The sequence below is a fragment of the Paenibacillus oryzisoli genome (assembly GCF_001653565.1).
GTDB lineage: Bacteria > Bacillota > Bacilli > Paenibacillales > NBRC-103111 > Paenibacillus_E > Paenibacillus_E oryzisoli.
In genome coordinates this window covers 189,861-246,240 of sequence record NZ_LYPB01000091.1, presented here as the reverse complement: position 1 = coordinate 246,240, position 56,380 = coordinate 189,861, and the positions used below count along the sequence as shown (strand labels likewise).

The 56,380-nt window shown below is 43.1% G+C and carries 71 protein-coding genes and 1 tRNA gene (2 of these 72 only partly in view); 69 read left to right on the top strand and 3 right to left on the bottom strand.

All coding sequences use genetic code 11. The annotated features are described in order from the left end of the window. Positions 1-458, bottom strand: the 5' end (the start) of a protein-coding gene (locus A8708_RS31295) for a hypothetical protein (protein WP_068670396.1). Its footprint begins 466 nt before the window's first position; 458 of the gene's 924 nt are visible here — the first part of the coding sequence; its start codon is at positions 456-458; its stop codon lies off the left edge, out of view. A gap of 91 nt (positions 459-549) precedes the next feature. On the opposite strand from A8708_RS31295, the gene A8708_RS31290 reads away from it, so the two are divergent. Both A8708_RS31290 and A8708_RS31285 read left to right on the top strand, forming a co-directional pair. Then, the gene (locus tag A8708_RS31290; protein ID WP_082927926.1) at positions 550-1,158 is read left to right on the top strand and encodes a CPBP family intramembrane glutamic endopeptidase; all 609 of its coding nucleotides are present in this window, start codon (positions 550-552) and stop codon (positions 1,156-1,158) included. Next, entirely contained in the window at positions 1,155-1,361 is a 207-nt protein-coding gene (locus A8708_RS31285) for a hypothetical protein (RefSeq protein WP_068670393.1), read from the top strand. Before A8708_RS31290 ends, A8708_RS31285 begins: the two co-directional genes overlap by 4 nt. 67 nt (positions 1,362-1,428) lie before the next feature. On the opposite strand, the gene A8708_RS31280 is transcribed toward A8708_RS31285, so the two are convergent. Continuing rightward, on the bottom strand, positions 1,429-2,274 hold the full coding sequence (locus A8708_RS31280) for a polysaccharide deacetylase family protein (protein WP_068670391.1): 846 nt from the start codon (positions 2,272-2,274) through the stop codon (positions 1,429-1,431). Positions 2,275-2,450: 176 nt separating this feature from the next. Between A8708_RS31280 and A8708_RS31275 the strand changes: the two genes are divergently transcribed. The 61 genes from A8708_RS31275 to A8708_RS30985 all read left to right on the top strand — a co-directional run bounded on the left by A8708_RS31275 (position 2,451) and on the right by A8708_RS30985 (position 51,456). Further along, positions 2,451-2,762, top strand: coding sequence for a hypothetical protein (locus A8708_RS31275; RefSeq protein ID WP_068670379.1), 312 nt, complete (start codon positions 2,451-2,453; stop codon positions 2,760-2,762). A gap of 248 nt (positions 2,763-3,010) precedes the next feature. Further along, complete coding sequence (locus A8708_RS31270; RefSeq protein WP_068670377.1) at positions 3,011-3,616, top strand: genetic competence negative regulator; 606 nt, start codon at positions 3,011-3,013, stop codon at positions 3,614-3,616. A 181-nt stretch (positions 3,617-3,797) separates the two neighbouring features. Next, positions 3,798-4,505 carry a glutamic-type intramembrane protease PrsW gene (gene prsW, locus A8708_RS31265; protein WP_068670373.1) on the top strand — a complete coding sequence of 236 codons (708 nt, stop codon included), beginning with the start codon at positions 3,798-3,800 and terminating at the stop codon, positions 4,503-4,505. Positions 4,506-4,562: 57 nt separating this feature from the next. Beyond that, on the top strand, positions 4,563-4,721 hold the full coding sequence (locus A8708_RS35955; RefSeq protein WP_164483569.1) for a hypothetical protein: 159 nt from the start codon (positions 4,563-4,565) through the stop codon (positions 4,719-4,721). Between the two features lie 141 nt (positions 4,722-4,862). Next, entirely contained in the window at positions 4,863-6,233 is a 1,371-nt protein-coding gene (gene ypeB, locus A8708_RS31260) for a germination protein YpeB (RefSeq protein WP_068670372.1), read from the top strand. An 88-nt stretch (positions 6,234-6,321) separates the two neighbouring features. Continuing rightward, positions 6,322-6,984 carry a flagellar brake protein gene (locus tag A8708_RS31255; protein WP_338044252.1) on the top strand — a complete coding sequence of 221 codons (663 nt, stop codon included), beginning with the start codon at positions 6,322-6,324 and terminating at the stop codon, positions 6,982-6,984. A 64-nt stretch (positions 6,985-7,048) separates the two neighbouring features. Further along, the gene (locus A8708_RS31250; protein ID WP_068670371.1) at positions 7,049-7,273 is read left to right on the top strand and encodes a hypothetical protein; all 225 of its coding nucleotides are present in this window, start codon (positions 7,049-7,051) and stop codon (positions 7,271-7,273) included. A gap of 139 nt (positions 7,274-7,412) precedes the next feature. Then, positions 7,413-8,096, top strand: a complete 684-nt coding sequence (cmk, locus tag A8708_RS31245; protein ID WP_068670370.1) for a (d)CMP kinase — start codon at positions 7,413-7,415, stop codon at positions 8,094-8,096. 2 nt (positions 8,097-8,098) lie between these two features. Further along, on the top strand, positions 8,099-8,680 hold the full coding sequence (locus A8708_RS31240) for a lysophospholipid acyltransferase family protein (protein ID WP_068670368.1): 582 nt from the start codon (positions 8,099-8,101) through the stop codon (positions 8,678-8,680). A gap of 151 nt (positions 8,681-8,831) precedes the next feature. Next, positions 8,832-10,145 (top strand): 30S ribosomal protein S1, encoded by a 1,314-nt coding sequence (rpsA, locus tag A8708_RS31235; protein ID WP_068670366.1) that lies wholly within the window; start codon positions 8,832-8,834, stop codon positions 10,143-10,145. A 30-nt stretch (positions 10,146-10,175) separates the two neighbouring features. After that, positions 10,176-11,234 carry a type 2 isopentenyl-diphosphate Delta-isomerase gene (gene fni, locus A8708_RS31230; protein ID WP_068670364.1) on the top strand — a complete coding sequence of 353 codons (1,059 nt, stop codon included), beginning with the start codon at positions 10,176-10,178 and terminating at the stop codon, positions 11,232-11,234. Positions 11,235-11,364: 130 nt separating this feature from the next. After that, positions 11,365-11,985, top strand: coding sequence for a YphA family membrane protein (locus A8708_RS31225; protein ID WP_068670362.1), 621 nt, complete (start codon positions 11,365-11,367; stop codon positions 11,983-11,985). A gap of 7 nt (positions 11,986-11,992) precedes the next feature. Further along, positions 11,993-12,898 (top strand): YIEGIA family protein, encoded by a 906-nt coding sequence (locus A8708_RS31220; protein ID WP_068670471.1) that lies wholly within the window; start codon positions 11,993-11,995, stop codon positions 12,896-12,898. A gap of 7 nt (positions 12,899-12,905) precedes the next feature. Next, complete coding sequence (locus tag A8708_RS31215; RefSeq protein ID WP_056614430.1) at positions 12,906-13,085, top strand: capping complex subunit for YIEGIA; 180 nt, start codon at positions 12,906-12,908, stop codon at positions 13,083-13,085. Between the two features lie 129 nt (positions 13,086-13,214). Then, positions 13,215-14,540: a ribosome biogenesis GTPase Der gene (der, locus tag A8708_RS31210; protein ID WP_068670360.1), complete on the top strand. Its 1,326-nt coding sequence runs from the start codon at positions 13,215-13,217 to the stop codon at positions 14,538-14,540. Positions 14,541-14,553: 13 nt separating this feature from the next. Continuing rightward, positions 14,554-15,156 (top strand): glycerol-3-phosphate 1-O-acyltransferase PlsY, encoded by a 603-nt coding sequence (gene plsY, locus A8708_RS31205; protein ID WP_068670358.1) that lies wholly within the window; start codon positions 14,554-14,556, stop codon positions 15,154-15,156. 31 nt (positions 15,157-15,187) lie between these two features. Beyond that, complete coding sequence (locus tag A8708_RS31200; protein WP_068670356.1) at positions 15,188-16,213, top strand: NAD(P)H-dependent glycerol-3-phosphate dehydrogenase; 1,026 nt, start codon at positions 15,188-15,190, stop codon at positions 16,211-16,213. Between the two features lie 111 nt (positions 16,214-16,324). Beyond that, a complete protein-coding gene (locus A8708_RS31195; RefSeq protein WP_068670464.1) occupies positions 16,325-16,591 on the top strand; it encodes a stage VI sporulation protein F in 267 nt (88 codons plus the stop codon). A 103-nt stretch (positions 16,592-16,694) separates the two neighbouring features. Then, entirely contained in the window at positions 16,695-16,874 is a 180-nt protein-coding gene (locus tag A8708_RS31190) for a DUF2768 family protein (protein ID WP_068670354.1), read from the top strand. 21 nt (positions 16,875-16,895) lie between these two features. Further along, a complete protein-coding gene (locus tag A8708_RS31185) occupies positions 16,896-17,189 on the top strand; it encodes a 2Fe-2S iron-sulfur cluster-binding protein (protein WP_068670352.1) in 294 nt (97 codons plus the stop codon). A 29-nt stretch (positions 17,190-17,218) separates the two neighbouring features. Then, positions 17,219-17,806 (top strand): nucleotidyltransferase domain-containing protein, encoded by a 588-nt coding sequence (locus A8708_RS31180; protein WP_082927924.1) that lies wholly within the window; start codon positions 17,219-17,221, stop codon positions 17,804-17,806. An 11-nt stretch (positions 17,807-17,817) separates the two neighbouring features. Then, positions 17,818-18,159 (top strand): 2Fe-2S iron-sulfur cluster-binding protein, encoded by a 342-nt coding sequence (locus A8708_RS31175; RefSeq protein ID WP_239696911.1) that lies wholly within the window; start codon positions 17,818-17,820, stop codon positions 18,157-18,159. 21 nt (positions 18,160-18,180) lie between these two features. Next, the gene (locus A8708_RS31170) at positions 18,181-18,924 is read left to right on the top strand and encodes a hypothetical protein (RefSeq protein ID WP_068670346.1); all 744 of its coding nucleotides are present in this window, start codon (positions 18,181-18,183) and stop codon (positions 18,922-18,924) included. 250 nt (positions 18,925-19,174) lie between these two features. Then, on the top strand, positions 19,175-20,653 hold the full coding sequence (gene spoIVA, locus A8708_RS31165; protein ID WP_068670344.1) for a stage IV sporulation protein A: 1,479 nt from the start codon (positions 19,175-19,177) through the stop codon (positions 20,651-20,653). A gap of 247 nt (positions 20,654-20,900) precedes the next feature. After that, positions 20,901-21,173 carry an HU family DNA-binding protein gene (locus A8708_RS31160; protein ID WP_056614405.1) on the top strand — a complete coding sequence of 91 codons (273 nt, stop codon included), beginning with the start codon at positions 20,901-20,903 and terminating at the stop codon, positions 21,171-21,173. A 160-nt stretch (positions 21,174-21,333) separates the two neighbouring features. Continuing rightward, a tRNA-Pro gene (locus A8708_RS31155) sits at positions 21,334-21,407 on the top strand. A gap of 105 nt (positions 21,408-21,512) precedes the next feature. Further along, positions 21,513-22,439: a phosphatase PAP2 family protein gene (locus A8708_RS31150; RefSeq protein WP_068670342.1), complete on the top strand. Its 927-nt coding sequence runs from the start codon at positions 21,513-21,515 to the stop codon at positions 22,437-22,439. Between the two features lie 77 nt (positions 22,440-22,516). After that, the gene (mtrB, locus tag A8708_RS31145) at positions 22,517-22,765 is read left to right on the top strand and encodes a trp RNA-binding attenuation protein MtrB (RefSeq protein WP_068670340.1); all 249 of its coding nucleotides are present in this window, start codon (positions 22,517-22,519) and stop codon (positions 22,763-22,765) included. A 123-nt stretch (positions 22,766-22,888) separates the two neighbouring features. Then, on the top strand, positions 22,889-23,422 hold the full coding sequence (locus A8708_RS31140) for a hypothetical protein (RefSeq protein ID WP_082927923.1): 534 nt from the start codon (positions 22,889-22,891) through the stop codon (positions 23,420-23,422). 99 nt (positions 23,423-23,521) lie between these two features. Next, a complete protein-coding gene (locus tag A8708_RS31135; RefSeq protein ID WP_068670338.1) occupies positions 23,522-24,388 on the top strand; it encodes a heptaprenyl diphosphate synthase component 1 in 867 nt (288 codons plus the stop codon). A 12-nt stretch (positions 24,389-24,400) separates the two neighbouring features. Next, positions 24,401-25,153, top strand: coding sequence for a demethylmenaquinone methyltransferase (locus tag A8708_RS31130; RefSeq protein WP_068670337.1), 753 nt, complete (start codon positions 24,401-24,403; stop codon positions 25,151-25,153). A 7-nt stretch (positions 25,154-25,160) separates the two neighbouring features. Continuing rightward, the gene (locus A8708_RS31125; RefSeq protein WP_068670336.1) at positions 25,161-26,036 is read left to right on the top strand and encodes a UbiA-like polyprenyltransferase; all 876 of its coding nucleotides are present in this window, start codon (positions 25,161-25,163) and stop codon (positions 26,034-26,036) included. After that, entirely contained in the window at positions 26,033-26,647 is a 615-nt protein-coding gene (locus A8708_RS31120) for a UbiX family flavin prenyltransferase (RefSeq protein WP_068670335.1), read from the top strand. Before A8708_RS31125 ends, A8708_RS31120 begins: the two co-directional genes overlap by 4 nt. Beyond that, on the top strand, positions 26,628-27,491 hold the full coding sequence (locus A8708_RS31115; protein ID WP_068670333.1) for a menaquinone biosynthetic enzyme MqnA/MqnD family protein: 864 nt from the start codon (positions 26,628-26,630) through the stop codon (positions 27,489-27,491). The genes A8708_RS31120 and A8708_RS31115 overlap by 20 nt, the downstream gene beginning before the upstream one ends. After that, positions 27,488-28,465 carry a polyprenyl synthetase family protein gene (locus A8708_RS31110; protein ID WP_068670331.1) on the top strand — a complete coding sequence of 326 codons (978 nt, stop codon included), beginning with the start codon at positions 27,488-27,490 and terminating at the stop codon, positions 28,463-28,465. The genes A8708_RS31115 and A8708_RS31110 overlap by 4 nt, the downstream gene beginning before the upstream one ends. A 59-nt stretch (positions 28,466-28,524) precedes the next feature. Further along, positions 28,525-28,968 (top strand): nucleoside-diphosphate kinase, encoded by a 444-nt coding sequence (ndk, locus tag A8708_RS31105; protein ID WP_068670329.1) that lies wholly within the window; start codon positions 28,525-28,527, stop codon positions 28,966-28,968. 123 nt (positions 28,969-29,091) lie between these two features. Continuing rightward, on the top strand, positions 29,092-29,874 hold the full coding sequence (locus A8708_RS31100) for a CheR family methyltransferase (protein ID WP_068670327.1): 783 nt from the start codon (positions 29,092-29,094) through the stop codon (positions 29,872-29,874). A gap of 91 nt (positions 29,875-29,965) precedes the next feature. Then, positions 29,966-30,130 carry a hypothetical protein gene (locus tag A8708_RS35950; RefSeq protein WP_167355947.1) on the top strand — a complete coding sequence of 55 codons (165 nt, stop codon included), beginning with the start codon at positions 29,966-29,968 and terminating at the stop codon, positions 30,128-30,130. A gap of 264 nt (positions 30,131-30,394) precedes the next feature. Beyond that, entirely contained in the window at positions 30,395-31,558 is a 1,164-nt protein-coding gene (aroC, locus tag A8708_RS31095; RefSeq protein ID WP_068670325.1) for a chorismate synthase, read from the top strand. A gap of 1 nt (position 31,559) precedes the next feature. Next, positions 31,560-32,654 (top strand): 3-dehydroquinate synthase, encoded by a 1,095-nt coding sequence (gene aroB, locus A8708_RS31090; RefSeq protein WP_068670324.1) that lies wholly within the window; start codon positions 31,560-31,562, stop codon positions 32,652-32,654. Between the two features lie 3 nt (positions 32,655-32,657). Further along, complete coding sequence (aroH, locus tag A8708_RS31085; RefSeq protein ID WP_068670323.1) at positions 32,658-33,044, top strand: chorismate mutase; 387 nt, start codon at positions 32,658-32,660, stop codon at positions 33,042-33,044. A 287-nt stretch (positions 33,045-33,331) separates the two neighbouring features. After that, a complete protein-coding gene (gene trpE, locus A8708_RS31080; RefSeq protein WP_068670320.1) occupies positions 33,332-34,879 on the top strand; it encodes an anthranilate synthase component I in 1,548 nt (515 codons plus the stop codon). 21 nt (positions 34,880-34,900) lie between these two features. Continuing rightward, on the top strand, positions 34,901-35,941 hold the full coding sequence (trpD, locus tag A8708_RS31075) for an anthranilate phosphoribosyltransferase (RefSeq protein WP_068670318.1): 1,041 nt from the start codon (positions 34,901-34,903) through the stop codon (positions 35,939-35,941). Continuing rightward, a complete protein-coding gene (gene trpC, locus A8708_RS31070) occupies positions 35,931-36,725 on the top strand; it encodes an indole-3-glycerol phosphate synthase TrpC (protein ID WP_068670316.1) in 795 nt (264 codons plus the stop codon). The genes trpD and trpC overlap by 11 nt, the downstream gene beginning before the upstream one ends. A 25-nt stretch (positions 36,726-36,750) precedes the next feature. Further along, positions 36,751-37,449 (top strand): phosphoribosylanthranilate isomerase, encoded by a 699-nt coding sequence (locus A8708_RS31065; RefSeq protein ID WP_068670314.1) that lies wholly within the window; start codon positions 36,751-36,753, stop codon positions 37,447-37,449. Further along, entirely contained in the window at positions 37,446-38,639 is a 1,194-nt protein-coding gene (gene trpB, locus A8708_RS31060; RefSeq protein WP_068670312.1) for a tryptophan synthase subunit beta, read from the top strand. The genes A8708_RS31065 and trpB overlap by 4 nt, the downstream gene beginning before the upstream one ends. A 3-nt stretch (positions 38,640-38,642) precedes the next feature. After that, positions 38,643-39,458 (top strand): tryptophan synthase subunit alpha, encoded by an 816-nt coding sequence (gene trpA / locus A8708_RS31055; RefSeq protein WP_068670310.1) that lies wholly within the window; start codon positions 38,643-38,645, stop codon positions 39,456-39,458. A 16-nt stretch (positions 39,459-39,474) separates the two neighbouring features. Then, positions 39,475-40,575, top strand: a complete 1,101-nt coding sequence (gene hisC, locus A8708_RS31050) for a histidinol-phosphate transaminase (protein WP_068670308.1) — start codon at positions 39,475-39,477, stop codon at positions 40,573-40,575. Positions 40,576-40,602: 27 nt separating this feature from the next. Further along, complete coding sequence (locus A8708_RS31045; protein ID WP_068670460.1) at positions 40,603-41,691, top strand: prephenate dehydrogenase; 1,089 nt, start codon at positions 40,603-40,605, stop codon at positions 41,689-41,691. Between the two features lie 175 nt (positions 41,692-41,866). Further along, positions 41,867-42,727, top strand: a complete 861-nt coding sequence (locus tag A8708_RS31040) for a polysaccharide deacetylase family protein (protein WP_068670306.1) — start codon at positions 41,867-41,869, stop codon at positions 42,725-42,727. Between the two features lie 402 nt (positions 42,728-43,129). Continuing rightward, a complete protein-coding gene (locus tag A8708_RS31035; RefSeq protein ID WP_056614299.1) occupies positions 43,130-43,711 on the top strand; it encodes an RNA polymerase sigma factor in 582 nt (193 codons plus the stop codon). Positions 43,712-43,717: 6 nt separating this feature from the next. After that, a complete protein-coding gene (locus A8708_RS31030; protein ID WP_068670304.1) occupies positions 43,718-44,347 on the top strand; it encodes an anti-sigma factor family protein in 630 nt (209 codons plus the stop codon). Between the two features lie 45 nt (positions 44,348-44,392). Beyond that, positions 44,393-44,983: a histidine phosphatase family protein gene (locus A8708_RS31025; RefSeq protein ID WP_068670303.1), complete on the top strand. Its 591-nt coding sequence runs from the start codon at positions 44,393-44,395 to the stop codon at positions 44,981-44,983. 137 nt (positions 44,984-45,120) lie between these two features. Continuing rightward, on the top strand, positions 45,121-46,236 hold the full coding sequence (locus A8708_RS31020) for a hypothetical protein (RefSeq protein ID WP_068670458.1): 1,116 nt from the start codon (positions 45,121-45,123) through the stop codon (positions 46,234-46,236). 174 nt (positions 46,237-46,410) lie between these two features. After that, positions 46,411-46,599 (top strand): IDEAL domain-containing protein, encoded by a 189-nt coding sequence (locus A8708_RS31015; RefSeq protein ID WP_056616951.1) that lies wholly within the window; start codon positions 46,411-46,413, stop codon positions 46,597-46,599. A 204-nt stretch (positions 46,600-46,803) separates the two neighbouring features. After that, positions 46,804-47,232 carry a DUF2487 family protein gene (locus A8708_RS31010; RefSeq protein WP_068670302.1) on the top strand — a complete coding sequence of 143 codons (429 nt, stop codon included), beginning with the start codon at positions 46,804-46,806 and terminating at the stop codon, positions 47,230-47,232. A 285-nt stretch (positions 47,233-47,517) separates the two neighbouring features. Next, complete coding sequence (locus A8708_RS31005) at positions 47,518-48,063, top strand: ubiquinol-cytochrome c reductase iron-sulfur subunit (RefSeq protein ID WP_068670301.1); 546 nt, start codon at positions 47,518-47,520, stop codon at positions 48,061-48,063. A gap of 17 nt (positions 48,064-48,080) precedes the next feature. Then, the gene (gene qcrB, locus A8708_RS31000) at positions 48,081-48,752 is read left to right on the top strand and encodes a menaquinol-cytochrome c reductase cytochrome b subunit (protein ID WP_029193037.1); all 672 of its coding nucleotides are present in this window, start codon (positions 48,081-48,083) and stop codon (positions 48,750-48,752) included. A gap of 20 nt (positions 48,753-48,772) precedes the next feature. Further along, positions 48,773-49,660, top strand: coding sequence for a c-type cytochrome (locus A8708_RS30995; protein ID WP_068670299.1), 888 nt, complete (start codon positions 48,773-48,775; stop codon positions 49,658-49,660). Between the two features lie 203 nt (positions 49,661-49,863). Then, positions 49,864-50,523 (top strand): DUF1405 domain-containing protein, encoded by a 660-nt coding sequence (locus A8708_RS30990; RefSeq protein WP_068670298.1) that lies wholly within the window; start codon positions 49,864-49,866, stop codon positions 50,521-50,523. A gap of 54 nt (positions 50,524-50,577) precedes the next feature. Beyond that, a complete protein-coding gene (locus tag A8708_RS30985) occupies positions 50,578-51,456 on the top strand; it encodes a sporulation protein YpjB (protein ID WP_068670297.1) in 879 nt (292 codons plus the stop codon). A gap of 70 nt (positions 51,457-51,526) precedes the next feature. Here the strand turns inward: A8708_RS30985 and A8708_RS30980 are convergent, their stop codons facing one another. Next, positions 51,527-52,399, bottom strand: a complete 873-nt coding sequence (locus A8708_RS30980; RefSeq protein WP_068670291.1) for a YitT family protein — start codon at positions 52,397-52,399, stop codon at positions 51,527-51,529. 118 nt (positions 52,400-52,517) lie between these two features. On the opposite strand from A8708_RS30980, the gene A8708_RS30975 reads away from it, so the two are divergent. From A8708_RS30975 to bshA, 6 genes are all read left to right on the top strand, one after another. Beyond that, positions 52,518-52,856, top strand: coding sequence for a nucleotide pyrophosphohydrolase (locus tag A8708_RS30975; protein ID WP_068670456.1), 339 nt, complete (start codon positions 52,518-52,520; stop codon positions 52,854-52,856). Between the two features lie 64 nt (positions 52,857-52,920). Further along, positions 52,921-53,445: a tetratricopeptide repeat protein gene (locus tag A8708_RS30970; RefSeq protein ID WP_068670290.1), complete on the top strand. Its 525-nt coding sequence runs from the start codon at positions 52,921-52,923 to the stop codon at positions 53,443-53,445. A gap of 16 nt (positions 53,446-53,461) precedes the next feature. After that, on the top strand, positions 53,462-54,265 hold the full coding sequence (gene dapB / locus A8708_RS30965) for a 4-hydroxy-tetrahydrodipicolinate reductase (protein WP_068670288.1): 804 nt from the start codon (positions 53,462-53,464) through the stop codon (positions 54,263-54,265). A 25-nt stretch (positions 54,266-54,290) separates the two neighbouring features. Beyond that, positions 54,291-54,710, top strand: a complete 420-nt coding sequence (locus A8708_RS30960) for a methylglyoxal synthase (RefSeq protein ID WP_068670286.1) — start codon at positions 54,291-54,293, stop codon at positions 54,708-54,710. 1 nt (position 54,711) lies between these two features. Next, complete coding sequence (bshB1, locus tag A8708_RS30955) at positions 54,712-55,404, top strand: bacillithiol biosynthesis deacetylase BshB1 (protein ID WP_068670284.1); 693 nt, start codon at positions 54,712-54,714, stop codon at positions 55,402-55,404. 19 nt (positions 55,405-55,423) lie between these two features. Next, positions 55,424-56,380 carry the 5' portion of an N-acetyl-alpha-D-glucosaminyl L-malate synthase BshA gene (bshA, locus tag A8708_RS30950; protein WP_068670283.1) on the top strand. 216 nt of this gene lie beyond the right edge of the window, so the window shows 957 of its 1,173 coding nt (coding positions 1-957); it begins with the start codon at positions 55,424-55,426; its stop codon lies beyond the right edge, outside the window.

The following is a 56,380-nucleotide window of genomic DNA, read 5'->3' as shown; positions in this document are numbered from 1 at the left end:
TTGGATTGATAAGAACTTAATGCATCGGTGAACAATTTAAGGCTTTTCAGGTAACCTTGATGTGATTGCACGAGTAGTGGTGAAGAGGCTGGCATACTTTTACTTTGCAACGTGCTGTATTTGTCAGCTGCAATTTTACTTAGCTCTTTCAGAACTGCAGAAGCATCCACGGCGCTATTGTCCATTTCAATTTGAGTCAATAATTCAAACCATTTATTCTGAAATTCCCTAAAGGGTAAAAAGATGGTATGGTAATATGACACGAGTACTTGTTGGTCGTAAGCACCAATTTCGGGTGTGGATGAAGCTTGGTCTGCATGCATAATTTTATCGTATTTCAAATCGGATTTCGTTTGTCCTAATCGCAAGCCGTAGAAAAAAGCGCCAAGGATACAGACCAGCATAAAGATGAACATGAGGGCAAATAAATAATCAGTGCGAGTAAGACGCTTCTCCATAAATCAAGCTCCTTGTTGTGTCTTATTATTGTTTTAGTATAGGTCAATCTCCATGAAAAAGGAATAATTTAAGGAAATGAGGCTAGTTCCTTTGAAAAAATTTGACTTCAAGAATATTCGTATCGGGAAAGTTGATATTAATGAACTGAATGATAAGACATTATTACTGAATCTTTACATTACACAACTTCTTACGCTTATTATCGGAATTATCATCCTATTATTTCAGAGTAATTCAAAGATTCTTTCCGCACTATCGTTTCAAGGCGGGCTGCGTGTTATCATTTGGGGGAGTTTGTTTGCTGTTGCAGTGCTTGGTGTTGATCTACTTATCTCACGCTGGGTCCCCAAGGAAGTGTCTGATGACGGTGGCATTAATCAAATGATTTTTGGAAATAGGGCCATTTGGCATATTGCACTTATTTCATTTATCGTGGCAGTCTGTGAGGAAGTCTTATTTCGTGGTGCGATTCAACATGCCTGGGGCCCCTATTGGACTAGTATTTTGTTTGCCGCTATCCATGTTCGATATTTGCAACATTGGCTTATGACGGGTATGGTATTCTGCATCAGCTATGGCTTAGGGTGGATTTACCTTCATACGGGAAGCCTATGGACACCAATAATTGCGCATTTTATGATTGATATGGTGATGGGTTGTATACTTCGTTTCAGCAAGGAGGAAGATCAAGGTTCATGAGTGTTGGAGAACGAGTAACTTCAAGGTCGAATCCTGTCGAGGAGGAGAACCAAGGGGATGATACCTATTTACCGCCGCGTAGAGCCGTACACCCTTCAGAACAAGGTAAATGGACGAATCTTTTTTATTTGACGTTGCTTTGGTTGTTTATCGCTTTGGTTGTGAGTTTAACTGTATGGGGAATCAAGTATTCTTCGATGTGACCAATAAAAGAGTCATACTTGCCACGATACGAATTAATCGCGGTAACGTATGACTCTTATTTCATTCCTATCTCATTTCTAACTCTATAGCATTGGGATCTACAAAGGAATAACCTTTTTCCTCAAGTTTAGTTAGCAATGTATCTAACGCACTTATTGTCCAAGGGAGCTCGTGCATGAGGATATTGCTACCGCCATGAAGCTGGCTCAATACGTTCTCAATCACTTTATTGGAATCATTATTTTTATTAGTCATATCCCAATCTAACGATCCATTAGACCATGTCATATACAGCATTTTGTTGCTTTTTACTTTTGATTTCACATAATCATTGCCAGAGCCAAATGGTGGACGGAAAAATTGCGGGGACTGACCCGTAATTTCTTTGACGATTTGCTGAACATCATCGACTTGTTTATCAATTTTCTCGTTCGGCATGTCTTTGAGATTGTCATGATCCCAAGCATGATTGCCAATGATATTTCCACTTTCGTGAACGAGCTTAACGAGTTCAGGCTTCTGCTTAATACGATAACCATTCATGAAGAAGATAGCCTTCGCTTTATGTTTATTCAGAATATCAATGAGAGATTGATTCATCGCTTGCTCTTTGGGTCCATCATCAAAGGTTAATAATATGACTTTTTTATTGCCATTGGGGTCATTTGGCACGATATCGTAGTTTTTATTCATATGATAGGTCTTTTGCACTGTTTCTTGTAAGGGCATAGTTGGTGTAGGTGAAAGTGTAGGCGCCGCGGTAGGTGTTGGAGATGAACTTGGGCTTACTGTTGCTTGAACAACTGGCGCCGAACTCGTAGTTGCAGCAGGACTTGTTTCCGTTGAATCCGCACTGCAGGCAGCCAATAGAAGCATGACGGTTAGAATTAGTGTGCTTGCTTTCTTTTTCATAATTTAAATTCTCCTTAGATCCTTACATAGTTGGTCATCCCTTATAGTACCACAATTAGGTTCATAATTCGCAGAGGTCAATTCTCCTATGTTTTCCTTCTCATTTTGTGTATGTCCACTTCTAAACTCGCACAACCTAGAGAGGATTCATACTACTCATCATGGAGGGAGATCCAATGAAATTAGGAACATTTATGCTCGGTGGCATTGTAGGAGCGGCTGCGGTTGTGTATCTCAATCGTAAAAGTAAATCCATGCTTTTCTCAGCCTTCAGCTCATCTAGTCAATCGATGGGCAATGTGATGGATAAAGCGAAAGAAACGTTCACAAGCCCTTCCTTTGGAAATTCTACAGCCCGTAATTTTTCTTCAACGAGTACAAATGGCTTGAATCAAGTGGAGAAAATCGTAAAAGAAGATCCCAGTTTGAAGGCAACTGTCAATGAAATTCTGCAGGATAATAAAATAAGTTCCGCTACAATTCAATAAAGATAAGCTCGCAGCACAGTCTGGTATACCCACGGGGCCGGCTGTGCTTTTTCTTTTTATACATAACTTAAGCGTGCAATTACAAAGATTTAGTGTTAACATGATAGGTGAAAACAATAGATGGATGCATGTCCATTTATTAATTAGTGGTTCACCTTTTTATGTTTCTAACATATTCTGATTGAAATAAGGTGACCATGCTTTCGATGCAAGCTTTCCAATTGGAGGGCTCAAAGGAGGATCCTATCATGAAAATAGAACGCTTAAGTCAGGATAAGATACGGATTTTCCTAACATTCGATGACTTAACTGAACGTGGAATTCAAAAAGACGATATGTGGAGAGAAATTCCGAAAGTACACGAGTTGTTTAGTGAGATGATGGATCAAGCCTATTCGGAGCTCGGATTTGACCCGTCCGGCCCGCTTGCTGTTGAGGTATTCGCCCTCCCAGCACAAGGGATGGTTGTTATCGTAACTAGAGGTAAGCTTGATTTGTATGCGAGTTCTGATGCATATGATGATAACGAAGCCGAAGAAGTGTACGAAATGGAAGTTACGCTTGAACAAAGCGATCTAATCTCCTATTCTTTCCGTGATTTTGAAGATCTGCTGCGTGTATCCAAAGTAATTAATCCCCTTCTAATGGAAGGCGGTACCCTTTATTCGTATAAAGGGAAATATATTTTGCAGCTAGAACCTGTAGAGCTTGAAGAAACTAAGTATCAAGCGCTTATAGCGGTCTTATCTGAGTTCGGTGAAGCATCCTCAGTGACCTTAGCTGTTCTTGAGGAATATGGGAAGACGATCATCGCAGATGACGCCGTTAAGGTACTCTGCCACCATTTCAAATAATCAGGACTCACGTCCTGGTGCATGAGAATGAAACAAGCATCTCCCAAAAACAACCGTTTTTGAGGATGCTTGTTTCTTTTTCCATAATACGCAACGAAGGTCGTTTATGTTACACGTAGAAATGTGAAGACAGAACGATTATAATAGACATATGTATTCACATTTAGAGGGGAGCTGGAACATGCATATCGTGCCTATTTTATTGGCAGCCATAGCGCCAGGTCTCTCATTGCTCGCTTATTTCTATTTGAAGGATAAGTATGAAACAGAACCAATTCACTTAGTGATACGTATGTTCCTCTTCGGCGTACTTCTCGTATATCCGACGATGGTTCTGCAGAATGCATTTATACAGGAGTTCGGAAATGGAACAATCATGACATCCTTTTTCCTATCTGGCGGAATTGAGGAATTTCTGAAATGGTTTATTCTGTATCACTTGATTTTCCGTCATGAAGCTTTCGACGAGCCTTACGACGGGATTGTGTATGCCGTGGCTGTGAGTCTTGGCTTTGCAACTCTGGAGAATATAATTTACGCATTCTTGCATGCTTCTTCGTTCTCAGCCTTGATGCTTCGTGCCCTTCTACCCGTATCGGGACATGCTTTATTCGGTGTCATGATGGGGTATTACATGGGCAAGGCCAAATTCGTTCCTCAGAAGCAGAATAGGTATCTATGCCTATCGTTGCTGCTTCCGATTGCTTGGCATGGTTCATTTGATTATATTTTGCTCATTTTCAAAAACAGCTGGTTTTGGATCATGATTCCCCTAATGACATTTCTATGGTTACGTTCGATTTGGCGTGTAGATCGTGCTAACGCACATTCTCCCTTACGTGTTGTGACGGTGGAAGAGAAGATTAAAGTGGGAAGATTTGGGTCATAATGACTGTATATACGTTGAACTCCATTACATGGATGGGGAAAGACCGGGAGGGTATACATGTCATTAACGACGCGTGTGAAAGTGAAGATCCGATGTCGATTATGTGGTGAGAAGTTCGTATTGCGAGGTAAGAAGGAAAAAGACAAGATCGAAACGGGGTTTCGGCAGTGTATCTGCAGTAATGAGCACGATTTTGAAATAGAAACGGAAAGTTAGCAGAGGCCATTCTTTCGAATAGGCCTTTTTTGCTGTCCACATAGGAAATTAAGCAGCCTGCTTATTTTGTGTCAATCTTGTATAAACCTGGCTCCACGCGTAAAAACTAAGCGCAAGATTGGGTATGAAAGGAGCAGTTTTGTGTATAAAAGATTAAGTATCGTCATGTTTCCATTTCTTTTGCTAGCATTAATCGGGGCTTCTGTATGGGGGTATTTGGAGCACCAAGAGAAGAATACGATATTAATTAAAGCGGAGAATCAGTATCAGCGCGCGTTTCATGATCTGTCCTTTCACATGGATAAGTTACATACGGAGCTTGGCAATACATTAGCAGTGAATGAAACTTCGGAGCCTTCCTACCGGAAAGGTTTGGTTAATGTATGGCGATTAACAAGTCAAGCGCAAAGCGACATCACACAATTGCCTTTAATGCTGCTGCCTTTTAACAAAACGGAAGATTTTCTAGCGAATATGGCTAATTTCTCTTACCGAATGTCTGTTCGGGACATGACGAAACAGCCGTTAACCGAAGCGGAAATGAATACGTTAAATACGTTGTATGCACATTCTGCTGATATAACCAAAGAAATACAAGGCGTGCAAAATAAAGTAATTGCAAATAATTTAAGATGGATGGATGTGGAGACCGCTCTCGCATCTGAGAACGAAATGCACGACAATGCGATTATTGACGGCTTTAAAATTGTGGATAAACAAGTGGGCGGTTACAATGAGTTGAATTGGGGGACAGGCAGTCTAAATGTGTTCTCCAAAAATGATGTTAAGATGCTGACAGGCAATGAAATGACGGGGGATCAAATTAAAAAGAAAGCTATTGATTTCCTTGGTGTGAAAGATTCGACTGGCATTAAAGTTGTTGAGAATGGTGGCAGTGCACCTGAATTTCAAAGTTATAGTGTTGTAATTCCAAGCAGTGACGCTACCCAAACAGATACGCAAATGGATTTCACCAAAAAAGGTGGCCACTTGATCTATTTTATGAAATCACGTGATGTACCGGCTGCGAAATTTAACCTTCGTCAAGCTAGAGATGTAGCGAATGAATTTTTGGATATGCATGAATACAAGGATTTAAGTGCAATTAGTTATGATCAATATCAGAACACGGCAACGATCCTCTTTGCGAAGAGAGAAAATAATGTCACCATTTATCCGGAACAAGTTACGGTTAAAGTTGCCTTAGATACTCTTGAAGTCACAGGCTTACAGGCGACCAATTATATTTATTCGCAAAAGCAGCGCAAGATTGGCCAACCGAAAATTACGGTGGATCAAGCTCGTAAACAATTGAGTTCTAAAATGAAAGTGACGGGGGAATCGCTCGCGATTATCAAAAATGATTTAGACGAAGAAGTGCTCTGCCATGAATTTATCGGTACTTTGAATAACAATATCTACCGTGTTTATGTAAATGCAGATGTGGGCATGGAAGAGAAAATAGAAACAATTCGACAAGATCAAGTGGACGCAGCTAAAGGAAAATCATAAATTAAAGGGGCAGGATATCATCCTGCTTCTTTTTTTTCTATCTAAATGGTGAGGTCATGGTATAATTAACATATAATACTTCGCGGAGGTGCGGAAATTGCTTCCTAAGGTCAACCAGATTTTACATATGCAAATGAATAGTATTGATGAAGAAGAGTCCAAAATCGAATATAAGTCAAGGATTGCTGATGTGACAGAAAGCGCGATCATCATTGAAATTCCTTTGAATGAAAAAACAGGACGATTGAAAAAGCTGTATCAAGGTGATGAGATTAGTGCTCATTTCCTAGGTCAAGGTGGTGTGAAACACTATTTCACGACAGAGGTTGTAGCTTTTACCGAGGATGTTATTCGCTTAATCGAACTGAGGCTTCCTGAACTAAGCGCAATTACTCAGATTCAGCGGAGAAATTTCCTTCGTGTTTTAGCGGAATTAGAAATTGCCGTGAAGCTGAATGATCAGATCCAATTTGTCGGCTTAACCGATGACGTTGGCGGCGGGGGTATTTCATTTATTTGTGATGGACATATTCCAATTGGGTTGAATGCGATAATTTCATGTTGGATTCTTGCGCCATTTAAGAATGGATCGATTGAGCATATACCGTTTACGGGTGAAGTTGTGCGCGTGAAAGGGACCGAGACTGGGAAGCAGTTAGTGATGATCCGTTTTGCAGAGATTGCGGATAGAGAGCGTCAGAAATTGATTCGGTTCTGCTTTGAGAGACAGATGGATTTTCGTAAACGCTAAGGATTGAGATCTATACACGAAGGGTATACTGCTATGCATATCGGATGCTAGCAGGAGTGATCTCATGTCGAAGGAGCAAGATAGAGAACCATATGAACAATTGTTTTTGCAATTCTCTGCAAAAGTAGAGAAGGTCATAATTAGAGCTGTGATTTTCGTTGTTATTTTGCTAGTTTGTGTACAAGCTTTATTGCAAAATGCTTATATTCGTAAGCATTTCACACGTGTTGAGCCACTTGAAGGACAGCCGTATATGGTGCCAGAACATCCCCTGAGAGAGCGTTCATAAGCGCATGAAATCAAGGGTGATTACTACCCAAGTTTTGCATATGGCTATGTTGTGTGATATAATTTCTATTAATTAGCAGGCAAGTGCCTGCTTTTTTGTTCGTAAGGTACTGCGAAGTATTGTTAGGAGGAACAGCAGCTTGGATAAGTTCAATATTGCCATAGATGGTCCTGCTGGAGCCGGTAAAAGTACCATTGCACGGCTAGTTGCCGGTGCACTTGGTTTTATTTACGTGGATACAGGAGCCATGTATCGAGCAGTAACGTGGAAAGTACAGCAAGAAGGGCTGCTACCTGAGCAAGAAACAGAAGTGGCTGCGCTCGCTAAACGTATGCAGATTGAGCTCATCCCTGGAGATGAAGGGCAACAAGTCATCGTTGATGGTGTTGATGTGACGAAAGCGATTCGGTTGGCGGATGTAACAGCACATGTTTCACAAATTGCTAGTTATGGCGCTGTACGTCATTTGTTAGTTGCGTTACAGCAGCAAATGACTGTTTCCAAAGGCGTAGTCATGGACGGCCGTGATGTTGGTACGCATGTCATGCCAGATGCAGAGATCAAAGTTTTCTTAACAGCGAGTGTGAAAGAACGTGCAGAGCGCCGATTCAAGGAATTAGAAAACAGTGGTACGAATACACTGACTCTTTCCGAGTTGGAGCAGGATATCGCACGTCGCGATCAATTCGATGAGGCGAGGGAGATTTCGCCACTGCGTAGGGCGCATGATGCCGTGTTGATGGACAGTACGTCAATGACGATTGAAGAAGTTGTGGACGAAATCCTTGGACTTTGCAAGGACAAAGTCGGGGGTGGCAAATAAAGATGCTATATCGCATCGGAAGAGCCTTATTTCGATTTATTTTCACCGTATTTTTCCGAATGCGTGCCATCGGAATGGAAAATGTTCCATCGCAAGGAGCTGTCGTATTGTGTGGCAATCACACTAGTTTCTTGGATCCCCCATTCTTAGGTTCACCATTGCGCCGTAAGGTGCATTTCATGGCCAAAGCGGAGCTCTTTGATATACCAGTGCTAGGGTCAATTATATCCAAAGTAGGTGCATTCCCTGTGAAACGCGGAGGCGTAAGCAGAGAATCAATCCGACTTGCTGTACAATTGCTGCGCGATGGCAATATGCTAGGTGTTTTTCCAGAAGGATCAAGAAGTAATGCTGGGGGAATGGGCAAAAAGGGAGCTGCTAGTCTTGCGTTGAAATCAGGCGCTGCTGTTGTTCCGGTAGCTATCGTAGGTACCTACTCACTATTTCGTCGTATGACAATTGTTTATGGAACACCACTTGATATGAGTGCTTATGAAGGCGGTAGTTCTGAAGATTTGGAGCAGGCGACTGAGGCGATTATGAAAGAAATTCGCCGACTACATACAGTTACTAGTAAAGCATAAGCAGAAATGTATGGAATTGAAAGCTTGGAATTATACTAACCATAAAGTGATTTGAACTTATTACTCGTGTTTGAAACAGAGTAGGAGCTTGACTGCTGCTTTGTGACTTATAAATTATTTTTGTTGGTTGTAAATAGAGGAGGCTAATCTCATGTCAGAAGAAGTAAAAGTTGAAGATCAATCACAGGAAGCTCAAGAAACGGCCGTATCACAAGCAGAAGCAGAGCACGCACTTAACAATGTTGCTGTGTTGAAGAAAGGCGCTACAGTTAAAGGCAAAATCGTTAAAGTAGGCGCTGATCAAGCATTCGTAGATATCGGTTACAAATACGATGGTGTTATCCCAGTTCGTGAGCTTTCTTCCGTAAGCTTGAATGACGCTGCACAAGCAGTTGAGCTTGGTCAAGAAGTTGAACTGAAAATTGTTTCCATCAACGATGCAAAAGAAACATTAGTATTGTCCAAACGTGTAGTTGATAACGAAAAAGCTTGGGAAACACTTCAAGGACAACTTGACAGCAAAGAAATTATCGAAGCTGCAGTTGCAGAAGTTGTTAAAGGTGGATTAGTTGTTGATATTGGTGTGCGTGGTTTCGTACCGGCTTCAATGGTAGAACGTCAATTCGTTGAAGACTTCTCTTCTTACAAAGGCCGCACTTTGCGTCTTCGTGTGAAAGAAATTGATCGCGAGAAAAACAAAGTCATCCTATCCCAAAAAGATATTTTGGATGAAGAGTTCGAAACGAACAAAAAGAAAATCATCGAAGGTCTTCAAGTTGGTCAAGTGCTAGACGGTACTGTACAACGATTAACACAATTCGGAGCATTCGTTGATATCGGCGGGATTGATGGACTCGTTCATATTTCCGAACTAGCTTGGCAGCATGTTGAACAAGCCTCTGATGTTGTTAAAGAAGGAGACAAAGTTAAGGTGCAAATCCTTAAATTGGATCCATCCAATGACAAAATCAGCTTGAGCATCAAAGCTACACAAGATGGCCCTTGGTCCAATGTTGAGCGTGATTTCAAAGCTGGTGATATCGTAACAGGAACAGTTAAACGTCTTGCAGCTTTCGGCGCATTCGTTGAAGTAGCACCTGGTGTCGAAGGACTTGTTCACATTTCCCAAATCGCACACCGTCACATCGGTACTCCGCATGAAGTTTTGAAGGAAGGTCAAGAAGTACAAGTGAAAATCTTGGAAATCAACCTTGCTGAGAAACGCGTTAGCTTAAGTATTAAAGATACAGAGGATGCTCCTGAGGCACCTGCTGGTGCAGCGGCTCCATCATCAGCTGGCAAACCAGAGAGAGAAAGACAACCTCGCGGCGATCGTGACCGCGGTAACAGCGCTAGCCACCAAAAAGAAATTGCTGGTAACGAAAACGTATCCCTAAGCAATCAAGGTTTGTCCATGACACTTGGTGAGCGTTTCGGAGATAAACTAGCTAAATTCAAAAAATAATGGGATCCAATTGCTAGGGAGGGTACAGAAATGCGCATCTCACGCAAAATGGAGCATGTCCATTACGCGCTGGAGCTTGGTCAAACCCGTCAGCAAGGGTTGGCGGATATCAAGCTTGTGCATAACTGTCTTCCTGAGACATCGACGGATCATATTGCTTTAACAACAACAATCGGCGATCTCACTATGAGTTCGCCGATTTTAATTAATGCAATGACCGGCGGGGCTCATGAGACAGAGAACATCAATCGCGAATTGGCCATACTCGCTAGGGATAAAGGTTTACCTATGGCCGTTGGCTCACAGATGTCAGCTATTAAGAATAGCGAAGTGGCTTCTAGTTACGAAGTGGTGCGACGCGAGAACCCAAATGGTATCATCTTCGCCAATTTGGGGAGCGAAGCGACAACGGAACAAGCATTGCGTGCAGTGGATATGATAGAAGCAAATGCACTTCAGATTCATTTGAACGTTATGCAAGAATTGATTATGCCTGAAGGTGACCGCAGCTTCATTGGCATGCTAAAGCGTATTGAAAACATTGTTCGTCATACACCAGTTCCAGTTATTGTGAAAGAGGTTGGTTTTGGCATCTCACGCGATAATGCGAAGCAATTAAGAGATATTGGCGTTCAAGTGCTCGACGTTGGTGGCTCAGGTGGCACAAATTTTGCTGCGATTGAAAATGCAAGGCGTCCGGCAGCATTAGATTGGCTGAATGATTGGGGGACACCGACAAGTATGACTTTAATAGAGACCCTGTCTGTTTATCCGTGGGGTTCTGTTATTGCATCTGGCGGTATTACGAATGCATTGGAAGCGGCGAAAGCACTTACTTTAGGTGCATCGGCAGTGGGCATGGCTGGAGCATTCCTTAAGGTATTGCGAGTAGAAGGTGTTGATGCACTTCACGCTTATGCCGAAGAACTTCATCAAGGACTCATTTTAATTATGACGGCATTAGGCGCTAATTCGATTCATGACCTTACAAGATGCCCAGTGGTAATTGTTGGAGATACCGCAGAATGGTGTCGTGCGAGAGGAATTGACTTAACTTCATACACAGAGCGAACGAATCAGAGTAAATAATCAAATTATTGCCATACTAAGGATCAGGCAGATCTCCCTTGTTACTCACTTGAGGGGGAGCCTGAAGATCCGCAAGCACGTCGATGACAGTGCAAGTCATTGATAGCTAAGCAGGCTAGGTGGTTTGATTATGAATGCTGGTTATCTGTCGCTTATTCTCCTTTGCATCACGTTGATCTTGTTCGCCAGCGGCTGGAAGGAGCTGTACATTCGAAGTATATCGCATAAAGGCATGCTTCTTTTTTTTGCCTCTTGGCTGATTGGATCGAGAGTAACGGTGACGTTTCAAGGAGTACATATCCAACTTGTCTATGTTGTTGTATTATCGATCGCATTTAGTATTCTTTATGTCACACGAGGTTTTATACATAAGCTTCATCTACTTTCCATAGGACTACTGATTGGTTCACTCCACTTTCTATTTCAACAACTGCTGGAAATGGACCCGATTCTCATTATTCGTAATTCAGAATGGCAGACTGCTCTTTTGATTGCGATTGTTGCTGTTGTTGTGCAGCGAAATGCGTGGGAACAAATTGCTGCTATTTCGATCGGGTATTTGATCGGGGATATGTATCAAGCTGGTATTCATCAAGTAAACGGTTTTCATCAGCTGGGGATGGCTACATTTCAAGACCAGTGGTGGCTTACTATTTTTACAGCAAGAACTATGACAATTGTCATACAAGCTGCATATAGTGGTTGCCGAACTGTCTTGAGAAGTTGGCTAGATCGCAGGGGGGGCAACTAGTATGGATATGGTTTGGTTACATGCGCATCGGTATACGATTGGCATAGTCATAGGTGTTATATTTGGTATTATGTCACGGATCAACATGTTGCGGACGGATTATCGGCAATATCCTACGTATCCACATGGTAAAATCATCCACGTCTCCCTTGGCGTAATCGCTGCGGGCCTTGGAGCAGTTGCTGTACCTGCCCTATTGGAGAAAAATTACACGGCTGTCACTTTTCTTTCCTTAGCCGCACAACAATTTAGAGATGTGCGCAACATGGAAAGACAGAGCTTGACGAAAGTAGATGAGTTAGAACTCGTCCCTCGAGGAGCGGCTTATATCGAAGGGATTGCAATGGTATTCGAAGGCCGAAATTATTTAGTCATTATGACAGCGTTTTTGGCCTCCTTATTTAGTATTATAGGTGCTTGGTACTGGGGGATCGCTGCGGGAGTCATCTCAATATGGCTGGCAAACTTTTTTAAATCGGGCAGTAAATTAGGAGACATCGCTGATATTGTACCAGCTGACATTCGAATGGATGGGCCGGACGTCTACGTGGGTTCTATCTATTTGTTGAACGTAGGGCTTAGGGATTCAAGAGAGAAAATTTTGAGATACGGCCAAGGTTTCCTCATTAAACCGAAAAATCGAAATGCCCGTGTAACGATTTCTCATGTTGGTCAGAGGCAAGCGATTATGTATGATATGTCTACTTTATTTGGCGTCTATCGTGATGAAGGAGAACCATCGCTGCGACCTATGGCCAAATTGGATTTGGACTCAGGAACGATCGGTTTGCTCTTGCTCCTGCAGGAAAATGACAAAGAGAAAACATTCACGGCTCTTCATCGTGTACCTGTTCTTGAAAGTGCTGTACGTATGCCTTCTGAAGCTGGAGTCAATAAAGAGAAGGAGGGGTAATGCCCTTATGTCGCAAATTCTCGCGATCGTGACGTTATCGAAAGACCGAATTGCTGGTGGTGCTCCTATCTTTGTTGTCGAAGGTGAAGAAGAGATGCAGAGAACGGCATTTTCATTGGAGAAAATGTTAGATGCGAATGCTCATGATTTAAAAAATGGTACAATGATTCTAGTTAAACATTCCTGATCATTCGATGAAAGAGCGCATTTGAAAAGGTAGTCTCAAAAGAGATTAGCCAAGGCGCTTCTTTTTTGTTATGATGTAAGTTGCGTAATTTTCCATGGCTGAACATGGAATCCGAAGGAGAGATGTCATTTGGCTAGACCGGTACTTGCAATTGTAGGCCGACCTAACGTCGGGAAATCCACCATTTTTAATCGAATCGTAGGCGATCGTATGGCGATCGTAGAAGATAAACCAGGTGTCACGCGAGATCGTTTATATGGTGTTGGTGAATGGCTGAATACATCGTTTAGTGTCATTGATACAGGCGGTATTGAAATTGATGGAGAAGATGTCATTCTGAAGTCTGTTCGTGTACAAGCTGAGCTTGCCATTGAAGAAGCGGATGTTATTGTGTTCATGGTCGATGCCAAAGCAGGCGTTACACCGTCAGATGAGGAAGTAGCGCAGCTATTGTTTCGTTCCAAGAAACCAGTTGTCCTGGCTGTGAATAAAGTGGATAATTTGGCACGTCAGGATGATATCTATGAATTCTATTCCCTCGGTTTCGGTGATCCTGTAGGGATTTCTGGCTCCCATGGAATTGGGATTGGTGATTTGCTTGAGGTAGTTTGTAATTTGTTCCCTGATAAAACGGATGATGAGTATGGGGAAGAAGTTGTTAAATTTGCCTTGATTGGGCGGCCGAATGTCGGGAAGTCTTCGATGACGAACGCGATTCTAGGTGAAGAACGTGTTATTGTGAGTGACGTTGCAGGAACAACTCGTGATGCAATTGATACACCTTTCGAACGTGACGGACAGAAATTCGTTATTATTGATACAGCGGGTATGCGTAAACGCGGAAAAGTCTATGAGAACACAGAGAAATACAGCGTAATGCGGGCAATGAAAGCCATTGAGCGTGCAGATGTGGTATTAGTTGTCATCGACGGACAAGAAGGTATTATTGACCAAGATAAGCACATTGCTGGCTATGCGCATGAAGCGGGTAAAGCGATTGTGATTGTCGTAAATAAATGGGATATCGTTGAGAAAGATGATAAGACGATGCAACACTTTACGACGACGATTCGTGATCATTTCTTGTTCTTGAGTTATGCACCTATTGTGTTTGTATCTGCCAAAACAACACAGCGCCTTCATAAATTGTTGCCTGTCATTGTACAAGTAGCTGAGAATCATGCCTTGCGTGTACAAACGCATCTCCTGAACGATGTTGTTTCCGATGCGGTTGCCTACAATCCACCGCCAACGGATAAAGGTAAGCGTCTACGGATTAACTATGTGACGCAAGTTGCTGTTAAGCCGCCGGTGTTCGTGCTCTTCGTGAATGAGCCAGAGCTTATGCATTTCTCATACGAACGTTATTTGGATAACAAAATTCGTGCAGCATTTGGCTTTGAGGGAACGCCAATTCGCATCTTGAGCCGTAGAAAAACTTCGGACAAAGAATAGGAGATGTTGTACATTGCTTTCGATAATAACAATCGTAGTGGGCTATTTACTAGGATCCATCAGCTTTAGTTATTTATTCGGAAAATGGTTTAAGGGAATTGATATCCGCAAGCACGGCAGTGGGAACGCGGGGGCTACCAATACGCTCCGCGTTCTCGGGAAGGGGCCAGCAATTCTCGTCCTGCTGCTCGATGCTTTCAAAGGCGTGATAGCTGTCTTGCTGGGGGCTTGGGCTGCCCCAGGTTCTGATGATATCTGGATTCGTGTTCTATGTGGTTTAGCAGCCATTGTAGGGCATAACTGGCCCGTGTATTTCGGCTTTCGAGGTGGCAAGGGCATTGCAACTACAATTGGGGTCATGGCAACGCTTTGTTTTGTCCCAACATTGATCGCAGGTCTAACAGCAATCTTAATTATCGCTATCACACGATTCGTATCGCTTGGATCCCTTATTCTTACAGCACTTTTACCTTTTCTTATTTGGGGGATGGACAGGCCGTTACCTGTTTTGTGGATAAGCATTTTGTTGTGTGTTTTTGCTTTTATCAGACATCGGACGAATATTGTGAAGCTTATTCAAGGTAAAGAAAACAAGCTGGGCCAGAAAAGAGCCTAACGAAAAACAACTACGCGTAGGAGGGGTAACCGTGACACAAAAAGTATCGGTCCTTGTAGCTGGAAGTTGGGGGACGGCACTCGCCTCGGTATTGGCGGATAATGGGAAAGAAGTCCTTCTATGGTCTCGTAATGAAGAGCAGGTAATTGAAATTAATGAAAAGCACACGAATAGCCGGTTTCTGAAAGATATAACGCTTTCACCTTCGATTATTGCGACACATTCTCTACAAGAAGCTGTACAAGATGCGGATGCGATCATTATGGTGGTTCCATCTTCTGGCATGCGTGAAGTCGCTGCTCGAATTCGACCGTTCCTCAAGAAGGACACATTGATCATTCATGCGACGAAGGGCTTTGAAACAGGGACACTCAAGCGTATGACTGAGGTTCTGGCAGACGAGCTCCCTGAGATGGAGCCGAAACGATTCGTGGTTCTTTCCGGACCGAGTCATGCGGAAGAAGTCATTTGCAAAATGCCGACAACGGTCGTTGTCGCTGCCGAGGATATTGAAGCAGCGGAGACTGCTCAGGACTTGCTTATTACGCGATATTTCCGTGTGTACACCAATCCCGATGTAACTGGTGTTGAGGTAGGCGGAGCGCTGAAGAATATTATTGGACTAGGTGCAGGGCTGACAGATGGTCTGGATTTCGGTGATAATGCCAAAGCAGCACTTGTAACTAGAGGGTTAGCGGAAATCACGCGATTAGGTACTGCCATGGGAGCTAATCCTCTTACATTTGCCGGCTTAGCTGGAATTGGTGATTTGATCGCTACATGCACAAGTAAGCATAGTCGAAACTGGCGGGCGGGCAATAAATTGGCCAAAGGTATTGCTTTGGACGACGTGTTGGCAGAGATGGGAATGGTTGTAGAAGGCGTGAAAACGACCAAAGCAGCTTATGACCTGGCGCAACGTTATGAGGTCACGATGCCGATTACGAATGAATTACATAATGTTTTATTCGAAGGGAAATCTCCACAGCTTGCAGCAGGTGATCTCATGGGACGTGTGCGTACGCACGAAATGGAAGAATTACCGCTGACCAGATGAGAAAAGGTTGGAGATAGCCTACACCAGATCTTCTCCGCACTCATACTATACCCTATCAGGACTTCTCATTAGTTCAGGGTACAGGAGGCGGCACAATTGGCGAATAAAGATATGTCAAAGGACATATTAAGTGTGGTCAAGAAGAAGACGGGCAAATCTGTGACATCTAAAGATATCGAAAAAATTGCAAGTGGAGTGAAACCTTCGACGATGCAGAGTGAAGTGCAATTAAGGGCTCTCATCAAACAGGTATCAGGACTAGTGAATGTCAAGGTATCCGAAGAAACGATTAATGACATCATTCAAGCTGTGAAAAGCAGTAAATTAGATACCAATAATATGCAGCAACTGATGAGCATGATGATGGGCAAGAAATGAGAAAAAAGCATGAAGGGGTTCATCCCCTTTATGCTTTTTTCTCATTCTGTGCTATACTTACATGTGTTTCATTTTTACGATTTTTACATAAGGAGTTTATCATATGTCATCTTTAGACAAAATGTGGGCCTCGTTTGTTGCGATGGGATTAATGGTAGTTGCATCATTTCTGATCTCATATGCACGCACAAGAACATCAGGCGTATGGCGCGGCGTATTATCTTTAATTGCTTTCTTAATGTTTATTCCTATCTTACTTTTCATGTTATCTTCGTTGTTTTAACCAACCGGAGGGGAAATCATCATGTTAGAACTGAAAACGCGCAAAACACAGATAAAATTAACGCCTGAAACGGGACTAACCATTCTGGATCATGCACTAAAAGCAGATGTTGATTGGGGATTTTCTTGTACGCGAGGAACCTGCGCGAGGTGCCGCTGTTACGTGTCTGAAGGTCGTGAATTGCTTGCGGAAGCATCCGAAGCGGAAGAAGATCGTCTAGAGCCAGAGGAGCTTGCACAAGGCTACCGCTTAGCTTGTCAATGTGTAGTCAAGCAAGCAGGAACGATTTCAGTTACGCACAAGCCTTACTTTTAAAAATTTACTGCCTGAAAGGTGTGGGCATGATGAAACTGCTGGAGCCACTACTCCCCTCGATTTCTACTATTCATACACGGTTACAGCAAGCCCATAATGTACAATGGCTAATTGGCGGAAGCTGTGGCTTACTCATGCATCATGTTGATATTGGTAGAACTCCTAGAGATTTGGATATTTATGTCGATCTGAAGGATGTACACACGGTGCATAAGATGCTGCAGCCATACGCAATGGATAACCCCGAATTCAGTGAAACACCCATATATGCTTCGACGCTGAGTCATTATCGTATAGATGGACATGCTGTCGAGGTTGTTGGTGATTTCAAAGTAAAAGCACTTGGATCCTTGTATCAAGTTGAAGTCGATTACTTGTTGGAGAATCATAACTATCCATTCTCCATGGAGTCTTGGAAGGTTCCTGTGATGCCGTTAGCACATGAGTTTCTCTTCAATGTTCTCCGAAACCGGCCAGATCGCTATGAACCGATTCTCAGAGAGATGCAAGATCATCCTGATAAACATATGCAAGCTTTGAGTGATTTAATGGAGCGCAATCAATGGGGATATGAATTTCATGTTAAGATGAACGAATTGCTAGATTGGAATCGGTGATGAGTATGAGTATGTTCGAAATTCATTTTTGGCCAGATCATAAAAGAATTAAAGTAAGAGCAGGCACAACATTGTTGGATGCTGGTAACAAAGCCAAAGTCCATATACGCACGCGTTGCGGAGCTAAGGCTGCTTGTTTAATGTGTAAAGTTAAAGTAGATGACCAAAGTGGTCTAGCACCTCTAAACACGAACGAACGGTTAAAGCTTGGTTCCCTAGCAGATGATGGGGTTCGCCTAGCTTGCCAAGCACGAGTCACCGGTGATGTGGACGTACACATTCCAGAGGATCCTTTGAAGGCCGCAATTCGAGCACAACTGGCTAGGCAAGCGGAAGACGATGACTTCATTTAGACAAGATGGGATGGTAGAAAGGTGAACTTAAAACGAAAACGAACCCAAGGTAGAAGCTTGCTTCTGGTAATAATCTTGGTTATTTTGCTTACAGGATGCGCTTATCCTCAGGAACTACGGAAAGAGAATCAAATCAATCCAGCAGAATTTATTACAGTTGTGGGGCAAGCTGTAGATACGTATCATGAGAAGACCGGCGTACTACCCATTAAAAATAGTGACATGACGACACCCCTCTATGAGAAGTATGTGATTGATTTTCCGAAACTTAAGAAAACGAATCTTCTCAGTTCCGTGCCCGCCAACGCATTTGAAAGCGGAGGTGTCTTCATCTATGTGCTTGTAGATGCCGAAACGAAGCCCATAGTGAAACTAATGGACCTATCCGCCTATCAAAGTGTGGAAGATGTGCAGAAGAAAGTAAATGATTACATAGCGAAACATAGTGGCAATATACCGCAAGGGGTTGCCATTAATGATGCCTATGCATATGTTGATTTAAAGTTAATAGGAATGAAAGAACCTGATATTAAATCTGTGTATAATCGAAAAAATACCATCACATACCTAATAAACAGGCAAACGGGGGAAGTATCGATTGATTATGCGATGGATATCAACATGTTCATTAAGAACAATGCATTAGAGAGTTCCTTTAAACCGGATCAAGATTTGCGGCGAATTCTTGTAGATAAATCGTACTTCGTACCGATACGAAGTGTTTCATATGTATGGAAGAACAATCAGCCAATGCCTCAGAATTAAGTTTTGACCGAACCTCTTACCCTTGTGTAAGAGGTTTTTTTGTCGTAAGCGAATAAGCGCAACCGACTGATCATATATTCTTTCGAAAGCCGTATGTGCTTCATAAAATATGAGCGAAAAAAAGTTGTAACGCATCTATCATATTTCTATCGAAAGTACATATATTTTTACTAGTCCAAATGAATGTACGAGTAGTCAATTGTTACCGTCACTAGAGTCAGTTGACGACCAAACTGTAGGAGGGATTCTCTTGGAGAAAGTGGATATCTTTAAGGACATTGCAGAACGAACGGGAGGGGACATTTACCTGGGGGTTGTCGGCGCAGTCCGGACAGGGAAATCAACCTTTATTAAGCGTTTTGTGGAATCTGTAGTGCTTCCGAACATTCAAAGCGAAGCGGATAGGATCCGGGCTACCGATGAACTCCCGCAGAGCGCTGCTGGCCGCACGATTATGACAACGGAGCCGAAATTCGTACCGAATACGGCGGTTCAAATTTCTGTGGCCGAAGGGTTGAACGTAAACGTTCGCCTGGTTGATTGTGTTGGATATGCAGTCGATGGCGCCAAAGGCTATGAAGACGAGAACGGACCTCGGATGATTAATACACCATGGTTCGATGAGCCGATTCCTTTCCAAGAAGCGGCAGAGATTGGAACGCGCAAAGTCATACAAGAGCACTCTACATTGGGTGTCGTGGTTACGACAGATGGCACAATTTCGGATATTCCACGGTCTTCTTATGTATTGGCAGAAGAAAGAGTAATTAATGAACTCAAAGAGGTAGGAAAGCCTTTCATTGTGATCATTAACTCTCAGAAGCCAAACAGTGAGCCTGCACTTGAGCTGCGCAGCGAGCTGCAAAGCCGCTATGATGTTCCGGTTGTAACGATGAGTGTAGCTAGCGCTGGGGAAGAAGAAATGGTCTCCGTGCTTCGTGAGGTTCTGTATGAGTTCCCAGTTCATGAAGTCAATGTGAACTTACCTAGCTGGGTGATGGTTCTGGACGAGAATCATTGGCTGCGGACACAGTTCGAAGCTTCCGTTCGCGATACGGTACAGGATATCAGACGCTTACGTGATGTTGACCGTGTTGTCAGTCAATTTGCTGAATATGAGTTTATCGACAAGGCAGCTTTAGCCGGGCTGAGTATGGGGCAAGGAGTAGCAGAAATTGATCTATTTGCACCTGATGAGCTCTATGATCGCATTCTCGTCGAGGTCGTGGGTGTTGAGATTCGCGGGAAAGATCATCTTCTTCAGCTTATGCAGGATTTCACACATGCCAAGAGGGAATATGATCAATTCGCAGAAGCACTTGAAATGGTCAAAACAACCGGTTATGGCATCGCACCACCTACGCTCGCTGAGATGGCGTTAGATGAGCCTGAATTGATCCGCCAGGGCTCCAGATTCGGCGTACGTCTAAGAGCGACAGCACCGTCCATTCATATGATTCGAGTAGATGTAGAATCCGAGTTCTCACCTATCATCGGTACTGAGAAGCAAAGTGAAGAACTTGTCCGCTATCTCATGCAGGATTTTGAAGATAATCCGCTTAAGATTTGGGAGTCTGATATTTTCGGCAGAAACCTTCATTCGATTGTTCGTGAAGGTATACAAGGCAAGCTTGCTCAAATGCCTGACAATGCCAGATACAAACTTCAAGAAACGCTTGGGCGTATTATTAATGAAGGCTCAGGTGGCTTGATCGCCATTATCTTGTAAGAAAATGTAGACAAAAAACACTCGAAAGGGTGTTTTTTGTCGTTTTCTAACGTAAAGACCCACATAAATTGGAAATAGATACTTGAAATTGCTCCCTGAGTGTATTACTATGAATTTATTCGTCTGCTTTCAAAGTTCATTTTGCTTAGAAAATCAACGATTTTTCAGAAGTTTATGTATAATTTTTGGGAAAACGGTGAAAACAGGAAGTAACGGTAGTAAGAAATTTTGGGGGGAGGTGAATGGCATGAATAAATCTGAATTGATCAACAAAGTTGCGGAAACATCTGAGCTTTCCAAGAAAGACGCAACGAAAGCAGTAGATGCTGTTTTTGATGCAATTTCTGAAGCATTGCAAGGTGGAGATAAAGTACAATTGGTTGGGTTTGGTAACTTCGAAGTTCGTGAACGTTCTGCTCGTAAAGGACGCAATCCACAGACTGGTGGAGAAATTGATATTCCAGCAAGTAAAATCCCAGCTTTCAAACCTGGTAAAGCACTTAAAGATGGCATTCAATAATTTGTATTTATACATAGGATTGAACGTTACATAATTATAAAGCCGTGACCGCTAAATGCGGATACGGCTTTATTTGTTTTGCCTGAAAATGGCTTTACAATTTGAAATTCTCCTACTATACTTACAAAAGTGAATGCGTTATTTGTGGCTGTAAACGTGACGGGGTATGGCGCAGCCTGGTAGCGCGCACCCTTGGGGTGGGTGAGGTCGCACGTTCGAATCGTGTTACTCCGATAATGACAGAGACATCGGTGTTCGATGTCTTTTTCTATTGCCAAGATTATGCGCAAGTAATCTTTCATGTGTTTGAATCTCTTGGATTACGTAGGGGGTACGGGGTTGACTAAGTTGAAGTTGAATGAGCTTATGAAGTCAATGGATTGGACAATGTTCGGAATAATAGCATCAATTTTCTTAATATGGCAAATTGGCACAGTAGGCAACTGGAGTACAGAATGTTGGATATTACTATGTATTTGCTTATTAGGTGTGCGAAAGGATCAGATTGATGTGGATTGGAAACGCTTTTTTCTGATCGGCATTCCATTATTAGGTGTTTTTTATTATTTTTATGGGTCAGGCAATGGATTTTGGTGGAAAATTGCGAATTGGATGTTTGAAAATAATCGACATCCGTGGCGCTGGGATAGCTATATGAACGCGATCCCGTTGAATTCCGGAGGATGGGCAAGGTGGATCTCAACGCCATTTTTAGATAGAGCGATGGTCTGGGTGTACAATTATGGCTTTGTACTTTCACTTTGGATCTGTATTGTTCGCAGTTTCTGGACACGTAGTGTCAAAAAAATGTTGTCATACGCACTTTCTGGTCATATGCTGCAATTTCCACTTATCTTACCTTTTTATAATTTGATTTTGCTTCATGAGGTATGGTATGTAAATAAGCAGCCTGATTTACTACATCGTGTGTTTGCAGATGAAAACTCCTTATTAGTTGCCGTGATGAATTGCTTTCCGAGTATGCATACGTCCATTTCGTTCGCTATGCTGTTACTTGCACTGCGGGAGAAGGATCGTATTTTCAAATATATGATGGTTATGTACTGTGGGGCTATTATTTTTTCGACGTTGTATTTGCAAATTCATTGGGTGATCGATGTGATTGCAGGCATGTTATTCGCCTATGGTACCGTTAAATTGACTGATTTCCTTATTCGTATAGGGGCGAGTCATGTTGTGCCAGCGAAGTTCAAACGATTTTATAGTAAACGTGCTGCTCCTGCATCTTCAGAATTAACTATGTAGGACATGTTGACTTCTGGTTGCATTTTTTGGCATCATTAGGTAAGAGATTTAAGGGTAGGTAAGAACGGAGGATGGATATGGAACAATCGAATAAGTCAGATCAATCAAGTTCGAACGGTAACGAGTATTTCGTCATTAAAGCGAAAGATAATGGTGTTCATGTAATTGGGTTAACTCGTGGACAAGACACACGTTTCCATCATACAGAGAAGTTAGACAAGGGCGAAGTAATGATTGCGCAGTTCACAGAGCATACTTCCGCGGTTAAAGTTAGAGGCAAAGCATTGATAATGACCAAGTTTGGCACGATTGATACAGAAGAATAAGAGATAATCATATAAAAGCAGGCATAGCCTGCTTTTTTTCTATGTACAATGGTGTATAGGACTTGTTTCTTGGGATAACCTGTGGGTTATTCAGCTCCTGCATATGCTTAGGAGGTGTTGATTGTGAAATGGCCAATGCGTATTGTGATCACATTAGGTATTTCGGTTGTTGTTGCGATAAGTCTATCCATGTTGCCGAAGATGGATCTATCATCGGGTTTAGGGTCGGACTACACGTGGTCCAATAATCGGGGGGGACAGCTTACCGAAAATAATTTGGCCGATCTGTTAGTTCAAATTCCACTGCAGCTGCGAATAAGGAAAGTTGAGCTGAGTACGTCTCGATTGTCACTTGATTTGAGTTTGCCCAAGAATGCGGAGACCATTGCGGTATATCGGGATTTGTATACAATTGCACAAACGATGCTTGTAAACACGAAGAATGTTGATCAAGTATGGGTACGGATCATTGACTATTCCGGAACAGTCGATACAACTTCAACGCAACTTGTCCTAGCTATGGTTGCTCAACGTGAATTTGGCAAAGATATGGAGAAGAAACCGTCAGAGCTGAGTTTAATTCAATTGGAGCAAGAGCTTCAGAACCGATTTCGCATCACCTATACTTCCAAATGGCAACAAAAGTATCCACTATAATTTATTGTGCTTCTATTAACGTGTTATGCTATAATAATTTGGATTGAGACATCCAGTTTCATAAAATGATATTTGGCATACGGTTACGGAGGCTTTTGCATGAATTCTTATCGGATCCCTGAGATCGCTAAACAGTACACGGAGTATGATATGATCCAAATTCACACAGACTTGCCCGATTTTCCCGAGTTGCGCACACGTCTGTTGTTTGCATTCTTGAATGAAAATAACAAACTCAGCTCCTTAAGTGAATTATTTACTGTAGCAACAGCACTTGTGCAGTTAGGTCTCGATACGCATGATCTTGTGACAGCATCCAATGATGTCAAGGAGAAGAAAGCATCAAGGTCTAGGCAGCTAAAAGTGCTTGCGGGCGATTATTTTAGTGCGAGATTTTATCATTTGTTAGCTAAAACTGGGCAGATCGATATGATTAAACAACTATCAAATGCGATCTGTGAAGTCAATCGGTTAAAGATGAGCAGCTATACGAAAATGAAACAGCTGAAACTGACGGCAGAAGATTACATTCACCTCACGGTGGAAATTAAATCTCAGCTTTTTTTGTCTTTTTCAGAGGTCATGAATGGGACAAACAAACAAGCATGGCCTGAAATTCTACGAGGCTTTGTGAGATGTGAGCTCTTATTTACAGAAATTTTTCGGATAGAAACGATTTCTAAATTCAGGGGTAGCTGGGGTTATTGGCATATTAACCAGAACGGCACACGAGAAGAGCGGAAGTTGTTGCAAGGTGAAGAGGTAGATACAACGAAGGTACGTACACTTCTGCATAAATACAATATATCTTCACAATTGTATCAATTGCTTAGCGTTCAATCGAAGCAATTGCAGGACTTTGTTAAAAAGTTGGAATCGGATATGCTACAAAGTGAACTCTTTCACATGGGAGAGCCCTTTTTACGATGGACTGGGGAGCATCCTAAAGTGTTAGAAGAAATTTAAGGGGACCTGGGAATGAGTGTAAGCAATACGAATAGTGATAAAAAAGGGAAAAGTAAAGAAGAATTTGTACATGATGTTTTTGAAAGTATCGCACCTAAATATGATTTGATGAATAATATCATTAGTTTTAATCGGCACAAAGCTTGGCGCAAATTTGCAATGAAGAAGATGAACGTGCAGCCTGGGGATACAGCCATAGATTTATGCTGTGGAACTTGTGATTGGACAATTAGTTTAGCACAGGCGAGTGGAACAGGGAAAATGGTTGGATTGGATTTCAGTCAGAACATGCTGGATATTGGTGCGGAGAAAATTAATCAATTACGCTTAGATCAGCAAGTCGAGCTTATACAAGGAAATGCGATGAGTCTTCCGTTTGACGACAATACGTTTGACTTTGCTACAATCGGGTTTGCCCTGCGTAACGTTCCCGATCTTGAGCAGGTTATTCGTGAAATGCAACGTGTCGTCAAGCCCGGAGGACTAGTTGTGTCTTTAGAGTTATCCAAACCAACGTGGCAACCGTTTAAGTCCATTTATTATGTATATTTTCGGCATATCATGCCGTTCCTTGGTAAATTGATTGTAAAGAAGTATGAACAATACAAGTGGTTACCGGAATCATTAATTTCTTTTCCAGATCATAAGCAACTCGCGGCTATCTTCTCGAAGAATGGTTTAGATCATGTACAAGCCCATCCACTCTTTGGTGGAGTCGCCGCACTACATGTAGGGACTAAAGGGAATAAGAAATCAGGAGTGTAATACACATATGTTTACTAAACTAAAAATATTTCTCGAGATGATTAAATTTGAACACAGTGTGTTTGCGTTACCATTTGCTTTCATGGGAGCTATTCTGGGTTCCGTTGTGTGGCAAGGTCACTTACCTAGCTGGGCACAGATCGGGTGGATCACCTTAGCTATGGTGGGAGCACGAACTGCCGCGATGGCCTTGAATCGTGTAATTGATCAAGCTATTGATAAGCGTAATCCAAGAACTGCGAATCGTGCTATTCCAGCCGGGCTCATTTCAATACCGCAAGTGATTCTTTATATTGTCATTTCGTTTGCTGTTCTTTTCTGGGCAACCTATCATCTAAGTACATTGTCCATGAAACTGCTCCCTATTGCTGTTTTCTTTCTTGTGATATATTCCTATACCAAAAGGTTCACGTGGACATGCCATTTCGTGCTGGGTCTGACGTTGGGGCTTGCTCCGCTCGGGGGTTGGATTGCGATTACAGGTGAATTTACATGGTCGTCAATCATCTTTTTCCTAACCGTTGCATGTTGGAGTGCAGGTTTCGATCTTATTTATGCTTGCCAGGATGCCGAGTTTGATCGTAAGGAAGGGTTGCATTCACTCCCAAGTCGATTTGGTATCAAAGCAGCGCTACAAACAGCACGTGTCCTGCATGTCTTAACTGCAATCGGTTTAGTATCGTTGTTTTTCATAACGCATCTTAGTTGGTTATATTTGATCGGATTAGTGATTGCCTATATCCTGCTGTTTAAAGAACATCGGCTTGTGACTCCGCAGGATTTGTCCAAATTAAATACGGCTTTCTTCACGATGAATGGCATATTGAGTTTAGTGATGTTTACCTTCACCTTACTTGATGTTCTTGTGAGCAAGCACTCATGAGTAAAGGTAATTGGGTTATTGGTATTTCGGGTGCGAGTGGAGCTATCTACGGCGTTAGATTATGTGAAGTACTATTGGATCTTGGTTTAGATGTACATCTTATTATTTCAGATGCCGGATGGCGTGTTCTGCAAGATGAACATGATTGGCATGTATCGAAACGCACAGAGGTACTAGAGAAACACTTCGGTGGACGAGCAGGCTCGTATGAATATCACCCCGTAGCGAATATTGGAGCGACAGTGGCAAGTGGTTCTTTTCGCACCAAGGGGATGGTTGTCATTCCATGTTCGATGGGGACATTATCCGGCATTGCGCATGGTTCGTCCGATAACTTACTTGAGCGTACCGCGGACGTCATGCTGAAAGAAGGAAGAAAATTAATTCTGGTGCCGAGGGAAACACCTCTGCATGCTATACACTTAGAAAATATGCTAACCCTAACAAGAATGGGTGTACGAATGATACCGGCTATGCCAGCCTTCTACAATCGTCCGCGCTCAATCGATGAGATGGTTGACTTTTTGGTAGGTAAAGTGATGGATAGCATGGAGATTGATCATTCCTTGTACCGCAGATGGGGGGATATTGATGAGCAGCCTAGACCCTAAAATTCGAATAGGTCGAATCAATTATACGAATGTGTGGCCGATCTATTATTATTTTCCTGAGGAAATGAATAGTTCTGAAGTCGATATAATTGAACAGGTACCTACATCACTGAATAAAGCGATGGCTGAAGGCCAAATTGATATGGGCCCGATTTCTTCATTTTCATATGGTCAATTTTTTGAGGATTATATGCTTTTTCCGGATCTATCCGTTAGCTCTTATGGTGAGGTCAACTCCATTTTACTTTTCCATGACAAGCCATTACGGGAAATTGTGAATGGGAAAATTATGCTTCCTACGACGTCTGCGACTTCCGTTAATTTACTCAAAATTATTCTGGAAAAGTTTTATAAAGGCAAGCCGACGTACGAGTATGCGAAACCGAATTTAGAGCAAATGATGGAGGGAGCAGATGCTGCTCTTCTCATTGGTGACGATGCCATTAAGGAAAGTTGGCGGAATCAGAAGTATATGATTACGGACCTTGGTCAAGAGTGGGCCAAATGGACGGGGAAATGGATGACATTCGCTGTCTGGGCAATCCGTAAAGAAACGATTCGTAAATATCCAGAGCTTGTTACTACGATTTTTGAAGCATTTAAGGCTAGTAAGGAAAAAGCACATCGCGAGCCGAAATATATGATTGAAGAGGCACGAGCTACCGTAGGCGGCAGTTCCGACTATTGGCATCATTATTTTCATACTTTGTGTTATGATTTCGCTGCTGAGCAGTGGGAAGGACTTCAATCGTACTATCAGTACTGTTACGAACTTGGTTTCTTGCCGAAGCCAGTTCAGATTGGTATTTGGGAAGATAATAATTTGGCACGGGTGACCGAATGAAAAATTTGTTGGAGATATACGCCAGAAAAAGAAGAGATATTTCAGCGATAGAAAAAGAGCTGGAAGAGAGTGTGAATAACGATCATTCTCTCTTAAGAGAAACTTCAATTCATTTACTTAAAGCGGGAGGGAAACGGATAAGACCCGTTTTCGTTCTGCTGTCTGGTGAATTTGGCAACTATGAACTTCAAACAATGAAACACGTAGCAGTCCCATTAGAACTTATTCATATGGCTTCGCTTGTGCACGATGACGTGATTGATGATGCTAACACACGGCGTGGTCAATTAACGGTTCGCTCCAAATGGGATAATCGTATAGCCATGTTTACGGGAGATTATATATTTGCAAGAGCGCTAGGTGTAATCACTCAGATTCCAGATCCGAGAGTTCATCAGATTATGTCCAAGGCGATTGTAGAAATGTCCATTGGAGAAATGGAGCAAATTCGTTTTTTCTTTCATTCTGAGCAATCCATTCGCGACTATTTGCTTCGCATTAGGCGCAAAACTGCGTTGTTAATCGCGATCTCTTGCCAATTAGGTGCTATGGCTTCAGGCGCTCCTGACTGGTTGAGCACTAAATTGTATAATTTTGGTTATAATGTAGGTATGGCCTTCCAAATCAGGGATGACATTCTGGATTTAACAGGTACCGAGAAACAGATCGGGAAACCGCCGGGAAGTGATGTCAAGCAAGGGAATATTACGCTGCCCATCATCTTGTGTCTACAAGATCCAGCTATAAAGCCGATGATATTGACAGAACTTGATCGAATACATAAACTGGATGGACAAACCGATGTAAGTCGATTCTTAGAAATGATTCGAGGCAGTGCTGGCATCAAGGAAGCCGATCGACTCTCCCAGGTGTATATTGATAAAGCGATTTCGTCATTAGACAAGCTGCCTAATAACCAAGCGAAGAAAGATCTTATCGAAATCGCTCATTTTATTGGGAATCGATCTTATTAACGAAGTGAATGCTTACGAAGCTAGTTTTCTGACGAAAACTTTTAGGAGGTAGTCTTCCAATGGAAAAAACATTTCTTATGGTTAAACCAGATGGTGTACAACGTGGTCTTATTGGCGAGATTGTAAAACGGTTTGAACAGAAAGGGTTTCAATTGATTGCAAGTAAGTTGACGGTTATTTCCCGAGAACAAGCCGAGATTCACTATGCGGAGCATAAGGGAAAAGATTTTTTCGAGAGACTTGTGAATTTTATTACATCAGGACCGGTTTTTGCAATGGTATGGCACGGTGATCAAGTTATCGCATTGTCCAGAACCATGATTGGCAAAACGAATTCATTGGAAGCCGCACCTGGAACCATTCGTGGTGATTATGCTGTACATACGAATCTCAATCTGATTCATGGGTCTGATTCACCTGAAAGTGCCCAGCGTGAAATCAATAATTTCTTTCAGCCAAACGAAATATTTACATATTCAAAGAACATACAAGAATGGATCTAAACGCATAACGCAAAGAATCTGATATCTGAGACGATTCAGGTTCTTTTTGTTTTTATATAAAGGAATTTGTTAAATCCACACAGAATGTATCAAGGTACATAATGATCAAGGTGGGTGCACAGCATGGAAGATCAAGATTTTTTGTTGTTTATTAAAAAAATTAAGGAACACACGTCCATTGATCTTGCGTTATATAAAGAAGCGCAAATGAAGAGACGACTAACTACCTTGCGGATGAAGCGAGGTTACAATACGTTTATTTCTTTTTTTGAAGCGATGATGAAGGACAAGGAACTGTTCTATGAATTCTTGGATCGGATGACGATCAATGTTTCAGAGTTCTGGAGAAACCCGAACCGTTGGGAGCTAGTGGAACAGAAATTCATTCCAGAGATGCTTAAGCGTAATCGACGGTTGAAGATTTGGAGTGCAGCCTGCTCTACAGGTGAAGAACCTTACACGTTAGCTATGATTTTAGCGGAGCAAGGTGCATTGGGTGAAACGAGCTTACACGCGACAGATATTGACGATGGCGCCTTGGAGAAAGCACGTAAAGGGTTGTACTTGGATCGTTCTGTACGTGATGTACCAAGTAACTATGTGAAGAAATATTTTAAACAAGATGGCTTGATGTATCACGTTTCGGATGAACTCAAAAAGGCAGTGAAATTTCAAAAGCAAAATCTGCTTGTTGATACATTTGATACCGGTTACGATCTCATCGTATGTCGTAATGTCATTATTTATTTTACGGAAGAAGCGAAGCATGTGCTGTACCAGAAGTTTGCCAAAGCCCTAAAACCAGGCGGTCTTCTTTTCGTTGGTTCGACAGAGCAGATATTTTCCCCTAGTCAATATGAACTGGAAGCGGCTGAAACATTCTTTTATCGGAAAAAGGGAGTATAAGAACTTCCTTATTTTCCAATACTAAGATGTAGCAATGCAAAGTGAGGGAACACCAAGCTTTGAACAATGCATACACGCTTAGGGGGCTATCATGGACAAACGCAAGGTGATTACCGCTTATCGCAGAGGAATGATTTCCATTCAAGAATGTGCTCAGATCTTAGGAGTGGATTCCTCACAAATTACAGGACTAATGAATGATCCTCAGCTTAGTGAGCCTCCGAGGGTCGTCCAGAAGCAGCATATGCACGGGTAATTGTGGTTCCTGATTAGATAATGACACGCTTGCGCGGAAGGGTTTGTCCCTGACCTGTGAAGCGTGTTTTTGCATTTGTGTTGTTGCCAAACCTGAGTAGCTATACTATAATGACAACAGATAATCGCGCGTCAAAGCGCTAAAGTGCTAGATAGTGCATGTTTTTTCGTGGCGCATGAAGTTAGTAAGTTCGGTTTTTCCATACTAGTATGTTTATATACGGAGTTCGATGTTCTTCGTAAAATTCTTAGGGGGTAACGGATTGTGAGATATTTAACAGCAGGTGAAACGCATGGCCCGCAGCTCACTGCGATTATTGAAGGGTTTCCAAGCAATGTAAACCTTAACTTTGAAGACTTAAACCATCAATTACATAGACGTCAAAAAGGCTATGGTCGTGGTCGTCGGATGCAAATTGAGAAGGATACGGCTACGATTGCAGGTGGCGTACGTCATGGTAAAACTACAGGTGCACCTATCGCGCTTGTTGTCGTGAATAATGACTGGAAACATTGGACTTCGGTTATGGGGATTGAACCTGTTGAAGAAGATAACGAAGGCAAACGCCGTGTGAACCGTCCTCGTCCTGGACATGCGGATTTAAATGGCGGCCTCAAATATAATCAAAAAGATTTGCGTAATATTTTGGAACGATCCAGTGCGCGTGAAACAACGATGCGTGTAGCTACTGGAGCTGTTGCTCGTCAATTGCTTGCAGAGTTCGGAATCAAAGTAGCTGGACAAGTTATTCGCATTGGTGATGTCGAAGTAGAGCGTCAAGAGCTTCCAGTTGATGAACTGATTCGTATTACAGAAGAATCACCAGTACGTGTTGTTGACAAAGAAGCAGAAGCCAAAATGATCGCTGCCATTGATGCTGCCAAAGAAGATGGCGATACATTGGGCGGGATCGTTGAAGTAATAATCGAAGGTGTGCCTGTTGGCCTTGGTAGTCATGTACAGTGGGACCGGAAACTGGATGGTAAAATTGCGCAAGCTGTTCTTTCTATTCAAGCATTCAAAGGCGTGGAGTTCGGAATCGGTTTCGAAGCGGCAGAGCGCAGAGGTTCTAATGTTCATGACGAAATCCTGTACTCACAAGAAGAAGGTTTCAGACGCAGAACGAATCGTGCCGGCGGATTCGAAGGCGGAATGACAACAGGCGAGCAAATCATCGTCCGCGGTGTAATGAAGCCGATCTCGACGTTGTACAAGCCTTTGCAAAGCGTTGATATCGATACGAAAGAAGTATTTACAGCTCAGGTGGAGCGTTCCGATACTTGTGCCGTGCCAGCAGCAGGCGTCATCATGGAGAATGTGATTGCTTGGGAAGTGGCGAATGCACTCTTAGATAAATTCGGTGGAGACTCCATTGAAGAAATTCGTACGAACCTTACGAATTTCCTCAAGCAAGTGGAGAACTACTAAGATGAGAGAACTTACCGTAGAGCTTGGAGAACGTTCTTATCCCATATATATTGGCCAAGGCATTCTTACCAATATCTCGGCACTGTTCGATCGCGCAAAGCTTAGCCGCAAATCGCCGCTGCTCATCGTCACCGACGAATCGGTGGCGGCCTTGCACTTGGAGCGCGTCCTGACGCTGCTCCGTGACGGCGGCTTCGCCGTGACAGCCTGCGTTGTGCCCGCAGGCGAAACATCCAAATCCCTCGCGCAGCTCGAGGGAATCGTCACCGCCGCCCTCCAGGCGGGCCTTGATCGCAATTCTGCGATCATTGCCCTCGGAGGCGGCGTGGTCGGCGATCTCGCCGGCTTCGCTGCGGCGAGCTTTATGCGCGGGATCCGCTTCGTGCAGATCCCGACGACCATCCTTGCCCACGACAGTTCTGTCGGCGGCAAGGTCGCGGTCAACCACCCGATGGCGAAGAACATCATCGGGGCGTTTCACCAGCCTGAGCTCGTCCTCTTCGACATTGACTTGCTGTTAACTCTGCCTGAGCGTGACGTGAAGGCTGGCCTGTCTGAAGTGATCAAGCATGGCTTGATCTGGGATGCTGCTTTCACACAGTGGTGCGATGAAAACGCAGACAAGCTGTTAGGGTTAGATCCAGAAGCATTAAGTTATGCACTCTACATAGGTTGTCAGGTGAAAGCCATCGTCGTTTCCCAAGACGAACGCGAGAATGATCTCCGTGCGATACTGAACCTTGGACACACCATTGGTCATGCATTAGAAGCCGTAGCAGGCTACGGAGAATTGCTGCACGGTGAGGCTATTGCGATTGGGATGGTTGGTGCTGCTAAGCTTGCTCAGCAGTTTGGCTACAGCGAGGACATACACACAGTAACCAGAGGTTTATTTGTGAAATACGGATTGCCTGTGCGTATACCATCACATTTGGACACAGATCGCATTATGAGTGCTATGATGCATGATAAGAAATTCAAAGAAGGTACGATGGTGTATATCATCCCGACCGAAATTGGCAAAGTCGAGATTCGTAAGGATGTTACTTCACAGCAAGTGAGAGAGATTGTCGACCTTCTAAAAGGGGAGAAATAACCGATGTACTTAAGGGGAATTCGTGGAGCAACAACGGTTGAACGTAACGAGGCAGAAGAGATTCTAGCGGCTACAAGCGAGCTTCTGCAAGCTATTATAGAAGCGAATGATTTCCTTCCTGAAGATATTGGATCTGTTTTCATCACGGTAACAGCAGATATCACAGCGATATTTCCGGCAGTAGCGATTCGCTCGCTAGTAGGCTGGGAGCTTGTTCCTTTGATGTGTTCCTTGGAAGTACCCGTTGAGAATGCATTGCCCAAATGTATTCGTTTGATGGTTCAGGTGAACACGACCAAATCTCAAGCGGAGATTAACCATGTGTATTTGAAGGAAGCCAAAAAACTTCGTCCTGATATTGTTAAATTGACAAATGAAGCTACCCGGTAGTATAGTGAAGTTAGATGAGTTTAGGTTAGTAGAGCAGAGTTTAGTAGAGTAGAGCAGAGCCGAGTTGAGATGAGAAAAGCGAAATAGCTATATGGCCAGTGGTTCGTTCCCAAGAGGGATCGTCTATTTGTTCATACCTAGGCCTTATTTTCTTTTTTCACATTCATCCTGATCGTCTACTGAAACTAAAGTCAACCTCTACCCCTGGTAGAGGTTTTTTTGTATTCGAATAGAGTTTTGAGCGCAGCAGACCGCGAGTAGCTCACAAGCTGAGAGGGGATGTTTCCATGTATACACCTGAATTGCAAGAAGTCATTCGTTTGTCCAAAGATTATAATCTTATCCCAGTGGTGCGTCATTTACTAGCTGATACCGAGACGCCAATACGTGTGTTCCAACATTTATATCAAGAGCCTCGTGCTTTTTTATTAGAAAGCGTAGAGGGAGGAGTGAAATGGGCTCGTTATTCCTTCTTAGGCAGCGATCCATTCTTGATGATCACGGCGAAGCATGGAAAAACAACGGTCGAAACGGGATCCGAGAGAAAAATCACGGATGAGAAACCGATCGAAGTGTTGAAGGCTTATCTTCGTTCCTACTCCAGTCCTCAGCTTGCTGACCTTCCACGATTTACAGGCGGTGCGGTTGGATTCTTCGGATATGATTTATTGCAATACTATGAGAAACTACCTCCTCATCGCATTGATGACTTACAAATGAATGATATTCAATTCATGTTTTGCGATCAGGTCATCGTTTTTGATCATTTCAAACAACAGATCAAAGTGATTGCGAACCTACATGTTCCGAAATTTGCAACGGATGCGGATATTGCGAAAGCTTATCAAGCAACCTGTGAGAAAATCGATGCCACGATTGAGAAGATTAAACGCCCTCTTAGTTCCGATACGATGACGCACAACCCAATTGTGTCAGAACCAGAATTAGGTGAAATTCGCTCGAATATTACGAAAGATAAGTTCATTGCCAACGTGAATAAGGCCAAAGAATACATTCGTGCCGGCGATATTTTCCAAGTCGTGCTGTCGCAGCGTTTTGAACTGGAAACAACGGTTTCTCCTTTGCAGGTGTATCGTGTGCTTCGAACCATGAATCCATCTCCCTATATGTATGTGCTTAAAATGGACGATGAGATTATCGTAGGAACGTCGCCTGAACTGCTAGTGCGAGTTGAGGAAGAAAAAGTAGAGACGCGGCCAATTGCTGGAACAAGACCTAGAGGAAAAACGCCTGAGGAAGATCACGCGCTTGAGTTGGAGTTGCTTGCCGATGAGAAAGAACGTGCAGAGCATTTGATGTTGGTTGACTTAGGTCGAAATGATATCGGGCGTGTCTCGGAATTCGGTACAGTCAAATGTGATACCTTCATGGACATCGAACGCTATTCACACGTGATGCATATCGTTTCCAATGTGTCTGGCAAAATTGCCAAGGATAAGGATTTCTTCGATGCTTTCCTATCCTGTATGCCTGCAGGCACGGTGTCTGGAGCACCGAAGCTGAGAGCAATGGGCATTATTGCTGAACTCGAGCCTGAGTCTCGCGGATCTTACGCGGGTGCGATTGGTTATCTCGGATTTTCCGGTAACTTAGACACGTGTATTACGATCCGAACGATTGTGTTCAAAAAAGGTAAAGCCTATGTACAGGCTGGAGCAGGAATCGTTTGGGATTCTGTACCTGAGAGCGAATATCAAGAAACCGTGAACAAAGCAACGGCTTTGCTGAAATCAATTCGTATGGCAGAAGCCATGTTCAGTCCTGAGCCTAGACCTGTTAGCGAAATTAACAAAGATTATTGGGTTAACTCATAGAAGGAAGGGGCATGGAAGAATATGAGTGGAATCAATACGATTCAGCAAGCACTTGGTAAAGTGATTAGCGGCAATCATTTATCCCGGGAAGAAGCACGAAGTGTCATGTCTGAAATTATGGACGGGGCTGCCTCACCGGCACAGATAGGCAGTCTGTTAACGGCACTGCGAATCAAAGGGGAAACCTTTGAAGAGATTACAGGGTTTGCAGAGACGATGCGGAGCAAAGCTGTACAAGTGAATGTACACCAAAGTGATCTCCTCGATACATGCGGAACAGGTGGAGATGGCGCGGACACTTTCAATATTTCTACAACAGCTGCTATTGTAGCATCAGCAGGCGGCATACGAGTAGCGAAGCATGGCAATAGAGCGATGTCGAGTAAAAGCGGGAGTGCGGATGTCCTAGAAGCACTTGGCGTAAAGATTACTTTGAGCGGGGAACAAGCTGCAAAGTGTCTAGAGCGTACTGGCATTTGCTTTATGTTCGCACAGGCATATCATCAATCGATGAAACATGTTGCAGCACCGCGCAAAGAACTTGGATTTAGAACGGTTTTCAATTTACTTGGACCGTTAACGAATCCTGCGGGCGCAGATCGCCAGGTCCTTGGGGTCTTTGACAAAACCAAGACAGAGATGTTAGCACAATCGTTGCAAGCACTTGGGTTGAAGCGCGCACTTGTTGTGGCAAGCGAAGATGGTCTGGATGAGTTTAGTATCTCAGCACCTACCAAAGTGACAGAGTTGAAAACAGATGTAATCACCACGTATACGATAACGCCTGACGATTTAGGACTACGTGCACATAGTATCAAAGATGTAGCTGGCGGGGATGCTTCACTCAACGCAGAAATAATTCGTCATATATTTGCTGGTGAGAAAGGACCTCACCGTGACATTGTACTTGCGAATGCAGCAGCGTGTTTCTATGTGACTGGACTTGTGGGCACGCTGCAACAAGGGGTCAAATATGCAGCTGACGTAATCGATTCGGGACGTGCGGAGCAAAAATTACATGATCTAATCCAATACACAGGAGAACTATGCCATGTTTCTTGATAAAATTGTTGCTACGAAACGCATTGAAGTAGATGCGATGAGCCACTTTTCGATTGCGGAAGCTGAAAAGCTAATTTCTCAGCTTCCGCCTTGTTTAGGCTTTGAGCGGGCATTAACGCTAGGGAAAAACCGCTCCATGGGGCTTATTGCGGAAGTGAAGAAAGCTTCACCATCCAAAGGATTAATTCGCGCGGATTTCGAACCTGTTGAATTGGCTAAGTCCTACGAACGTGCAGGTGCCGATTGTATTTCGGTATTGACCGATGTTTCGTATTTCCAAGGAAGCAATGATTATTTGCAAGCTGTGCGTAAAGCGGTCAATGTTCCATTGTTACGCAAAGATTTCACCATCGACCCGAAACAAATCTACGAAGCCAGGTTACTGGGAGCAGATGCCATCCTGCTTATTGCAGCCATTCTGACGACAGAGCAGATGAAGCAATATTTGACACTTGCCAAGGATCTTGGTTTAGATGCACTTGTTGAGGTTCATGATCGTGAAGAGTTGGAGCGCGCTTTGGAGCTGGATACTCAAATGATAGGTGTAAATAATCGAAATTTAAAAACTTTCGTAACCGATTTAGGAACAACGGAAGAACTAATAAGTTATATGCCAAAGGGTAAAACTGTTGTGAGCGAGAGCGGTATTTCTACGGTTGAAGATATGGCCTATGTTGAGAAAGTAGGGGCACAAGCTGTACTCATCGGTGAGCACTTCATGCGTCAACCCGTCGTTGAACAAGCGGTTCATCAGTTGATGGGTGAGCTGACCAACAAGGTGTAGTTATAAGTAGAAAGAGGCGGATTTGATGACTGTAGGAACGATTCCAACGGTAAAAATTTGTGGACTTCAAAGCGTTGAAGTGTTAAAATCAATCGTACATTTGCCGATAGCTCATATCGGCTTTGTTTTTGCACCAAGCAAGCGGCAGGTCACGCCGGAGAAGGCAGCCGAGCTGATTGCTTTTATGAAAGCAGAGCAAGCGAAGGGTCAGACCGTCCCGCAATCTGTTGGTGTATTTGTTAATCCAACGAAGGAGCAATTGATCGGAATCCTAGCTGTTGCTCCCTTGGATATCGTGCAGCTTCATAGTCAGGAAACACCAACTTTCTGTGGTTGGGTTCGTGAGCATTTTCATGTACAGGTATTCAAATCCGTGTCCATCTCCAAAACAGAAGATGCCATACCTTCTCTTTCCAAGGTAGCGGAGCAATTAAATCCTTATATTGGGCATGTAGATGCCATCTTGTTAGATACTTTCGACCCCATATATGGAGGCGGTTCTGGGAGAACTTTTGCATGGGATTGCATTCCTGTGTATCAAGAGTGGGCTCGAACGTCCGGTATTCAATTATTAGTAGCTGGTGGACTCCGCCATGATAACGTAGATCAATTAGTGCATGCATACGCTCCTGATGGCGTTGATGTATCGAGTGGCGTGGAGACAGATGGCGTGAAAGATATTGCGAAAATAACTGCGTTTGTGGAAAGGGTGACCCGTAAGTGACACAAGTACCTGATCAGCATGGTAGATTTGGCAAGTTCGGTGGCCGTTATGTACCAGAGACATTGATGAATGCCTTACATGAGCTTGAAGAAGCTTATGCCAAATATAAAGATGATCCCGCGTTTATTGCCGAAGTCCGTTATTTGCAAAAGCAGTATTCCGGTAGACCTACTCCGCTTTATTATGCAGAGCGCTTAACAGAGCTTCTGGGCGGAGCCAAAATATATTTGAAACGTGAAGATTTAAACCATACAGGCGCGCACAAAATTAACAACACCATCGGACAGGCAGTTCTTGCCAAGCGCATGGGCAAAAAGAAAATTATCGCAGAAACTGGGGCAGGTCAGCATGGTGTGGCTTCAGCAACTGTTGCAGCCTTAATGGGTTTCGAATGTAAAGTATTCATGGGCGAAGAAGACACGAAGCGTCAGCAATTGAATGTGTTTCGAATGAAATTGTTAGGTTCAGAAGTCATTCCTGTTACGTCAGGAACGCGTACTTTGAAAGATGCTTGTAACGAAACATTGCGATACTGGGTGAGTAATGTCCAAGATACGTATTATATTCTTGGATCTGTGACTGGACCCCATCCGTATCCGATGATGGTTCGTGATTTCCAACGTGTGATCGGGGACGAGTCCCGTGAACAAATTTTGGAAACTGAAGGCCGTTTGCCAGATGCTGTAGTTGCTTGTGTAGGCGGGGGCAGTAATGCCATGGGGATTTTCTATCCCTTCGTTGGGGATGAGTCCGTGAAATTGATTGGTGTTGAGGCAGCGGGCCGCGGCATTAACACTGAAGAGCATGCAGCAACGATGACCAAAGGAACACCAGGCGTATTCCAGGGGTCACTCAGTTACTTGCTTCAGGATGAGTATGGTCAAGTTTTGCCGGCGCATTCGATTTCAGCCGGTCTAGATTACCCTGGAATTGGTCCCGAACATGCCTATCTCAAAGATGCCGAACGTGCTACCTACTATCCAATTACGGATCAAGAAGCGTTGGATGCACTTCAATTGCTGAGCCGTACTGAGGGTATTATTCCTGCATTAGAGAGTGCACATGCTATTGCGCAAACGCTCAAATTAGCACCAACGATGTCCAAAGATCAGATCATTATCGTAAGCTTGTCAGGCCGCGGTGATAAAGATGTGGAATCCATTATTAGCTATCTTGGCGAGGGGGTATAGGCGATGAACCGTATTGACAGTCGTTTTGCTGAACTCAAAGCCCGCGGTGAAACAGCAATGATCCCTTTTTTAACGATTGGTGACCCTTCGATCGAGGCATCCTTGGAGCTCATACTAGAAATGGAACGCGCAGGCGCGGATTTAATCGAGCTTGGTGTACCTTATTCGGATCCTCTAGCAGACGGACCGGTTATTCAGCGCTCTTCTGAGCGCGCTTTGCAGCGTAAAATCTCAATCTTTGATGTCATTGATGTTGCGAAACAGGCAAGGAATCGCGGCTCACAGCTGCCATTTATTCTTTTTACCTACTATAATCCGGTTCTCCAAATTGGATTGGAACGTATTTTTAAAGTGATGCAGGAAAATGAAATTAGTGGCATTATCATTCCAGATCTCCCGCTGGAAGAAGATAGCGAGACCAGAGGGATTGCTGAGCAATATGGTGTTCATCTGATTCCATTAGTAGCACCAACCTCGAATGAACGTGTACAGCGGATTGCATCCAGTGCTCGCGGATTCGTTTATTGTGTATCTTCCCTTGGGGTAACGGGCGAGCGTGCGGAATTCTTTGGAGGTATTGAAGATTTCCTTACAACCGTTCGTGAAGCTGCGTCTGTTCCGATTGTTGTTGGTTTCGGCATATCTTCGCGTGAGCAAGTTGAACGATTTGAGAAGTTGTGCGATGGTGTTGTCGTAGGGAGTGCGATTGTTCGTACGATCGAGAGCGCGTTACCACATTTCACAGAGAATGCTGCTCATCCAGAAGGTCTTAAACAAATAGGTGATTTTGTAGGGCAATTAAAACGTTCGAACCACTAATTGATGAGGTGACTTCATGAAACCGAAACAAACGATTATACATTTACCCGTGTATCAACCAGGCAAGCCGATCGAGGAAGTCAAGCGTGAGCTTGGACTGACGGAAGTGATTAAACTGGCTTCCAATGAGAATCCATTTGGGTCCTCCCCTAACGTCAAGGCCGCCATTGAAGCAGAGATAGCTAATATTAGCCTGTATCCAGATGGAGGCGCTGTACAATTAACTGAAGCTGTTGCGGCTTCTCTAGGCGTTGATACGAATCAACTTATTTTCGGTGCTGGCTCCGATGAAGTTATCCTGATGCTAGCTCGTGCTTTTCTAGTTCCCGGTGATGAATCTGTTATGGCATCACACACATTCCCGCAATACAAACACAATTGTGAAATCGAAGGGGCAATCTCCATTGAAGTTCCATTGAAAGATGGAACGCACGATTTGGATGCGATGGCTGCAGCGATTACGGATCGTACCAAGATTGTTTGGATCTGTAACCCGAACAACCCAACTGGCACGATGAACACGGATGCGGAAATTAAAGCGTTCTTAGCTAAAGTTCCCGCACATACGATCGTTGTACTTGATGAAGCGTATTGCGAGTACAATACTACAGGTGAGTTCCCTGATAGCATTGAGCTTATTGGTCAATACAAAAATGTAATCTCGCTGCGTACGTTCTCCAAAATCTATGGGTTGGCTTCCCTTCGCATTGGCTATGGCATTGGGCACCCAGATGTCATTCGCTCGATTAATCAAGTTCGAGAGCCTTTCAATACGACTCGTTTCGCACAAGCCGCTGCGCTTGCAGCGATTAAGGATCAGGATTTCATCGCGAGCTGCCGCGAAGCCAATACTGCTGGATTAACATACTTAGAAGAACAATTCAAACAACTTGGGCTGCACTCGTTCCCTGCACACGGTAATTTTATTATGGTGGACGTTGCTCGTCCAGCCTCAGACGTATTCAATGGCTTATTACGCCGTGGGCTAATAGTTCGTGGTGGGCATATGCTGGGCTTCCCAACATCACTGCGTGTCACTATAGGCTCAAGTGAGCAAAATGCCAAATTCATTGCGGCTTTAACGGAAGTTCTTGCAGAGGTTCCAGTTCTAGTCTAATTCAGAAGATAAAGGTTGATTCTTGCCATGACGAAAATAGCAATATTCGGAGTAGGTCTGATCGGTGGATCTCTTGCCTTATGTTACAAAGGAAAACCAGAATTTACCGTTATCGGTCACTCACCCAATCCGAATTCCGTCGAAAAGCTGCTGAAGCGGAATGTTGTTGACCATGCAACTACAGATATGGCTGAAGCTGTTGATGGGGCTGATTATATTTTCCTATGTGTACCCGTTGGTAATTTGGAGGAATATGTTCAGAAGCTGATGAAGCTGCCTTTGAAACGAGGCTGTATTATTACGGATGTGGGCAGTACGAAAGCATCCATCACAGAAAGCGCAGCAGCGCACTTGAAGGAAGGCTACTATTTCATTGGTGGTCATCCGATGGCAGGCTCTGAGCGGCATGGGGTGGAAGCTGCCTCATCGCATCTGTATGAGAATGCTTTTTATGTCTTGACACCAGCAGAAGGCACGCCACAAGCTGAGGTGGATCGGCTGACAAGTCTGCTTAGTCATACGAAGGCTCAAATTGTGCAAGTCGATGCTCGCGAGCATGATGACATTGTTGGGGCTATTAGTCATTTGCCACATATTATTGCCGTTGCGCTTGTTAATCAAGTAAGAGGCTATAACGAAAGTAATCCCTTATATCAAAACTTAGCGGCGGGTGGTTTTCGAGATATTACTCGGATTGCCTCGAGTGAACCGACGATATGGCGTGATATACTAGTCAATAATCGTCAAGTGTTACTCAAGTTGCTGAAGGATTGGAATGATGAGATTTCACGATTCGTTCATTTGATTGAGCAGAGTGACGGTGAAGGAATTGCCGAGCAGTTTCGGATTGCTGGTGAATTCCGCAACAAGCTGCCGGAGCGCCGTAAAGGTGTGCTTACTTCCTTATTTGATATTTATGTGGATGTACCCGATCACCCCGGCATTATCGGTTCGATTACATCACTGCTCGGAAATGCTCGAATCAATTTGAGTAATATTCAAATTATCGAGAGCCGTGAAGATGTGCCTGGTATTCTCCGGTTGTCATTCCGTAACCAAGAGGAAGCCGATCGCGCTTCGGCGTTATTAGGCAAAGAATATGCGGTGCATGTATAAATTTCGATATCTTTGCAACATTACAGGACTTTCTTTGTGTTGGTATGTACCTTCGCAAAGGAAGTTTTTTATTTTTTTATACACATTCACAGGTCAAAATGCGCATGCTATAATGGGTCTTATTATTTAAATACATACTATTCATTGTTATGGGGCGGTTGATCTGAAATACCGAATGTTCATTGTAAGCTTACTGGCAGTCATGATTGTCTTTCTTAATTTTTCACCTATTTTGGCAAGTGCGAAAGATGTGTATTATTCGAACGAGGTTGCTGTACTTGTCTATCATCACATTGATGAAATTGAACAGAGTTCAGTCACCATAACACCAAGACTGTTTGAGCGGCAGTTAGTTTCGTTACAACGGAAAGGCTTCCATTTCATTACTATGGACCAGTTCAAAGATTTCAAAACGACAGGCAAGCCTATACCCGACAATGCCATACTGGTCACCTTTGATGATGGCTACGAAAGCTTCTACACACATGCTTATCCGATTCTCAAAAGACTTCAAATCCCTGCTGTCAATTTCGTTATCACGAAAGATTTGGATGATCCCAAGAGGCCGAAGATCGCGTCTCTATCCAAGGATGAAATTAAGCAGATGACAAGAGAAGATCCTAATATTGAATTTCAGGGGCACTCCGATGAACTTCATGCCATGAAAGATGGCAAACCGATGCTATCCAATAAACTATTGCTAAATGGAAAGCTAGAAACTGAAGTTGAGTTTAAGAGCAGAGTTCTTCAGGATACTCGCAAATGTATCGCCAAACTGAAGGAACTGAATCCTTCGAAAAATGTGGATGCCTATGCGTACCCTTATGGAAGCTATGATGATACTACGATATCCTACCTGAATGAAGCAGGGATACATTACGCTTTTACAACGAAAGCGGGTATTGCGACGGAATGGACAGACGCCATGCAAATTCCGCGAATCAATGGTGGAAGTCCGTTTGTTCGTCCGCATTCCATTAGTAACTTGATCAAACAAGCCAAGAGAGAACAATCTCAATTCATTGGCTCAAAATAGCGGTTAGTAAACGTTTTCAAAAAAGTGTTGACAGAATGAAACCGTATACATATAATAAAAGTACAGTATGGTTTCTCTCCACTCCTATCCGATAATCGCACCATAAGTGCAACCGCCGATTCGGCGGTTTTTTTTTGTCTTTTTTCATTTCTAATTACATATAAAAGGAAGACGGGAAAATGTCGATAGTAGAGTAGAAGCAGAAATATGAACTTTAACCAACAATTTGTCGAATCTAGCAGGAATCTCGTGTTTGATCGAGAATAAGTAGAGGCTTATTGTTTGCCTAATTTCATATTCACATTTTTTTTACAATAGAACGCAACTTTTCACTCCAACACAAGTACAACATGTATGAACAGTTGGAGTGGTACCCGGAATCGCGAGGAGGGTCGCCACGTAATGACCGATTCCCAATTGATCAGAGAAATCAAGGATGGAAATGTTCAGCTATATAACGAGCTTATGCGTCGTTACGAGCGTAAAATCCTTGCCTTTATTTATCACATGCTGAAAAGCACACAAATGGAAGCCATTGCGGAAGATTTGTGTAATGAAACATTTTATAAAGCGTATCGCAGTTTGCATTCTTTCCGTGAGATCGAGGCATCTTTTTCTACGTGGTTATATACGATTGCCCGCAATACCGTATTGAGTGAGCTGCGCAAAAATAAAAGTGTCCAAGTGTCATTGGAGCAGAGTGGGCTTACTCCCCATGCTTCCTTTGATGCGATGCCAGAACAAGCCATGTTGAGGAACGAAAAGGTATCCATGGTTCGCGAAGCGATTAATAGCTTGCCTGAAAAGCAGAGATCGGCTTTGATTTTACGCGAATACGATCAGATGGATTATCAGGAAATTGCCAACATACTAGGTCAAACGGTAAGCTCGGTGAAATCGCTGCTATTTAGGGCGAGAGCATCCGTCAAATTGCATCTGGATCCTTATTTCAGTGAGCCGATATTCGAAGAATCGAAGGGATGACTAGCGATGAAGTGTAGTGAGATACAGGAATTATTTGGAGTCTACTGGGATTTGCCGAATGATGACCTGCGTCGTCAAGCAGTGGATAAGCATTTAGAAACGTGCGACTCTTGTAACGAAGAGTTTCAAATATGGGAAGAGAGCATGATTCTGATCCGCTCTGCAGCAACTGACGAGGAGCTGACGGACTTTGAACCTATCGTCTCCACCAAAGTAATGAACCGAATTTACGAGGATGAATCATGGCGAATTCCAGTTTCGGAGCGGATGTATTCAATTTCCTATAAATTAAGACGAAATTTGACTGCGGTTATTGCTTTTTGTTTAGCTCTTTTTGTATTTAGCTTTTTATTTGCCATTGTATATGAGGGATCTCCACAGTCAACAATGGCATCCGCGGATAATTCATTATACGATCTTGAGGCGCCACAAGCTCTCAAAATTAGCGGTACTGAGTCTTTAAATGGGCATAAGTTGGGTGATGCTGTAGCTAGTCTGAATCCAAGTTTCATGGAACCGTTACGGTTTCATGTTGGACCTATTCATTCTTATCCTCATTATTTATTAGTCGTATCACTTTTAGGCTTAGTAGCTACTATTATAATCATGAATTGGTTATCTCGAACCAAAACATAGTGCTCCTCATGGGGCATTTTTCATTTCTAGCGATGGAGGTAAAGAATGACAACGATCGGGTTTATACGGCACGGTAGCACGGAGTGGAATCGTTTGGGCAAGTTACAAGGACAGCTGGATACCGATTTAACAGACGAAGGCAGAGAGCAAGCTAGATTACTTGGACTGCGTTTATCTCAAGAGAGTTGGGATGGCATTATTAGCAGTGACTTGAAGCGAGCGAATGAAACCGCGCAAATTATTTCTACACTCTCTGGTATCCCTTTTCTACATAAAGATAAACGCTTAAGAGAGCGTAAATATGGGCTAGTTGAGGGCACTACAGTCGCTGAGAGAGAAGAACGCTGGGGAACCGAGTGGAAGCTTCAGGATCTAGGTCAGGAGTCGGACAGTGAGCTTTGGGCAAGATGGCTGGATCTTGAAACAGAGATTTTGAATCTTTACCCTAATAAGAAAATTTTACTCATCTCTCACGGTGGTTTTATTGTGCAAGTTCTTCGTGTGTTAAAATTGAATCAAGAAGAGTTCCTGCAGAATACATCGTTGACCTTGTTGTTACGACAAAATGATCAATGGGAGCTTCAGTTGTATAATTGCCTAACCCATTTACAAACGACATCGGAACCGATGGCATAAAGCAAACTTGAGTAAACATGACTCTATCGAGTCATGTTTTTTTGTCTGTCACGGAATATTTTCGGAAAAAAATCCCATAATGGTTACTAGAAACATCGGAGTAGAAAACTCCGCCAGATGGGAGTTGTAGGATGGAAATGAACCTAGCGGATATGCTTAGCTACGCCGATATCCATGATTTAGGCCGAATTGCACATACCTACGAGTGTGAGTGCAATGGTCATTCTAAGAATGAATTGATTCAATCGATCCTGAGTACGGCCATGCGCAAAGACATATTCGAAAAACACATTCAAAATCTTAGTTTGGAAAACATTCGCTTCCTCAACGCCCTGCTCTCCGATCCTCGCAATTCATTTAGTATGGAGGAACTCATCGCTAGAGCCCAGCAATCACGTTTTCAAAAAGAAGAGACATCAGAAGATTGGAATCCTAGAGATATGATTCTGAAATTCAAGAAATTAGGTTGGTTGTTTAACGGGTATTCCCAACAAACCAAATACCTATTTCATGTTCCAGCAGATTTAAAACGAAGATTTGGTGATGTATTAGCCCAGCAATTTAAACAAGCTTTGGTGAAAACGGAAGAACCAACGGTCTATCGTGATGAACAATTACTTCTAGCGGACGACATATTTATTTTCTTAACCGCGGTTGGACAGCAAGAAATGCCTTTGACAGCAGAAGGTTTTATGTACAAGAGACAACTTGGGCAAATCCTTAGTCTACTTTCTGTTCAAGAGGGATTGGTAGCCAAGGGAACGTGGAGATTTGGGTACGGACGCATGTTTAAGGAATATCCGAACCGATTTTCTCTCATCTATGATTATTGCTATTACCACGAACTCATCAGTGAGCAAGGTATGGTGTTACATCTAACAGAAACAGGTAAGGAACGTTTAGTGGAAGGCAAGAAAGAAACAATAACGGATATCTATAAGTTCTGGCTCAGGCTATACAAAAATCCAATTCCGAGTCTACAAAGTATATCTCTGTGGCTAGATCGCCTCTGTGATCAGTGGGTGACGATGGCATCGGTTGTAGATTTATTTAGCCAATTAGTTAAACCATTCTATTATGATGGATCAGAATCCATTGTCGAGCAGAGAATCCTGCAAATGATGATGCATATGGGATTGATTCGAATAGGCGAAGATCACACGCATGGGGTTGTCATACAAGTTACCAAGATCGGATCCAGGGTGATTCGGGGAATTCACATTGCAGAAGAAGACAAAGTAGTTCTATTCTGATCTAGGTATTAACACATTCCCGTTCAAACGGGCATTTGAATGAAGCGTTGAATTAACTAGTGAATATGATGTAATAGGAGCATAACAACGGGTTGGCGTACACCATAATGCAAACATATTTTTGCGAAAAAGAAGCTCCTGACAAACCGCGGACAACATTTGGAGGTAGGTCTCATGGGAAAAATGAATGTATCTAACGATGCGCTGCTGGCACTTTTCGCGGAAATGATTTGGGATAATGCCTTACGCAAATATAGAGAAGAAAATCTTTATAAGGAAATTGATAGCGCACTTGCTAAAGGGGATCAAACATCTTTCCTGGCGCTAACATCTGAACTAAGGATTTTACAATCACTAGGGTAATTAGCTGCGCAAGAGTAAGTTAAACATGAAGACATGTGGATATCAATCCCGTGTCTTTTTTGTATGAGTTAAACTTTGATCCCATCCAAGCTTAAATCGTGGATTGACAGCTAAGGGAGGACGGATTAAAGTACTTAAAGTACAAGTTGAGCTTACGCTACATAGTGGAAGTTCTTTTGGTAAATGATAGGGAGGCGCTACACCTTGAAATTTAATGAGATTGCCTTACAAGAATGGTCGGAATTGAAACCCTACTTGGATACGTGTTTATTACCTGTTACTGGATTGACAGGAAATGAAGATCCGATGCAAGTGACTACAGTGTTGGAGCGGCTCCGTGATGTCATGGAAATTATTGAAATTCCTTTCAAGGGCAGAGTTGTTACTTATCCAGCTCTTCATTACATAGCAGATACGGGTGCAAGTGAGCAAGTGGAAAGCATCGTGCATCAATTGAAGAAAAGCGGGTTTCGTTACATCATTGTAGTTACCATGCATTCGGAAGCAATCCACTGGAAATCTGCCGAGACAGATTTGTTGATTGTTGTCGATATTGAACAATGGACAGAGCAATCAGAGGCAATTAGAGCGGGTATTTCCAAACAAGTGCAACAACTATGGTATCCTGTCTGAGTAACTTTGGTGTTGTCGTGTATTAATGGAAAAAAAATGTGCAAGATAAGGGTAGTAATGGATGATTGTGGCTCACAAAAAGTTGTGACAATTTCGTTAAAATTTGTCCGAAAGCGCAGATTTCAATCCAATAAAAGGAGTTATGAATTCTTGACGACCTAGTAGACGTAGGCTATTATTAGAAATGTCCTAGTTATGTAGTGTAATGTCGAACGACACGTGATAGAGGTAGCTGATGTTCGAGAGGGTTCGGACTTCGGCCAATGTAGGAGGGTAGACCTGAGAATGAGTGATCATAACAATCACAATGAAGAACAGCATGGGAAGAAACCCGGGACCAAACGCGAAATGTCTCGTCGACAATTTCTTTCTTATACCCTTGGTGGCGCTGGTGGATTCATGGGAGCCGGGATTATCATACCGATGATTCGGTTTGCCATTGATCCAGTCCTTCAGCCAAAAGCAGCATCGGATTGGGTTAAAGTTGTCGAAGAAAGTAAGATTACGAATGTTCCACAAGCTTTTACATTCCAAGTCCATCAGGTAGATGGTTGGTATGAAAGTGAAGCTGAACTCGTAGCATGGATTTCCAAAGATAGTAAGGGTGCTCTCTTTGCGTTAAATCCAACATGTAAGCACTTAGGTTGTACGGTCAACTGGAACGATAACCCAGCTTACAAAGATCAGTATTTCTGTCCTTGTCATGGTGCGCATTATACGCAAGACGGCAAGAATCTTGCTGTTGCGCCTAGTCCATTAGATGAGTACACAACAAAAGTAGAGAATGGTTTCGTGTATGTTGGACAACTGCATGCTAACACTAGAGTATAAGGGGGCGTCACGATCAGATGTTTAAAAACGTATACAACTGGATTGACGAACGTCTTGATATTACGCCTATGTGGAGAGATGTAGCGGATCACGAGGTGCCTGAACACGTTAACCCTGCTCATCACTTTTCCGCATTTGTTTATTGTTTTGGCGGATTGACGTTTTTCATTACAGTCATTCAAATTTTGTCAGGTATGTTCCTAACCATGTACTACACACCTGATATTATCAATGCTTATGCAAGTGTTGATTACTTACAACATAAAGTAGCTTTCGGTGTTATCGTCAGAGGTATGCACCACTGGGGAGCTAGTTTAGTTATCGTAATGATGTTCTTACATACCCTGCGCGTGTTCTTCACTGGATCTTATAAGGCTCCACGTGAAATGAACTGGGTTGTAGGCATGCTCATTTTCTTCGTTATGTTAGGTCTTGGTTTTACGGGATACCTGCTTCCATGGGATAACAAAGCTTACTTTGCAACACAAGTAGGTATGAAAATTGCAGCAGCGGTACCGTTCGCGGGTCCGTACATCGAAACATTGCTGCAAGGCGGAAGCATTGTTGGTGCACAAACACTAACTCGGTTCTTTGCTATTCATGTGTTCTTCCTGCCTGGCGTTCTGCTCGCTTTGCTTGCCGGACACTTCTTCATGATTCGCAAACAAGGTATTTCCGGACCGCTATAATTTAGGGAGGGGCGAATAGCGTGGCGCATGGTCATAAGTCTGATGAAAAAATCGTTTACGTAGGGGATTCCCGCGTAATTAAAAAAACGCAAGAACAACGACTCATTCCTAGAGATTACTCTGCTTACCCAGGTAAATCGGAAGCCTTCATTCCTAACTTCTTGTTGAAAGAATGGATGGTTGGTGTCGTTGTCTTGGTTGGTATGCTAGTTCTAGTTATGTCCGACCCAGCTCCGTTAGGTTATCCTGCGGATCCGAAGAACACAGCATTTATTCCGATGCCTGACTGGTATTTCTTGTTCATGTATCAATTGCTGAAATACCCTTACACATCGGGAGATTATGTTGTTCTTGGAGCGGTAGTAGTACCAGGTTTACTATTTGGTGGTTTATTGCTAGCTCCATTCTTGGATACTGGCAAAGAACGTCGCTTCTATAGAAGACCAATTGCTTCTAGCCTTATGATTTTATCTTTGATCGCTTGTACATATCTAACGTACACTTCTTGGTCACATTACCAAGTAGAGCTTAAAGAGAAAAACATCATTCCAGAGCACATCAAGCGTGAAGAAGAAATGCACGCTAACAAGGGTGGCACAGCGAACGGTGCTGCTAAACCAACGAAGAAACCTGCTGCTATTGTGGCTGCTGATGATCCAGGTGCTGCGATCTATGCGAAAGCAACATGCTTAGCTTGTCATGGTGCTCAATTAAAAGGAATGCCAGCTTCTGGTGTACCTGCTTTGTTAGGAACTGGTGATACACATACGAAGGAAGACATTATGGGTATTATCAAAAATGGTAAAGGCAACATGCCTGCTATGTACAAACCTAACATTGATAAAGGCTTGACGGATGCTGATATCGATAAATTAGCAGATTGGTTATCCAAACAAAAAACTCAATAACATGTGAACCTGGTCGCGAGAGTGATCAGGTTTTTTTTGACCACAATAGAAATCCAAGTTTTCGGTACCCGAAAACGAATTTCTATTTGGCGATAAAACCTACATCTAAACGCGGTCGCTCATCTTTGAATGACCTCGATAAAGGTTTTCTCAAAATTTTAGACGGTCTACATATCGTACTTGATTCTAGTGGAGGGACCAACATGTCCATTTCCTATTTGTGGAGCAGTAATTTCTTGCGGAGTAAAAGAATGCTATGGTTGCTTTTCATTAGTAATTTACTAGGAACCATTTATGGGTATGAATGGTATTGGATTCAGATGGTAGACACCCTTGCAGAGAATCCAATATGGTATGTACTTTTTGTGCCAGATAGTCCAACTGCTAGCTTATTTTTCACACTTTCGGTTGGTTACTTGATTGTAGATCGTTCCCTTACCAAACCTACGAGTAAGCTATATAAGGCAATTCGCGGTTTCGTTGAGGCTTTCGCTCTAATTACATCATTTAAGTATGGTATCTGGGCAGTCACGATGATATGGGCGGGAGCTTGGCAGGGGGCATCTGTTGGATGGGATGGTTGGATGCTGACAGCGTCTCATTTGGCTATGGCAGTGGAAGCGCTGTTATTTGTGCGATGGTATTCTTACAGATTGCCTGCTATCGTCATTGTGGCATTATGGACGTTTTGGAATGATTTCATGGATTATGAAAGGGGGGTATTCCCGAGACTCCAACGTGAGCTGCATCCCTATTTGGGAACCATTCAATTCTTCACGATATGCTTGAGTATCATCGGAATCTGGATTGCGATTACATGCTTCTTGGTTAGAGAGAAAAAATTGTTGAAAGCGAGTACCTGATGGTCTAAAGTGGGACGAACCTCCATATGATGATGGTGAAGGAGGGGATGTCCCATGTTTTTCGATAGAAGATTAAGAGGGATAGCGGTGACGATCTTAATTGGCTTTGTTCTTTGTTTACTTGCAGCTTGCGGAACCAATCAACAGACAGTCGGACAAGCTAGTAAACCTATAGACCCAGTTCAATTGGAGCGGATTACGTTTTTAAATGGGATAGCCGAAGAGCTGTATACATTAACGATGTCTGGACAAGTTGCTGAGGCAAGAAATAAATTGATTCAACTATCCGATCAAATCCCCAAGATTTCTTGGGAAGGAATTACGTCTATTGAAGGTTTGAATGCTTTGACCGCAACAGTCACCGATGCGAAACGAGTGTATAACGCCGTTAATTACTCACCTAACGATGGACAAATAGTTGTGGCCAAGATTCGGCTAGCAACAGATGCACTTTCACATAAGAATCAGCCGATGTGGCTGCAATACTATAAGGTTCTACAGAATGATACGCAATTGCTAAGTCAGCACATAAAGGCAAACAGGCAGCAAGAAGCCATTGAAGAATTTGGTAAGCTATCACAACACATCGCCATTATACATCCTTCACTGATAATTAGCCGGGATCCATCGACCATAGAGAAATTGGATTCATTACTCGTGTTTCTTCGAACCAATGTGAATACGAAACCGATGCCGATAAGACCGTTAGAAGCGGGAATCGTGAATGTAAACCAAATGTTAGACGAAATCTTTATGAAACATAAAGACGCGCTGGCTTATGTGCCTCTCACGGATCCGAATCATCCTATTATTTGGTCATTGAGTATAGGTGTTATTATAATAGGTGTCCTATCGTATGCAGGTTGGCAAATGTACCAATCTGGGCGCCATATCGTTCCTGTTCGGCAAACAAGGGAAAGTGAAAACAGATAGAAAAAAGTGGATTTACAAGCTCTAATGAGCTGTTAATCCACTTTTTTTATTCCTAGGGGTAGCCGTTCATTTAACTTGTTTTAAAACCTTCCCCAATAACCTCGTGCACATCACCAACGATGATAAAAGCACGTGGATCAACGGCATGAATTAACTCACGTAATTGCCTTGTCTCATGCCGATAAACGACACAATAAACGACTTCTTTCGTGTTACCTGAGTAAGCACCTCGTGCTGGGAACAGCGTTACTCCCCGATCTAATACTTTGGTAATGGATTCTGCAAGTACACCTGGTTGCTCACTAATGATTGTAAAAGCTTTGGCAGCATAAGCGCCTTCAGATATGTAATCAATAATTCGAGATGTGACGAATACAGCCACTAGTGAATAGAGTACTTTTTCTTTTGGGAGATAAATAAAAGAGGAACCAATTACGACGACATCAATAATCAGGATAACTTGTCCGACACTCCAGCCTCTTTTTTTATGCCCAATGCGAGCTAAGATATCGGAACCACCAGTTGTTCCACCGAATCGGAAGACAAGTCCCAGCCCCGTGCCTAACGTAATCCCAGCATATAGTGTTGCAAGAAAGTAGTCTTGCGTCGTATGAAATGGTACTACCCATCCCATATGAATGAGCCATTCCATCACCCATAGAAAGAACGAAAGACAAATGACACCGAAAATCGTATACAACATGGGGCCCTTACCGAAATTTCGCCACCCTAAGTAAAATAAGGGAATATTAAATACGAGAGTTGAGACGGATGGCGGGACATTAAGCACGTATTTGAGCAGGAGAGAAATCCCCGTTAATCCGCCTTCCATCAGTTCATTGGATATAACAAAATAATGCAATCCAAAGGCATAAATCGCAGTTCCAATCCCGATTCCAAGCACATTGAGAAATTGATCTTGGAATCTTTCCTTAAATATCATGTGAATTCCTCCATGCCTAAAATACTTACCTTATCTAACAAAAAATTTGTCAACGATTCTCGTTTAGTTTAACATAAGGAGGATAACCTTTGTGAAGAGGATAGAAAGAAGGATGCCGATGTCAGAACGATCACTCAAAGACCTGCAACAAGAGGTTGATACTTATATTTCCCAGTTCAAGGAAGGATATTTCAGTCCTCTTTCTATGCTGGCCAGAATGTCTGAAGAAGTTGGTGAATTAGCACGTGAGGTGAATCACTCTTACGGCGAAAAACCGAAAAAGAGTACAGAAGCGGACAATTCGATTGAATTGGAGCTTGGTGATATTTTATTTATAACGATCTGTTTTGCGAATTCACTTGGCATTGATCTAACCGAAGCGCATGACAAAATCATGCACAAATTCAATACCCGTGATGCAGGGCGTTGGACTAAAATTAACACCGAAACGAAATGACCTTCATAAACTAAACCATCCCCATGAATTGGGAAACCCCCTAATGGCAAAGGAGGATGGGCAGATGAATGGAGAAAATCAAATACAGAAAGCATACGAATCCATACTTGGGCATGATTTTGAAGGAGCCATTGAATGGTTTGAAAAAGCGATTGCGGAAGAACCAAACAATGCTGTCTATCATCACAAACTTTCCATTACTTTTGCGAGGAGCAACAAGCTTACTAAAGCAGTGGAACATGCAGCAAGAGCAAATGAACTCGACCCTGCGAATGAGGCATTTCTATTTCATTTGCAAGTGTTGAATGCACGTGAGCTTGTTGAACAAGCCAGTAGGCAGCTGACGATTCAATCTGATCATGCGGAGCGCGCTATTTTTCTATTAAAAGAAGCGATCGCACTTGATCCACTAGCTATTGAAGCGTATCTGATGCTGGGTGAGGCTTTCGCGATGCGTAAGGACTATGCCAGAGCTTATCAAACCGTTATGGAGGCTGTTCGTTTAGAGCCGCATCACGAGCTTGCTAAGCAGCATGCCACGATTTATAAGATCAAAATGAATACAGAGTTAGGCCCGAGACACAGATAAAGGAGATCACCACTATATGGAGCGTAGAATACGAGTAGCAGTTATCGGAGCAAGTGGAAGAATGGGGCGGGAGGTCGTCAAGACTGTTCTGCGAGAGCCAGATATGGAGTTAGTTGGAGGAGTAAGTCGTACCTCCGGCCCCATTGATCTTGGAAGAATGGTTGGTTTGGATGATTGCGGGATCCTAATGGGGAACGATATTGAGCAAGTTCTAACCGAATCCAAGCCAGACGTTTTAGTTGACTTCACCGGACCGCAAACAGCGGTTTCACATACCAATCTTGCAATTCGCTTAGGGATTCGTCCCGTGATGGGAACGACGGGTTTCACCCCTCAAGCTATTGCAGATTTGGACAAGCTATGCCGAGATCATAATATTGGTGGATTAATTGCACCTAATTTCTCTATTGGTGCTATTCTTATGATGAGATTCGCTGCCCAAGCGTCTAAATATTTTCCGCACTTGGAAATTATCGAGTACCATGGAGATCAAAAGTTAGATGCACCTTCAGGAACAGCCGTGAAAACTGCCGAGCTCATCTCGGAAGTACGTGAAGAAATTAAGCAAGGTAACCCGAAAGAAGAAGAAACAATTGAAGGTTCCCGCGGCGGGTATTACAATGGATTCAGAATACATAGCGTACGTCTGCCAGGTGTATTTGCGCAACAGGAAGTGATTATGGCTGAACAAGGTCAAGCGCTTAAGATTAGACATGACTCATATGATCGTGCAGCTTATATGCCGGGAGTGGCGATAGCGGTACGTAAAGTTATGACCTATACAGGCATGATTTATGGTTTTGAGCATTTTATAGATTAGAGATCCCTAGGAGAGTGGAAGTTAGATGTTAAGCATCGCACTTATTGCCCATGATCGAAAGAAAGATGAAATGGTGAATTTCGTAACAGCTTATGAGCATGTTTTCGAAGGGCACAAACTATATGCAACTGGCACGACCGGTACACGAATTATGGGGAATACGAAGTTGGATATTCATCGTTTTATGTCAGGTCCACTTGGGGGAGATCAGCAAATCGGGGCATTGGTTGCCAAAAATGAGATGGATTTGATCATCTTCTTGCGTGACCCTTTGATGGCTCAACCACACGAGCCAGATATTATCGCTTTGCTTCGATTATGTGATGTGCAAGGGATTCCATGCGCTACGAACATTGCGACTGCAGAGTTGCTTGTAAGAGCTTTGGATCGTGGGGATTTTGCTTGGAGAGAACTCGTACATAAATATAAGCCAGGAATTGAATAAGATGAGTGAACAATTAGATATTCTTATATTTGGTGCCCATGCAGACGACGCTGAGATTGGTATGGGGGCAACCATTGCCAAACATACACAGCTCGGACTTCGCGTAGGGCTGTGTGAACTAACTTATGCAGAAATGTCCTCGAATGGGACAGTAGAAACTAGACTAGAAGAAGCAGCCGAAGCAGCCAAAATTCTTGGTGTGGCAGCCCGTACGAATCTGGGATTGCCGGATCGAGGATTATTGGTCACGGCAGATCATATCGAACGGATTACACAGGAAATCAGGAAATTTCGACCGCGAATTGTGTTCGCACCGTATTGGCAAGATCGTCACCCGGATCATATTGCCTGTTCGACACTGGTACAAGAAGCTGTTTTTAACGCGAAGCTGCGCAAATATTTGCCTGACACAGAAGCGGTGAATGTGGAGCAACTATTTTTTTATTTCATAAATGACGTGTATGAACCTGATGTGATAGTAGATGTAACAAATACGTATGATATTAAAATGGCAGCACTGCGTGCGTACCAGTCACAATTTGTAACGGGTGCGGGCACCGTTGCGACGCCACTCAATCAAGGTTATGTCGAACGTGTAGAAGCTCGTGATCGCGTCATGGGTCAGAAGCGTCAACTAACGTACGCGGAAGGGTTCGTTTCCAAACTCCCTTTGGTGATAGAACATTTTGATTGATCGGAAAGAGGTGTGAGAGATGAAAGACAAATTAAAAATTGGTATTACGTGTTACCCGACACTTGGAGGATCAGGTGTAGTCGCGACAGAGCTTGGAAAACTGCTAGCTGAAAAGGGACACGAGGTCCACTTTATTACACATAGCATGCCATTTCGCTTAGGTAAATTTCATAAAAATATTTATTATCATGAAGTGGAAGTTAGCCAATATTACGTCTTCCGCTATCCACCGTATGATCTATCGCTCGCTAGTAAGTTAGCCCAGGTTGCCAAAATGGAAGAGCTTGATCTGCTCCATGTGCATTATGCGATTCCGCATGCTGTTTGTGCCCTGCTTGCTAAGCAGATGGTAGGATCGAATCTCAAGGTCGTCACGACGCTTCACGGCACAGATATCACGGTATTGGGGCAGGATCAGTCAATTTCAGACCTAATCCAATATGCCATTAATGAAAGTGATGCGGTTACAGCAGTTTCTAAGGATCTCATTAAAGAAACACGGGAATTGCTAGCCATTGAGCGTGATATTGATTTGACTTATAACTTTGTAGATAAACGGGTGTATTACCCGCGAGATATATCGAAGCTAAGAGGCGAATTCGCACGACCAGATGAGAAAATCCTTATCCATATTTCCAATTTCCGACCGGTGAAACGCGTGCAGGATGTTGTGGATATTTTCGCAAAGGTGAGCAAAGAAGTGCCGTCCCGACTTTTATTTGTTGGGGAAGGTCCGGATCTTTCGAAAATGATTTCCAAAGTGAAGGAAATGGGACTATCCGATAAAGTGACGTTCTGTGGCAAACAGGATGATGTCGCACAAGTGATTTCACTTGCTGATGTCATGTTGCTTCCTTCGGAAAAAGAAAGTTTCGGACTTGTTGCACTAGAAGCTATGGCTTGTGGCGTGCCAACGATAGGTTCCAATGCAGGGGGGATTCCTGAGTTAATCACACATGGTGAAACAGGTTTCCTA

Coding starts and splice junctions, on each gene's coding strand:
- bshB1 (WP_068670284.1), top strand. CDS start 54,712: ATGAGTGAACAATTAGATATTCTTATATTTGGTGCCCATGCAGACGAC.
- A8708_RS31125 (WP_068670336.1), top strand. CDS start 25,161: ATGTTTACTAAACTAAAAATATTTCTCGAGATGATTAAATTTGAACAC.
- A8708_RS31110 (WP_068670331.1), top strand. CDS start 27,488: ATGAAAAATTTGTTGGAGATATACGCCAGAAAAAGAAGAGATATTTCA.
- aroB (WP_068670324.1), top strand. CDS start 31,560: ATGAGAGAACTTACCGTAGAGCTTGGAGAACGTTCTTATCCCATATAT.
- A8708_RS31240 (WP_068670368.1), top strand. CDS start 8,099: ATGCTATATCGCATCGGAAGAGCCTTATTTCGATTTATTTTCACCGTA.
- A8708_RS35955 (WP_164483569.1), top strand. CDS start 4,563: ATGTCATTAACGACGCGTGTGAAAGTGAAGATCCGATGTCGATTATGT.
- A8708_RS31215 (WP_056614430.1), top strand. CDS start 12,906: ATGTCGCAAATTCTCGCGATCGTGACGTTATCGAAAGACCGAATTGCT.
- A8708_RS31175 (WP_239696911.1), top strand. CDS start 17,818: ATGTTCGAAATTCATTTTTGGCCAGATCATAAAAGAATTAAAGTAAGA.
- A8708_RS31280 (WP_068670391.1), bottom strand. CDS start 2,274: ATGAAAAAGAAAGCAAGCACACTAATTCTAACCGTCATGCTTCTATTG.
- trpE (WP_068670320.1), top strand. CDS start 33,332: ATGTATACACCTGAATTGCAAGAAGTCATTCGTTTGTCCAAAGATTAT.
- A8708_RS30975 (WP_068670456.1), top strand. CDS start 52,518: ATGTCAGAACGATCACTCAAAGACCTGCAACAAGAGGTTGATACTTAT.
- A8708_RS30960 (WP_068670286.1), top strand. CDS start 54,291: ATGTTAAGCATCGCACTTATTGCCCATGATCGAAAGAAAGATGAAATG.
- A8708_RS31250 (WP_068670371.1), top strand. CDS start 7,049: ATGTCGAAGGAGCAAGATAGAGAACCATATGAACAATTGTTTTTGCAA.
- A8708_RS31130 (WP_068670337.1), top strand. CDS start 24,401: ATGAGTGTAAGCAATACGAATAGTGATAAAAAAGGGAAAAGTAAAGAA.
- A8708_RS30980 (WP_068670291.1), bottom strand. CDS start 52,399: ATGATATTTAAGGAAAGATTCCAAGATCAATTTCTCAATGTGCTTGGA.
- A8708_RS31005 (WP_068670301.1), top strand. CDS start 47,518: ATGAGTGATCATAACAATCACAATGAAGAACAGCATGGGAAGAAACCC.
- A8708_RS30985 (WP_068670297.1), top strand. CDS start 50,578: ATGTTTTTCGATAGAAGATTAAGAGGGATAGCGGTGACGATCTTAATT.
- A8708_RS31220 (WP_068670471.1), top strand. CDS start 11,993: ATGGTTTGGTTACATGCGCATCGGTATACGATTGGCATAGTCATAGGT.
- fni (WP_068670364.1), top strand. CDS start 10,176: ATGCGCATCTCACGCAAAATGGAGCATGTCCATTACGCGCTGGAGCTT.
- A8708_RS30990 (WP_068670298.1), top strand. CDS start 49,864: ATGTCCATTTCCTATTTGTGGAGCAGTAATTTCTTGCGGAGTAAAAGA.
- qcrB (WP_029193037.1), top strand. CDS start 48,081: ATGTTTAAAAACGTATACAACTGGATTGACGAACGTCTTGATATTACG.
- ndk (WP_068670329.1), top strand. CDS start 28,525: ATGGAAAAAACATTTCTTATGGTTAAACCAGATGGTGTACAACGTGGT.
- A8708_RS31115 (WP_068670333.1), top strand. CDS start 26,628: ATGAGCAGCCTAGACCCTAAAATTCGAATAGGTCGAATCAATTATACG.
- A8708_RS30970 (WP_068670290.1), top strand. CDS start 52,921: ATGAATGGAGAAAATCAAATACAGAAAGCATACGAATCCATACTTGGG.
- prsW (WP_068670373.1), top strand. CDS start 3,798: ATGCATATCGTGCCTATTTTATTGGCAGCCATAGCGCCAGGTCTCTCA.
- A8708_RS31135 (WP_068670338.1), top strand. CDS start 23,522: ATGAATTCTTATCGGATCCCTGAGATCGCTAAACAGTACACGGAGTAT.
- A8708_RS31040 (WP_068670306.1), top strand. CDS start 41,867: ATGTTCATTGTAAGCTTACTGGCAGTCATGATTGTCTTTCTTAATTTT.
- aroH (WP_068670323.1), top strand. CDS start 32,658: ATGTACTTAAGGGGAATTCGTGGAGCAACAACGGTTGAACGTAACGAG.
- A8708_RS31195 (WP_068670464.1), top strand. CDS start 16,325: ATGTCAAAGGACATATTAAGTGTGGTCAAGAAGAAGACGGGCAAATCT.
- A8708_RS31045 (WP_068670460.1), top strand. CDS start 40,603: ATGACGAAAATAGCAATATTCGGAGTAGGTCTGATCGGTGGATCTCTT.
- A8708_RS31225 (WP_068670362.1), top strand. CDS start 11,365: ATGAATGCTGGTTATCTGTCGCTTATTCTCCTTTGCATCACGTTGATC.
- A8708_RS31030 (WP_068670304.1), top strand. CDS start 43,718: ATGAAGTGTAGTGAGATACAGGAATTATTTGGAGTCTACTGGGATTTG.
- A8708_RS31180 (WP_082927924.1), top strand. CDS start 17,219: ATGAAACTGCTGGAGCCACTACTCCCCTCGATTTCTACTATTCATACA.
- A8708_RS31120 (WP_068670335.1), top strand. CDS start 26,033: ATGAGTAAAGGTAATTGGGTTATTGGTATTTCGGGTGCGAGTGGAGCT.
- rpsA (WP_068670366.1), top strand. CDS start 8,832: ATGTCAGAAGAAGTAAAAGTTGAAGATCAATCACAGGAAGCTCAAGAA.
- trpA (WP_068670310.1), top strand. CDS start 38,643: ATGAACCGTATTGACAGTCGTTTTGCTGAACTCAAAGCCCGCGGTGAA.
- trpD (WP_068670318.1), top strand. CDS start 34,901: ATGAGTGGAATCAATACGATTCAGCAAGCACTTGGTAAAGTGATTAGC.
- dapB (WP_068670288.1), top strand. CDS start 53,462: ATGGAGCGTAGAATACGAGTAGCAGTTATCGGAGCAAGTGGAAGAATG.
- mtrB (WP_068670340.1), top strand. CDS start 22,517: ATGGAACAATCGAATAAGTCAGATCAATCAAGTTCGAACGGTAACGAG.
- hisC (WP_068670308.1), top strand. CDS start 39,475: ATGAAACCGAAACAAACGATTATACATTTACCCGTGTATCAACCAGGC.
- A8708_RS31270 (WP_068670377.1), top strand. CDS start 3,011: ATGAAAATAGAACGCTTAAGTCAGGATAAGATACGGATTTTCCTAACA.
- trpC (WP_068670316.1), top strand. CDS start 35,931: ATGTTTCTTGATAAAATTGTTGCTACGAAACGCATTGAAGTAGATGCG.
- A8708_RS31275 (WP_068670379.1), top strand. CDS start 2,451: ATGAAATTAGGAACATTTATGCTCGGTGGCATTGTAGGAGCGGCTGCG.
- A8708_RS31015 (WP_056616951.1), top strand. CDS start 46,411: ATGGGAAAAATGAATGTATCTAACGATGCGCTGCTGGCACTTTTCGCG.
- A8708_RS31025 (WP_068670303.1), top strand. CDS start 44,393: ATGACAACGATCGGGTTTATACGGCACGGTAGCACGGAGTGGAATCGT.
- A8708_RS31100 (WP_068670327.1), top strand. CDS start 29,092: ATGGAAGATCAAGATTTTTTGTTGTTTATTAAAAAAATTAAGGAACAC.
- A8708_RS31190 (WP_068670354.1), top strand. CDS start 16,695: ATGTCATCTTTAGACAAAATGTGGGCCTCGTTTGTTGCGATGGGATTA.
- A8708_RS31020 (WP_068670458.1), top strand. CDS start 45,121: ATGAACCTAGCGGATATGCTTAGCTACGCCGATATCCATGATTTAGGC.
- A8708_RS31160 (WP_056614405.1), top strand. CDS start 20,901: ATGAATAAATCTGAATTGATCAACAAAGTTGCGGAAACATCTGAGCTT.
- A8708_RS31285 (WP_068670393.1), top strand. CDS start 1,155: ATGAGTGTTGGAGAACGAGTAACTTCAAGGTCGAATCCTGTCGAGGAG.
- A8708_RS35950 (WP_167355947.1), top strand. CDS start 29,966: ATGGACAAACGCAAGGTGATTACCGCTTATCGCAGAGGAATGATTTCC.
- A8708_RS31065 (WP_068670314.1), top strand. CDS start 36,751: ATGACTGTAGGAACGATTCCAACGGTAAAAATTTGTGGACTTCAAAGC.
- A8708_RS31035 (WP_056614299.1), top strand. CDS start 43,130: ATGACCGATTCCCAATTGATCAGAGAAATCAAGGATGGAAATGTTCAG.
- A8708_RS31185 (WP_068670352.1), top strand. CDS start 16,896: ATGTTAGAACTGAAAACGCGCAAAACACAGATAAAATTAACGCCTGAA.